54 protein-coding genes and 1 pseudogene (1 of these 55 only partly in view) are annotated in these 56,355 nt (G+C 64.5%); 21 read left to right on the top strand and 34 right to left on the bottom strand.

Features of this window, described 5'->3' with window-relative positions; translation table 11 throughout:
* Window positions 1–20, top strand: the 3' end of a protein-coding gene (locus tag BMW76_RS19880) for a LysR family transcriptional regulator (protein ID WP_090868112.1). The gene continues 913 nt to the left of window position 1, outside the view; the window shows 20 of its 933 coding nt (coding positions 914–933); its start codon lies beyond the left edge, outside the window; it ends in the stop codon at window positions 18–20.
* A gap of 19 nt (window positions 21–39) precedes the next feature.
* Here BMW76_RS19880 and BMW76_RS19875 read toward each other — a convergent pair whose 3' ends face one another.
* Window positions 40–468: a hypothetical protein gene (locus tag BMW76_RS19875; protein ID WP_090868321.1), complete on the bottom strand. Its 429-nt coding sequence runs from the start codon at window positions 466–468 to the stop codon at window positions 40–42.
* Between the two features lie 258 nt (window positions 469–726).
* On the opposite strand from BMW76_RS19875, the gene BMW76_RS19870 reads away from it, so the two are divergent.
* Both BMW76_RS19870 and BMW76_RS19865 read left to right on the top strand, forming a co-directional pair.
* Complete coding sequence (locus BMW76_RS19870) at window positions 727–1,635, top strand: glutamate/aspartate ABC transporter substrate-binding protein (protein ID WP_090868110.1); 909 nt, start codon at window positions 727–729, stop codon at window positions 1,633–1,635.
* 165 nt (window positions 1,636–1,800) lie between these two features.
* Complete coding sequence (locus BMW76_RS19865; protein WP_090868108.1) at window positions 1,801–2,022, top strand: hypothetical protein; 222 nt, start codon at window positions 1,801–1,803, stop codon at window positions 2,020–2,022.
* A gap of 31 nt (window positions 2,023–2,053) precedes the next feature.
* On the opposite strand, the gene BMW76_RS19860 is transcribed toward BMW76_RS19865, so the two are convergent.
* On the bottom strand, window positions 2,054–2,977 hold the full coding sequence (locus tag BMW76_RS19860; protein WP_090868318.1) for a recombination-associated protein RdgC: 924 nt from the start codon (window positions 2,975–2,977) through the stop codon (window positions 2,054–2,056).
* 316 nt (window positions 2,978–3,293) lie between these two features.
* Here BMW76_RS19860 and BMW76_RS19855 point away from each other — a divergent pair, with 316 nt between their 5' ends.
* Entirely contained in the window at window positions 3,294–5,363 is a 2,070-nt protein-coding gene (locus BMW76_RS19855; protein ID WP_090868106.1) for a putative bifunctional diguanylate cyclase/phosphodiesterase, read from the top strand.
* A 66-nt stretch (window positions 5,364–5,429) separates the two neighbouring features.
* On the opposite strand, the gene BMW76_RS19850 is transcribed toward BMW76_RS19855, so the two are convergent.
* From BMW76_RS19850 to BMW76_RS19830, 5 genes are all read right to left on the bottom strand, one after another.
* Window positions 5,430–5,882 carry a bactofilin family protein gene (locus tag BMW76_RS19850; protein WP_090868316.1) on the bottom strand — a complete coding sequence of 151 codons (453 nt, stop codon included), beginning with the start codon at window positions 5,880–5,882 and terminating at the stop codon, window positions 5,430–5,432.
* Window positions 5,883–5,938: 56 nt separating this feature from the next.
* The gene (locus BMW76_RS19845) at window positions 5,939–6,349 is read right to left on the bottom strand and encodes a hypothetical protein (RefSeq protein ID WP_090868104.1); all 411 of its coding nucleotides are present in this window, start codon (window positions 6,347–6,349) and stop codon (window positions 5,939–5,941) included.
* Complete coding sequence (locus BMW76_RS19840; RefSeq protein WP_090868102.1) at window positions 6,342–7,544, bottom strand: M23 family metallopeptidase; 1,203 nt, start codon at window positions 7,542–7,544, stop codon at window positions 6,342–6,344. Before BMW76_RS19840 ends, BMW76_RS19845 begins: the two co-directional genes overlap by 8 nt.
* 344 nt (window positions 7,545–7,888) lie before the next feature.
* Window positions 7,889–8,749 carry a 4-hydroxy-tetrahydrodipicolinate synthase gene (gene dapA / locus BMW76_RS19835; RefSeq protein WP_090868100.1) on the bottom strand — a complete coding sequence of 287 codons (861 nt, stop codon included), beginning with the start codon at window positions 8,747–8,749 and terminating at the stop codon, window positions 7,889–7,891.
* Window positions 8,750–8,874: 125 nt separating this feature from the next.
* A complete protein-coding gene (locus tag BMW76_RS19830; RefSeq protein WP_090868098.1) occupies window positions 8,875–9,090 on the bottom strand; it encodes a hypothetical protein in 216 nt (71 codons plus the stop codon).
* 84 nt (window positions 9,091–9,174) lie between these two features.
* On the opposite strand from BMW76_RS19830, the gene BMW76_RS19825 reads away from it, so the two are divergent.
* Window positions 9,175–10,467, top strand: a complete 1,293-nt coding sequence (locus BMW76_RS19825) for an aspartate carbamoyltransferase (RefSeq protein WP_090868096.1) — start codon at window positions 9,175–9,177, stop codon at window positions 10,465–10,467.
* 348 nt (window positions 10,468–10,815) lie between these two features.
* A complete protein-coding gene (locus BMW76_RS19820; protein WP_090868094.1) occupies window positions 10,816–11,571 on the top strand; it encodes an SDR family oxidoreductase in 756 nt (251 codons plus the stop codon).
* A 94-nt stretch (window positions 11,572–11,665) separates the two neighbouring features.
* On the opposite strand, the gene BMW76_RS19815 is transcribed toward BMW76_RS19820, so the two are convergent.
* Window positions 11,666–12,238, bottom strand: coding sequence for a YbhB/YbcL family Raf kinase inhibitor-like protein (locus BMW76_RS19815; protein WP_090868092.1), 573 nt, complete (start codon window positions 12,236–12,238; stop codon window positions 11,666–11,668).
* A gap of 167 nt (window positions 12,239–12,405) precedes the next feature.
* Between BMW76_RS19815 and BMW76_RS19810 the strand changes: the two genes are divergently transcribed.
* Complete coding sequence (locus BMW76_RS19810; protein WP_090868090.1) at window positions 12,406–12,873, top strand: nucleotide triphosphate diphosphatase NUDT15; 468 nt, start codon at window positions 12,406–12,408, stop codon at window positions 12,871–12,873.
* 154 nt (window positions 12,874–13,027) lie between these two features.
* Window positions 13,028–13,276: a hypothetical protein gene (locus tag BMW76_RS19805; protein ID WP_090868313.1), complete on the top strand. Its 249-nt coding sequence runs from the start codon at window positions 13,028–13,030 to the stop codon at window positions 13,274–13,276.
* A 33-nt stretch (window positions 13,277–13,309) separates the two neighbouring features.
* Here the strand turns inward: BMW76_RS19805 and BMW76_RS19800 are convergent, their stop codons facing one another.
* The 4 genes from BMW76_RS19800 to BMW76_RS19785 form a co-directional block, all read right to left on the bottom strand.
* Entirely contained in the window at window positions 13,310–15,343 is a 2,034-nt protein-coding gene (locus BMW76_RS19800) for a sigma-54-dependent Fis family transcriptional regulator (RefSeq protein ID WP_245763286.1), read from the bottom strand.
* A gap of 359 nt (window positions 15,344–15,702) precedes the next feature.
* The gene (locus BMW76_RS19795; protein ID WP_090868087.1) at window positions 15,703–16,209 is read right to left on the bottom strand and encodes an acetone carboxylase subunit gamma; all 507 of its coding nucleotides are present in this window, start codon (window positions 16,207–16,209) and stop codon (window positions 15,703–15,705) included.
* A gap of 38 nt (window positions 16,210–16,247) precedes the next feature.
* Window positions 16,248–18,572 carry a hydantoinase B/oxoprolinase family protein gene (locus BMW76_RS19790; protein WP_090868085.1) on the bottom strand — a complete coding sequence of 775 codons (2,325 nt, stop codon included), beginning with the start codon at window positions 18,570–18,572 and terminating at the stop codon, window positions 16,248–16,250.
* Between the two features lie 22 nt (window positions 18,573–18,594).
* Complete coding sequence (locus BMW76_RS19785; RefSeq protein WP_090868084.1) at window positions 18,595–20,739, bottom strand: hydantoinase/oxoprolinase family protein; 2,145 nt, start codon at window positions 20,737–20,739, stop codon at window positions 18,595–18,597.
* A gap of 787 nt (window positions 20,740–21,526) precedes the next feature.
* Between BMW76_RS19785 and BMW76_RS19775 the strand changes: the two genes are divergently transcribed.
* The 5 genes from BMW76_RS19775 (at window position 21,527) to BMW76_RS19755 (ending at window position 28,286) form a co-directional block, all read left to right on the top strand.
* On the top strand, window positions 21,527–22,309 hold the full coding sequence (locus BMW76_RS19775; protein WP_090868080.1) for a 2Fe-2S iron-sulfur cluster-binding protein: 783 nt from the start codon (window positions 21,527–21,529) through the stop codon (window positions 22,307–22,309).
* Window positions 22,310–22,320: 11 nt separating this feature from the next.
* Entirely contained in the window at window positions 22,321–23,322 is a 1,002-nt protein-coding gene (locus BMW76_RS19770) for an FAD binding domain-containing protein (protein ID WP_090868079.1), read from the top strand.
* Entirely contained in the window at window positions 23,319–25,535 is a 2,217-nt protein-coding gene (locus BMW76_RS19765) for a xanthine dehydrogenase family protein molybdopterin-binding subunit (RefSeq protein ID WP_090868077.1), read from the top strand. The genes BMW76_RS19770 and BMW76_RS19765 overlap by 4 nt, the downstream gene beginning before the upstream one ends.
* A gap of 1,003 nt (window positions 25,536–26,538) precedes the next feature.
* The gene (locus tag BMW76_RS19760) at window positions 26,539–27,126 is read left to right on the top strand and encodes a nucleotidyltransferase family protein (RefSeq protein WP_090868075.1); all 588 of its coding nucleotides are present in this window, start codon (window positions 26,539–26,541) and stop codon (window positions 27,124–27,126) included.
* Window positions 27,127–27,575: 449 nt separating this feature from the next.
* The gene (locus tag BMW76_RS19755) at window positions 27,576–28,286 is read left to right on the top strand and encodes a PIG-L family deacetylase (protein WP_090868309.1); all 711 of its coding nucleotides are present in this window, start codon (window positions 27,576–27,578) and stop codon (window positions 28,284–28,286) included.
* A 63-nt stretch (window positions 28,287–28,349) separates the two neighbouring features.
* Here BMW76_RS19755 and BMW76_RS42820 read toward each other — a convergent pair whose 3' ends face one another.
* Window positions 28,350–28,580 carry a hypothetical protein gene (locus BMW76_RS42820; protein WP_177200430.1) on the bottom strand — a complete coding sequence of 77 codons (231 nt, stop codon included), beginning with the start codon at window positions 28,578–28,580 and terminating at the stop codon, window positions 28,350–28,352.
* A 3-nt stretch (window positions 28,581–28,583) separates the two neighbouring features.
* Between BMW76_RS42820 and BMW76_RS41205 the strand changes: the two genes are divergently transcribed.
* Complete coding sequence (locus BMW76_RS41205) at window positions 28,584–28,730, top strand: hypothetical protein (RefSeq protein ID WP_162849268.1); 147 nt, start codon at window positions 28,584–28,586, stop codon at window positions 28,728–28,730.
* 66 nt (window positions 28,731–28,796) lie between these two features.
* Here BMW76_RS41205 and BMW76_RS19745 read toward each other — a convergent pair whose 3' ends face one another.
* From BMW76_RS19745 to nthA, 3 genes are read right to left on the bottom strand one after another with little or no spacing between them, the layout of a single operon-like run.
* Window positions 28,797–29,171, bottom strand: a complete 375-nt coding sequence (locus BMW76_RS19745; protein WP_090868071.1) for a nitrile hydratase accessory protein — start codon at window positions 29,169–29,171, stop codon at window positions 28,797–28,799.
* Window positions 29,168–29,833, bottom strand: a complete 666-nt coding sequence (nthB, locus tag BMW76_RS19740; RefSeq protein ID WP_090868069.1) for a nitrile hydratase subunit beta — start codon at window positions 29,831–29,833, stop codon at window positions 29,168–29,170. Before nthB ends, BMW76_RS19745 begins: the two co-directional genes overlap by 4 nt.
* Complete coding sequence (nthA, locus tag BMW76_RS19735) at window positions 29,830–30,495, bottom strand: nitrile hydratase subunit alpha (protein ID WP_090868067.1); 666 nt, start codon at window positions 30,493–30,495, stop codon at window positions 29,830–29,832. The genes nthB and nthA overlap by 4 nt, the downstream gene beginning before the upstream one ends.
* Window positions 30,496–31,545: 1,050 nt before the next feature.
* Between nthA and BMW76_RS19730 the strand changes: the two genes are divergently transcribed.
* The gene (locus BMW76_RS19730) at window positions 31,546–33,192 is read left to right on the top strand and encodes an NRAMP family divalent metal transporter (RefSeq protein WP_090868065.1); all 1,647 of its coding nucleotides are present in this window, start codon (window positions 31,546–31,548) and stop codon (window positions 33,190–33,192) included.
* 271 nt (window positions 33,193–33,463) lie between these two features.
* Here the strand turns inward: BMW76_RS19730 and BMW76_RS19725 are convergent, their stop codons facing one another.
* The 3 genes from BMW76_RS19725 to BMW76_RS19715 all read right to left on the bottom strand — a co-directional run bounded on the left by BMW76_RS19725 (window position 33,464) and on the right by BMW76_RS19715 (window position 35,343).
* Entirely contained in the window at window positions 33,464–33,685 is a 222-nt protein-coding gene (locus BMW76_RS19725) for a hypothetical protein (RefSeq protein WP_090868063.1), read from the bottom strand.
* Window positions 33,686–34,007: 322 nt separating this feature from the next.
* Window positions 34,008–34,763: a peptidoglycan DD-metalloendopeptidase family protein gene (locus BMW76_RS19720; RefSeq protein WP_090868061.1), complete on the bottom strand. Its 756-nt coding sequence runs from the start codon at window positions 34,761–34,763 to the stop codon at window positions 34,008–34,010.
* A gap of 268 nt (window positions 34,764–35,031) precedes the next feature.
* Entirely contained in the window at window positions 35,032–35,343 is a 312-nt protein-coding gene (locus BMW76_RS19715; RefSeq protein WP_087737378.1) for a cupin domain-containing protein, read from the bottom strand.
* 238 nt (window positions 35,344–35,581) lie between these two features.
* Here BMW76_RS19715 and BMW76_RS19710 point away from each other — a divergent pair, with 238 nt between their 5' ends.
* Together BMW76_RS19710 and BMW76_RS19705 are read left to right on the top strand one after the other, a co-directional pair.
* Complete coding sequence (locus BMW76_RS19710; RefSeq protein ID WP_090868059.1) at window positions 35,582–35,902, top strand: hypothetical protein; 321 nt, start codon at window positions 35,582–35,584, stop codon at window positions 35,900–35,902.
* Between the two features lie 55 nt (window positions 35,903–35,957).
* Window positions 35,958–36,707, top strand: a complete 750-nt coding sequence (locus BMW76_RS19705; protein ID WP_245763285.1) for a DUF2968 domain-containing protein — start codon at window positions 35,958–35,960, stop codon at window positions 36,705–36,707.
* Between the two features lie 137 nt (window positions 36,708–36,844).
* Here the strand turns inward: BMW76_RS19705 and BMW76_RS19700 are convergent, their stop codons facing one another.
* The 9 genes from BMW76_RS19700 to BMW76_RS19660 form a co-directional block, all read right to left on the bottom strand.
* Window positions 36,845–37,171, bottom strand: coding sequence for a DUF4148 domain-containing protein (locus BMW76_RS19700; protein ID WP_090868055.1), 327 nt, complete (start codon window positions 37,169–37,171; stop codon window positions 36,845–36,847).
* Between the two features lie 337 nt (window positions 37,172–37,508).
* Window positions 37,509–38,918, bottom strand: a complete 1,410-nt coding sequence (gene gndA, locus BMW76_RS19695; protein WP_090868054.1) for an NADP-dependent phosphogluconate dehydrogenase — start codon at window positions 38,916–38,918, stop codon at window positions 37,509–37,511.
* Between the two features lie 365 nt (window positions 38,919–39,283).
* Window positions 39,284–39,916, bottom strand: a complete 633-nt coding sequence (locus tag BMW76_RS19690; RefSeq protein ID WP_090868052.1) for a DUF938 domain-containing protein — start codon at window positions 39,914–39,916, stop codon at window positions 39,284–39,286.
* A 112-nt stretch (window positions 39,917–40,028) separates the two neighbouring features.
* Window positions 40,029–40,889, bottom strand: a complete 861-nt coding sequence (locus BMW76_RS19685; RefSeq protein WP_090868050.1) for an NAD-dependent protein deacetylase — start codon at window positions 40,887–40,889, stop codon at window positions 40,029–40,031.
* Between the two features lie 55 nt (window positions 40,890–40,944).
* Window positions 40,945–41,196, bottom strand: coding sequence for an oxidoreductase-like domain-containing protein (locus tag BMW76_RS19680; RefSeq protein WP_090868049.1), 252 nt, complete (start codon window positions 41,194–41,196; stop codon window positions 40,945–40,947).
* A gap of 161 nt (window positions 41,197–41,357) precedes the next feature.
* Window positions 41,358–42,149, bottom strand: a complete 792-nt coding sequence (locus BMW76_RS19675; RefSeq protein WP_090868047.1) for an SDR family oxidoreductase — start codon at window positions 42,147–42,149, stop codon at window positions 41,358–41,360.
* Between the two features lie 49 nt (window positions 42,150–42,198).
* Complete coding sequence (locus tag BMW76_RS19670) at window positions 42,199–43,107, bottom strand: glutamate/aspartate ABC transporter substrate-binding protein (protein WP_407668981.1); 909 nt, start codon at window positions 43,105–43,107, stop codon at window positions 42,199–42,201.
* Between the two features lie 79 nt (window positions 43,108–43,186).
* The gene (locus BMW76_RS19665) at window positions 43,187–44,446 is read right to left on the bottom strand and encodes a D-amino acid dehydrogenase (protein WP_090868045.1); all 1,260 of its coding nucleotides are present in this window, start codon (window positions 44,444–44,446) and stop codon (window positions 43,187–43,189) included.
* A gap of 155 nt (window positions 44,447–44,601) precedes the next feature.
* Entirely contained in the window at window positions 44,602–45,477 is an 876-nt protein-coding gene (locus tag BMW76_RS19660; protein WP_090868043.1) for a LysR family transcriptional regulator, read from the bottom strand.
* Between the two features lie 248 nt (window positions 45,478–45,725).
* Here BMW76_RS19660 and BMW76_RS19655 point away from each other — a divergent pair, with 248 nt between their 5' ends.
* Complete coding sequence (locus BMW76_RS19655) at window positions 45,726–46,589, top strand: polysaccharide deacetylase family protein (RefSeq protein WP_090868041.1); 864 nt, start codon at window positions 45,726–45,728, stop codon at window positions 46,587–46,589.
* A gap of 192 nt (window positions 46,590–46,781) precedes the next feature.
* Here the strand turns inward: BMW76_RS19655 and BMW76_RS19650 are convergent, their stop codons facing one another.
* The 3 genes and pseudogenes from BMW76_RS19650 to BMW76_RS19640 all read right to left on the bottom strand — a co-directional run bounded on the left by BMW76_RS19650 (window position 46,782) and on the right by BMW76_RS19640 (window position 49,799).
* Window positions 46,782–47,036, bottom strand: a complete 255-nt coding sequence (locus tag BMW76_RS19650; protein WP_090868039.1) for a GlsB/YeaQ/YmgE family stress response membrane protein — start codon at window positions 47,034–47,036, stop codon at window positions 46,782–46,784.
* Between the two features lie 207 nt (window positions 47,037–47,243).
* A pseudogene (locus BMW76_RS19645) lies at window positions 47,244–48,665 on the bottom strand (DUF2252 domain-containing protein).
* 348 nt (window positions 48,666–49,013) lie between these two features.
* Complete coding sequence (locus tag BMW76_RS19640) at window positions 49,014–49,799, bottom strand: hypothetical protein (protein ID WP_090868036.1); 786 nt, start codon at window positions 49,797–49,799, stop codon at window positions 49,014–49,016.
* Window positions 49,800–50,064: 265 nt separating this feature from the next.
* On the opposite strand from BMW76_RS19640, the gene BMW76_RS19635 reads away from it, so the two are divergent.
* From BMW76_RS19635 to BMW76_RS19625, 3 genes are all read left to right on the top strand, one after another.
* On the top strand, window positions 50,065–50,556 hold the full coding sequence (locus BMW76_RS19635; RefSeq protein ID WP_245763284.1) for a hypothetical protein: 492 nt from the start codon (window positions 50,065–50,067) through the stop codon (window positions 50,554–50,556).
* Window positions 50,557–50,765: 209 nt separating this feature from the next.
* On the top strand, window positions 50,766–51,389 hold the full coding sequence (locus BMW76_RS19630) for a LysE family translocator (protein WP_090868034.1): 624 nt from the start codon (window positions 50,766–50,768) through the stop codon (window positions 51,387–51,389).
* 258 nt (window positions 51,390–51,647) lie between these two features.
* Window positions 51,648–52,625 carry a 2-dehydropantoate 2-reductase gene (locus BMW76_RS19625; RefSeq protein ID WP_090868032.1) on the top strand — a complete coding sequence of 326 codons (978 nt, stop codon included), beginning with the start codon at window positions 51,648–51,650 and terminating at the stop codon, window positions 52,623–52,625.
* A gap of 94 nt (window positions 52,626–52,719) precedes the next feature.
* On the opposite strand, the gene BMW76_RS19620 is transcribed toward BMW76_RS19625, so the two are convergent.
* The 3 genes from BMW76_RS19620 to oxlT form a co-directional block, all read right to left on the bottom strand.
* On the bottom strand, window positions 52,720–54,171 hold the full coding sequence (locus BMW76_RS19620; RefSeq protein WP_090868030.1) for an aldehyde dehydrogenase family protein: 1,452 nt from the start codon (window positions 54,169–54,171) through the stop codon (window positions 52,720–52,722).
* A 68-nt stretch (window positions 54,172–54,239) separates the two neighbouring features.
* Window positions 54,240–55,337: a LysR family transcriptional regulator gene (locus BMW76_RS19615; RefSeq protein ID WP_090868028.1), complete on the bottom strand. Its 1,098-nt coding sequence runs from the start codon at window positions 55,335–55,337 to the stop codon at window positions 54,240–54,242.
* Between the two features lie 35 nt (window positions 55,338–55,372).
* Window positions 55,373–56,355: oxalate/formate MFS antiporter (gene oxlT / locus BMW76_RS19610; protein ID WP_090868025.1), on the bottom strand; the 983-nt coding region annotated here is incomplete at its 5' end.

Raw genomic sequence — 56,355 nt, 5'->3', positions numbered from 1 at the left:
CCGATACGCCGTGGTACTGACGCGTCGGCGAGCGCGGGCTCATTTGCCGTTCTTCGCCCGCGCCTGCTCGGCGATCGCCTTGTAGTCGTAAGTCGGGTAGAACTCGGTGTGATAGCCGCCCCACGCGGTTTCCTCGATCGCGCGGTTGACCTCGCGCAACCGGTTGGCGGGCACGCGCAGCGTGACGACCTGGCCGACGCCCATCATCACGTACCACGACACGACCTCGATGCCCGGCGGCGGAAACGCCTTGTAGAAGCCTTGATCGGCAAGCTCCTGGTTGATCTTCGGCAGCGGCTTCGACTGGTCGTGCTTGAGGAAGATCGTCAGCAGGAACGTGCCGTCGGCGGCGGGTGCCGGCGGCGGCGGTGCGCCGGCGTACGCCTGCGCGGCGGCAGGCAACGGAGTCATCGCGGCAAGCATTGTCATCAAAGCGGCTCGTGCAATCCATGTGCGAACAACGTGCATCGGTTCCCTCCCTGGTTTCGATGGAAAACGGAACGACAGATGAAAGGGTTCGTTGCATTCATCATGCCATCGCCATCCGGCGTGCACATGACGGCGCGCTGCCGCGAGCGGGCCCGACATCTGCGGCATTAAGGGTTAAACATATGTTGCAATTAATATTGTTGTGGCAACATCTGTGCACACACGCTTCGGACGGCGCCGGACCGTGCGGTTCGCCCGTCCAAAACTGACCGATCCAGATTCAACAGGGGACTTGCAATGAAACGACTGAACTCGCTCGCGCTAGCCTTGTGCATCGCAGCGACGTGCCTCACTTCCGCAGCGAATGCCACCGCGCAGGAATCGCAGCCGACGCTCACCAAGATCGAGTCCGCCAATCTGATCGCCATCGGCCATCGCGAGACGTCGGTGCCATTCTCGTATGTCGATTCGAACAATCAGGTGATCGGCTTTTCGCAAGACCTGTGCAACAAGATCATCGACGCGGTGAAAGCGAAGACGCACAAGCCCAACCTTCAGGTGCGCTTCATTCCCGTGACCTCGCAGAACCGCATTTCGCTGGTGCAGAACGGCACCGTCGATCTCGAATGCGGCGTGACGACGAACCTGACGTCGCGGCAGAATCAGGTCGCATTCGGCGATACGTTCTTCGTCGCGACCACGCGCCTGCTCACGCGCAAAGACTCCGGCATCAAGGACTTCCCCGATCTCGCCGGCAAGACGGTCGTGACGAACCAGGGCACGACGTCCGAGCGCATTCTGCGCAAGATGAACGAAGACAAGAAGATGAACATGCAGATCATCAGCGCGAAGGACTACGGCGAAGGCCGCATGACGCTCGAAACGGGCCGCGCCGTCGCATACATGATGGACGACGTGCTGCTGGCTGGTACGCGCACGCTGACGGCGAAGCCCGCTGACTGGGTGATCGTCGGCACGCCGCAATCGTCCGAGGCGTACGGCTTCATGCTGCGCAAGGGCGACCCCGAGTTCCTCAAGGTGGTCGACGAGACGCTCGCGCACGTGATGAAGAGCGGCGAGATCAACGCGATGTACGACAAGTGGTTTATGAAGCCCGTGCCGCCGAAGAACATGAACTTCGACTTCCCGATGAGCGACAACCTGCGCACGCTCTACAAGAATCCGAACGACAAGGCTTTCGAATAACGCCTGTATCCGAGGGCTCGCCAAAAGCGCGCCGGAGGCCTCGCCAGCCGCCCTTGCGGCCGGCTTTCAGACCGGTCCGGCGCGCCGCTTGCATAGCGCCGAACGCAAGCTGCCGGAGTAGAATTGTACGAATCGAAACTCGTGACGATCTGCTCCGGAGCTGCAATGACATCGCCCCCGCCCAACGAGGAACACAAGCGCTGGAAACCGTCGCCCACGCTGCTGAACGTCCTCACCGCGCTGATCGGCATCGCAACGCTGTGCGCCGGAATCGGCTGGCTCGTGTATAGCTGGTTCGTCGATCTCGAAGTGCCTTACTTCGCTATTCCGCTCGTGTTGTGCGTGCCCGTCATCGTGGCCGTCACGTTCAGGAATATGTTCGACTGACGGGGTCCGGTTCGCGCGAACCCCACGCTGATTACGCCGCCTTCGCGGACGCCATCCCCTCGTCGAGTTCGCCGCCGAGCGCATCGACAATCCCTTCCAGCAACTTCGCGAGCTCCCCTGTCATCAACATGACATCGGAATCGAACTGCTCGTCGTCGTTGAGCGCCGTCGGATCGGCGGCTTCCTTGATCACGTCGAGCGGCGTCACGCGCTTGATCGTCAGCGACGGCGTCAACACGAACGATACGCGGTCGTTCCATGTCATCGCAAGGCGCATGCACTGCTTGCCCGCTTCGATATGGCGGCGCATGTCGTCCGCTTCGAGCGCGTGGCCGACGTAGCGCACCGTCGCGTTGCCTTCGGCGGGCGAGCGCAGTTCCGTATCCTGATCCAGCGTGAAATTGACGGGGCCCTCGCCTGCCAGCAGCCAGTTCGTCATCGCGGAAACGGGCGCCTGCGCGACGCGCACGCTGCCGATCGGCAAGCGGTCGACCGACTTCACCAGCAGCCCGAGCACATCGTCGCCGAGCGCCTGCGACGCGGCATCGATCACGAGCCAGCCGTTGACGGTGTCGATCCACACGCGCGTGTCTCGCTGGATGCTGAACGCGCGCGGCAGCAGCTCGTCGGTGACTTGCTCCTTCAGATCGCGCATCTGCTTGCGGCCAGGCTTGAAGCCCTGCTGCTCTTCGAGTTCCAGCGCGCGCGCCTTCGTCACCTGCGTCACCACCGATGCCGGCAGCAGTTTCTTTTCGGCGCGGAACGTGAGCAGCATCTGCTTGTTGATCGAGTAGACGAGCGAGCCGTCATTGCGCGGCGACGCCCAGCCCTGGCGCTGCACCTCGACGCTATTGGCAGGCTGGAACGCATGCGGCGCGAGCCATTTTTCCATTTGCTCGACGCTCACATTCCACGGAGCGGGAAGACGGTGAAGCTGCAGATTCTTGAACCACATGGCGAGAACGGGCAAAAGCGCGTCATTCTATATGACGGTGCGTTTCCATGTGGGGATTGCCGGATCATCCGCGATCAACGGGCCGGATAGCAGAAACCGTAGTCCTCGCAACCGGGACAGCCGAGCCCACGCGCAGGCGCGCGGCCGTCTGCGAGCGCCAGCTCGCGCGCGAGGAATTTTTTCAGCACAGGCCGTCGACGTCGCGCGCGACGAGCTGCGGATAGCGTTTTCGAATAAGCCTTTGGATTTTTACTCAATTAATCAGAGATTTTGCCGTTAGCCCGTTGTGGGAACATTCCTTTAGCAACGGATCGACATGCAGAGCACTTACAACCTGGGTCTGGTCGCCGTGTCGCTCGCTGTCGCAACGCTCGCGTCGTACACGGCGCTCGACCTCGCCGGACGCATTTCGACGATGCCCCGCGCACGCGTGCGCCACCTGTGGCTCGCAGGCGGCGCGGCCGCGATGGGCACGGGCATCTGGTCGATGCACTTCATCGCGATGCTCGCGTTTTCGCTGCCGATACCGCTCGGCTACGACTTCGCGATCACCGGCTATTCGCTCGGTATCGCAATCGTGGTGTCGTACTTCGCGCTTTATCAGGTGGCGCGCCCCGCCCTCTCCGTCAAACGGCTCGTGATGGGCGGCGTGCTGATGGGCATCGGCATCGCGGGCATGCACTACACCGGCATGGCCGCGATGCAAATGCAGCCGGGCATCCACTATCGCCCGCCCCTGTTCGCCGCATCCATCGCGGTCGCGATCGTGGTTTCCATCGCGGCGCTGTGGATCGCACATGCATTGCGCGACGCGAACGTGCAGCGCGTGCTGACCAAGCGCATCGGCGCAGCGGGCGTCATGGGCCTTGCGATCACGGGCATGCACTACACGGGCATGGCCGCCGCCGACTTTCTGCCCGGCTCGATCTGCGGCGCGGCGCACGGCGTCGACGCGCAGTGGCTCGCGACCACGATCATGCTGTTCACGTTCGCCATTCTGATCGTCACGCTGATCCTGTCGCGCTTCGATGCGCGCACCACGTTCCTCGCCGGTTCCGTCTCTTCGCTGAACAGCCAGATCGTGCGCCTCGCCACGTATGACACGCTCACCGATCTGCCGAACCGCCGCACGCTGACCGAGCGCATCGAGCGCGCGATGGTCCTGTCGAAGTTCACGGGGCGCAGTTTCGCGATTCTGTTCATGGATATCGACGGCTTCAAGACAATCAACGATTCGCTCGGCCACGCGTATGGCGACGAAGTGTTGAAGGCGTTCGCGCACAACCTGCTGCAATGCGTGCGCGGCGTCGATACCGTGTCTCGGCTCGGCGGCGACGAGTTCGTCGTGCTCGCCGAAAACCTCGGCGCGCCGCAGGACGCGGCGAAGATGGCCGATGCCGTGCTCGAACGGATGCGCAAGGGCATCGACACGGCAAACCAGACGCTGCAGATCATGCCGAGCATCGGCATTGCGCTCTATCCGCAGGATGGCGATTCCGTCGACGAGCTGTTGAAGCACGCCGACGCCGCGATGTACGAAGCGAAGCGCGGCGGGCGCAGCGCGTATCGCTTCTTCGAAGCGCACATGAACGAAGCGGCGATGCGCACGCTCAAGATTCAGAGCGCGCTGCACGAAGCGCTCGACAGAGGCTATTTCTCGCTGCATTTCCAGCCGAAGTTTCGCGGCGACAGCGGCGACGTGGCAGGCGCGGAAGCGCTGATCCGCCTGAACCATCCGGAGCTCGGCGCGCTCGTGCCGATGGACTTCATTCCGATCGCCGAGCGCTCGGGGCAGATCGTGCAGATCGGCTATTGGGTGCTGCGCGAGACGTGTCGCCAGATACGCAGCTGGGAAGCGTGCGGCCTGCCGCCGACGAAGGTCGCGATCAATCTGTCGCCGCGCCAGATGGCGCAGCCGGACCTGATCGGGAAGATGCTGGACATCGTGCACAGCGAAAACGTCGATTGCAGCCAGATCATGTTCGAGATCACCGAATCGGTCGCGATGCAGGACGCAGCCAGAACGACCGATATGATCCGCGAATTCCAGAACAGCGGCTTCGAAATTTCAATCGACGATTTCGGCACCGGCTATTCGAGCCTTGCCTATTTGCAGCGCTTCCGCGTGAAGCAGCTGAAGATCGACCGCTTCTTCACGAATGGGCTCGACGCACACGGTCATGAAGGCAGCGCGATCGTGCAGGCGATCATCGCGCTCGCGCATTCGCTGGAAATGGACGTGGTGGCGGAAGGCGTCGAAACGGCCTCGCAACTCGACAAGCTCAAGGACTTGCAATGCGACGAGATGCAGGGCTTTCTGCTCGGCAAGCCGCTCACGGCCGACGCGTTCAGCGAACTGCTTCAGAACCGCATGACGGCTGCCTGATTCGCGCCTGAACGTGGCTTGCCGCCTTGCGCCGCGAATGAAAAGCGGCAAGCCTTCGCAGAAACGTTATTGATCGGCGGCTTGCGCTTCGTGGCCCGCATGCGGCAGATGCCCTGTCGCGTGCTCGATGTACGGGCTCGTGACGGCGGGCGTCATTTCGCGGCGAGTCAGTTTGCCGTCGACTGATGCGCCGACATCCATCCGCAACTGCTGGTAGGAGATGTTGCCCGTGATGTGGGCGTTCTCCTGCAACTCGACGAAGTGATCGGCGATCACGTCGCCCGTAATGGTGCCGTTGATGATCACGTCGTAGCCGTACACGTTCCCCGTGATCGAGCCGCGATTGCTCAGCACGAGCAGCGTCTCGCATCCCGCCTTGCCCGTGACGTTGCCTTTCACATGGCCGTCCATGCGCAGGCCTTCGCTGAACTCGAGGTCGCCCGTCACATACACGTCGTGCGCGATCAAGGTGGCCAGTTTGCTCTGGGTGATGCCAGGTGACTTCTTCTTGCTGAACATGTTCGATATCGGGTTGAGGTTGAGCACGCGCCGGCCACGGCGCACAGGGCGCCGCACTAACGGCGCGAATGACTCTGGCCTTGCAGGAACAGCACCTGAGCCTTGAGCCGGCCGACTTCGACAGCGAGTGCGTCGGCCGACTTCTGCACCGCCGCGCGCGATGCCACTTCCTGTTTCAACGCAAGTTGCGCGCGCATCAGTGCGTCCTGCACTTCGTCGCGCGAAGTCGGCGTCGTCGGTGTCGTGGGCGTCATGGGTGTCACGCATGACGCGTGCGTTGCCGCGATGTGCACGTCGTACCCGCGCACCGCCGCTCCGCCCGCCGCGAGACACGCGACACATGCGATGCAGGCGAGCGCCCGCGTCGCGATGCGCGCGGCCCGCGAGCGCACGGGCTGCAGCATGTACGCGCGCTGCGTGATGCCGCGCCCGCGCAACCGGCGCAATGAGCCGATGCGATCAGCCATGAGACGGCTCCATGAAAAGTGCGAGATAGTCGGCGGGATCGACGGGCGCGCCGTTGACCAGCACCTCGAAGTGCAGATGCGGTCCCGTCGAACGGCCCGTCGAGCCGATGTCGGCGATATGCTGGCGCGGCAGCACGAGCTCGCCTTCCTGCACGACGAGGCGCGACGCGTGCCCGTAGCGCGTGATCAGGCCGTTGCCATGATCGATTTCGACTGCGTTGCCATAGCCGTTCTCCGGACCCGCATGGATCACGCGGCCGCCCGCTGCGGCGAGAATCGGCGTGCCCGCCATCGCGACGAGATCGACGCCCGGATGAAAACTGAGGTGATGCGTGAACGGATCGACACGATTGCCGAACGGCGATCCGAAGTGCGCGCCGTCGACGGGCATACGGCCCGGAAACGACTCCCAGTTCGCGACGTGCATCGTCGTTTCCTGCTCCAGCGCAGCGAGCGTCGCGACGAGACAGCCGATCTGCTGATGAATCGCGACGGCGTCGCGCACCCGTTCGGATATCAGTTCGTCGCAGCGGCGCGGCGGCAGCGACGGACCGCCTTGGCCCGTGATCTCGCCTATTATCCCGCCCGTTATCACGGCCGCATCGCTGGCCTTGTCGTTCGTGCTTTCGCCGGGTTTGCCGGGTGTGCCGACGGATGCGGGATTGTCGTCGTTGCCCTCGTTCGCTTTTGCCCGGACTTCGCTGGCAGCGTCCTGGCTCTTGCCGCTGCCCGCCTTCCCGGCGCCCTTCGCCGCCTGCGCGCGGTCTGCCTTCTTGTCCGGGCCGCCGAGGATCACATCGTCGCCTGCATCGTCGCCGAGCAAATCGCTCGCGGAAAGCGCCGGCGATGCGAACACGGGACGCGGCAAGCTCTTGATCGTCTTCAGCCGCGTTTCGAAATCGTGCAGCGTCGCGACCTGCGATGCGAGACGCGTCAGACGCGGCTGCATCTGTTCGATTACCGCATTCAGCTTGCCGAGCTCCGCGATCGTGTAGTCGCGCCGGACGCGGCTGTCGCCCGACTGCGCGGCCGCGTCGCTCTTCGGCCACGCGCGGCCGATCATCACGCCCGCCGTCAACGCCAGCGCAAAACTGCCGCACGCGACCAGCACCGCGATCACGAACGCGCTGCGCCGCGTGACGAAACGCACCGCACCGTTCGTCAGATTCCGGCCCGTGCCCCAGATCAACGACATCAGGACGCGCCCCTCGTCGGGCTCGCATTGTGACGCGGCATGCACACGCGACGCGATGCATGAGACGTCAGCGGACGCACGATGAGTTGAACGACGTGTGGCACAGCGGGTTGCACGGTGAAGCGATGAATCAGCATACGCAGGATGACGAATCGATCTGAGTGTGATGAAAAACGGGTGGCGCGAATTATCACGCCGCCCGTCAAACGCACATCTCAAATTGGACGGCATCGGATTCGTCGCAATCCGATGCCGGTCCGCGACTCGCACGGCTCGCGCCATTCGTGCGAAACGCAGCGCCAGAACAGCCGGATCGCAATCCGGCGAGCATCACATGCCCGTCATCAGCCGATCATCTGCGCCAATCGCTCGCGCAAGGTTTCGCTCGCACGCGTCATCGGCGCGCGCAGCTCGTTTTCGATCAGACCCAGCGCGGCGAGCGCCGCCTTCACGGGCGCGGGATTCGGCTCGGACGTCAGCAGGCGGATCAGCGGCACGAGCGTTTGAAAGAGCGCGCGGCCTTCGTCGAGGCGCCCCGCCTTCAGCGCGCGGTCCAGCGCGACGAAGCGCTCCGGCCACACATGCGCGGACGCCGCGATCGCGCCGCTGCCGCCCATGCAAAGCGTATCGAAGATGCGGATGTCGTCGCCGGCGAGCACCTGCAGGCGGCCGTCGAGTATCAGCGTGTGCGTCGTGTCGAGTGAGCCCGCGCAATCCTTGACGGCCCGAATGCGCGGATGTGCGGCGAGCGAGAGCAGCGTGTCGGGCTCGATGCGCACGCCGGTTCGCGCGGGAATGTCGTAGAGCACGACGGGATGCTCGCTGGCGTCGGCGAGCATCTCGAAGTGCGCGGCGATGCCCGCTTGCGATGGCCGCACATAGTACGGCGCCGAGATCAGCAGCCCCGCGAGCGGCAGTGCGTTCAGGCGCAACACGCGCTCGCGCATGCTGCGCGCGTTGTTGCCCGATATGCCGACGATCACGCGCAACGTGCCGCGCGCGGCATCGAGCGTGGCTGCGAGCACAGCTTCCTGCTCGTGCGCGTCGAGCGACGACGGCTCGCCTGTCGTGCCGAGCGCGACGATGCCGGCGACGCCCGCTTGCGCGTAAAGCTTCACGAGCCGGCGCAGTGCGCTTTCATCGACGGAGCCGTCAGCGGCAAACGGCGTGACAAGGGGAATCCAGATACCCGAAAAATTGGACATGACTGTTCTCGAACGCGACCGTATAGGAACCGTTCAGCGGCGAGGAAGCAGTATCGGAGCGGGAGTTTGAGAACCGGGCTGGATAAGGCTGTTCCGTCGCACATCTGACGGAACAGCAGCTCCGGTCAGATGAGCGGCTGTTTTTTGGCTTTGGAAGCGGCGCATGCCTGCGCAGTGGCGACGCGCGCGAACGCAGCGAGCAAAAGCGCGCTGGTTTCGACACGTTCGCGAAGCATCGAGGCCGTTTCCATGGACGGCAGTGTAACCGCAAAGCGGTGCGGCTTGCCGCCGGCGTTGCATCCGGCGTGCGGGAGCGTCGCACGCCCGGCGAGTCGATGCACGAATTCGCTTGACTTCCTCGCGCAGCGAATTAATATACGCACCGCGTATATCGATCAATCTCCCGACGAAAAAAGAGGCAGCCCATGAGCGTCCCGCAACAAGCCTTTCTCCGTGACGCGATGCGGCGTCTGAACCTCACCCGCGACGGCTTCGCGACGCGCATCGGCGTGTCCAAGCGCGCGCTCGACACGTGGCTCCTGCCTGACGACTCGCAGGAATCGCGGGCGATGCCGGAAATCGTCGAGCGTTTCGTATCGGAGATCGTCGTCAATGGAGCGCCGGCAGAAAAATATACGCAAAGCGTAGATTCGCAATCGCTCAGCAGCCAGATTCTGTTCGAAGGCAAGCCGCAGCTGCTGTCCGTCGATCAGTTCTCGCGCGACTCCGTCGAGGCGCTGTTTCGCGTCGCGGACATCATGCAGCCGATCGCGCGCCGCCGCAAAATCTCGCGCGTGCTCGAAGGCGCGGTGCTCGGCAATCTGTTCTTCGAGGCCAGCACGCGCACCCGCGTGAGCTTCGGCGCGGCGTTCTGCCGGCTCGGCGGCTCGGTGTGCGATACGACGGGCTTCACGTTTTCGTCGATGGCCAAGGGCGAATCGATCTACGACACGAGCCGCGTGATGGCCGGCTACGTCGATGCCCTCGTGATCCGCCATCCGGAACAGGGCTCCGTGGCCGAATTCGCGCGCGCGACCAACATTCCCGTGATCAACGGCGGCGACGGCCCTGGCGAGCACCCCAGCCAGGCGCTGCTCGACCTGTACACGATCCAGCGCGAGTTCTCGCGTCTCGGCAAGATCGTCGACGGCGCGCATATCGCGCTGGTCGGCGACCTGAAGTACGGGCGCACCGTGCATTCGCTCGTCAAGCTGCTCGCGCTGTATCGCGGCATCAAGTTCACGCTGATCTCGCCGCCGACGCTCGAAATGCCCGCGTACATCGTCGAGCAGATTTCGCGCAACGGCCATGTGGTCGAGCAGACGCACGATCTCGCGAACGGTCTGCGCGGCGCGGACGTCGTCTACGCGACGCGCATCCAGAAGGAGCGCTTCGCGGACGAATCGTTCGAAGGCTACACGCCCGATTTCCAGATCAATCAGGCGCTCGTCGATACCGTGTGCGGTCCCGACACGCTGATCATGCATCCGCTGCCGCGCGACAGCCGCCCCGGCGCGAACGATCTGAGCACGGACCTGAATCACGATTCGCGCCTTGCGATCTTCCGCCAGACGGACAACGGCATTCCCGTGCGGATGGCGATTTTCGCGGTGCTGCTCGGCGTCGAAAAGCTGGTCCAGCATTCGATGCGCGATGCGGCCTGGCGTCCGCCCGCCTATCTCGGCCCGGACGATGCCGTGTTTCATGGCATCGACTGAGCGAAAGCCGGATTCGAAGAAGAACGCGCCTCGATGTTGGAGGCGCGTTTTGTTTTGCTCGCCATGCTCGCCGGGGATCGAGCCCTGACGCGATTCCGCGTTCATCGAAATGTTGGGCCTCGTCACCGAAACGGCCGGCGCTTGCAGCGCGGTTTTGGTTTTTCGAAAAACGTTCTATGGTTAAACGTGCGTCGGCTTTTGCACGCACGGGGCTCAACGGCCCATGACGATTCTTCGGGTGCTTCTGTCGCAACGCCCCGCACGTCTCACAGCTTCGCCTGTTGCCAAGGCCTGGCCAAAGCCCGAGCAGGTTCTCAAACGCGATTCGGCAGTCAAGGAGAGTGAGTGATGAAGATCGTTGTCATCGGCGGAACCGGCCTGATCGGCTCGAAGACCGTCCCCATTCTGCGCGAGGCGGGCCACGAGGTCATCGCGGCGTCGCCTAGGAGCGGCATCAACGCGATCACCGGCGAAGGGCTCAGCGAGGCCTTGACGGGCGCACAAGTGGTGATCGACCTCGCCAATTCGCCGTCGTTCGAAGACAAGGCGGTGCTCGAATTCTTCGAGACCTCCAGCCGCAATCTTCTCGCCGCCGAAGCGGCAGCGGGCGTCCGGCACCACGTCGCGCTCTCGATCGTCGGAATCGAACGCTCGCCCGACAACGGCTATTTCCGCGCAAAGGTCGCGCAGGAAAAACTGATCGTGACCTCCGGCGTCCCGTACACCATCATCCGTTCGACGCAGTTCTTCGAATTTCTCGGCGGCATCGCCGATTCGAGCACGGACGGAAACGTCGTCAAGCTTTCGCCTGGCTTCTTCCAGCCGATCGCGTCGGATGACGTGGCCGCCGCCGTCGCCGATGTCGGGATCGCGCCGCCGCGCAACGGCATCGTCGAGATCGCGGGCCCCGAGCGCGCGCCGTTCGACGAATTCATCGCCCGCTATCTGAAGGCCGTCGGCGATTCGCGTGAAGTCGTGAGGGATTCCAACGCGCGATACTTCGGCGGCCTCGTCGAAGAGCAATCGCTCGTACCGCTGGGCGAAGCGCGCCTGGGCCGCGTCGGTTTCGACGAATGGCTGCGCCGCTCTAAGGCAGCGAGTTGATCGCGCAGCCGCCCGCGACGGCGAGATGATACGCAATGTGACATCCCGCCAGGCGACTTCGAACGATCAACGTCGAACGGTCAACTTCGAACGTTCAATTCGAGTCCCGGTGATAGGTCGCGACGTACCGCTCTTGCGCGATCACTTTTCCATGCATCTGATAAGCGACGAGCGCGGGACTCGACGCCGTCTTCACGTCGATCTGCGCAACGCTGAGCGCCGATGCCGTGACGACATATCGATGCGTCTCTCCTTGAGGCGGGCAAGGTCCGCCGTATTTCGACTCGCCGAAATCCGTCAGCGTTTCGAGGGCGCCCGTCGGCAATGCGTTGGGATTGCCGGAAGCGCCCTTCCCGATCGACGATTCCGACGCCGGTATGTTGACGACCTCCCAATGCGTCCAGCCGAGTCCACCCGTCGGCGCATCGGGATCGTGGATCGTCACGGCGATGCTCTTCGTGCCCGGCGGAACGTTCGACCACGAGATGCGCGGCGAAACATTGTCGCCATGACAGCCGAATCCGCCATACACCTGTTCGTTCGCGAAGCGCCCGTGGTTCAGGTCATCGACCTTGACCGTGAACGGTCCGGCAACGGCCATCGCCGGCATGATCGCCAGAAGCACTGAAGAGCAAAGAGTCGTTCGCAAAAGGACGTTCAATCGCATGATGCGCTCCGTTGAGGGACAAGGGTGAACTTGCGATCGAACGATAGCGATCAACGGAACATCGCGGAAGCGAGCCTCGCGAATCACCGCGTTGTCTTGCGCGCAACGTCCCGATACGATGCGTGCCTTATTCAAACTCGCCTTCGAACTCCTATCAGGCTTCGACAATGAATAACGCTGCGCAGCCCCAGGTTGGCGTCGGGGTCATCATCGTTCGTGATGGATCAGTGCTTCTCGGGAAGCGGGCCGGCTCGCACGGCGCGGGCACATGGGCACCTCCGGGCGGACACCTGGAGTTCGGCGAAAGCATCGAGTCGTGCGCACGGCGTGAGGTGCTGGAGGAAACCGGCCTCACATTGAATGCGATCAATCCCGCGCCCTACACCAATAACGTGATGCCCGATGTTCACAAGCACTATGTCACCTGCTTTGTCGAAGCCACGGTCTCGATAGACGCGCAGCCAAAGCTCATGGAGCCGGACAAGTGTTCGGTATGGACGTGGTTTCGCTGGACGGACCTTCCGGAACCGCTCTTCGAACCGATGAAGAGCCTCGTGCGGACGGGATTCGTACCCACTGTCGCGCGAACGACCGAAAACCGTACGGTTCGGTCGGGCCATCGCGGCACGCAATGACCGTCTTTACCTCTTCTGATCGCGCCGTGCCGATGATGCCGTGTCGATGACGCGCGCGCATCGCTTCGGCATGGCCGTTGCTTTATCAAGAACAGGCGCGCCTGATTTCGATTGCGTGCCGATGGATCAGAGACAAAGCGGCAAGGAGACGGCCATGAAAGGCGATACGCATTCGCTGCGCGCACAGATCGAGAAATGGTTCGGCTACGCGCAGCCGATCTCGGTTCGCATCTCGCGCGCACAGGGCCAACCGCACGCGATGTCGGGCTGCAAATGCGTCAGCGTATCGCAGACGTCCGGACCGTATGCAATCGTCTTCTTTCGGCACGGCGACAAATCGTGGCGCGTCTACCCACCCACGGCAACGCGCCCGACATTGAATGCCGTTTCGCGCGTCGCGTGAGAGGCCACCAGGTTGTCAGAAACCGGATGAGCGCTATGCCCCGCGCCGGCGCACATCGCTCACCGCGGCAAGCAGATCGTATCGGCGCAACTTCTCGTACAGCGTGCTTTTAGCAATGCCCAGTTGCGCGGCCGCTTGCGTGAGATTGCCGCGATGCCGCGCCAACGCCTGGCGGATGTATTCGGCCTCGGCCATTTTCAGCGAATCACCCGTTGCCGCAACCGCTTCATGCAACTCCTGTTGCGCGGTCTGCGCCGCAGACGGACGCGCTGCGCCCACTTCAGCGGGCAGCTTGTCCGCTGTGATCGCGGGGCCGTCGGCAAGCAGCAGCGCGCCCTCGATCGCGTTGCGCAGCTCGCGCACGTTGCCGGGCCACGCGTAGTTCAGCAGGCACGCGTACGCCTCGTCGTCGAACGACCTGGGCTGCAGGCCGTAACACTCGCATAAGTGCCGGAGCCAGTACGCGATCAGCGCGGGCAGATCTTCTCTGCGCTCGCGCAGACTCGGTATCGACACAGTCGTCACCGCGATCCGGTAGAACAGGTCCATGCGGAACGCGCCCTTCGCGATCGCCTCCTTGAGATCGCGATGCGTCGCGGCGACGAGCCGGAAGTTCACCTTGCGCGGCGTGTTCTCGCCGAGCCGGTAAATCTCGTTCTCTTCGAGCACGCGCAGCAGATGCGGTTGAATGTCGAGCGGCATCTCGCCGATCTCGTCGAGAAACAGCGTGCCGCCATCGGCCGCCTCGATCTTGCCCGCCGCGCCCGACTTGCGCGCGCCCGTGAACGCGCCCTCCGCGTAGCCGAACAGCTCGCTTGCCAGCAGGTCTCTCGACAGCCCGCCGCAGTTGAGCGCGACGAACGGCCCGTCGGCGCGTTCGCTCGCCTGATGGATGCCCTGCGCGAACAGTTCCTTGCCGACACCCGTATCGCCGAGCAGCAGAACGGGCACCTTCGACGGCGCAAGCTGGCGCGCCTTGTCGACGGCCGCGCGCAACGTACTGCTGTCGCCGACGATGCGCCCGAACGCACTCGACGCATCACGCGGCCTATCCCGCCCGCGCACGGACGTCGCGGACGTGATTGCGCCGCGCACGTGCGCCGTCCCCGGTATCACGACCATGAACCCCAGCACGACGGCCCCTTCGCGCAGCATCTCGACGTGCGCGTAGCGCAACCACGCGGGCGCATTTGCCGTCACGGGATGATGGGCCTTCGGATCGATTCCGGGCAGCACGAAGCCCGCATCGAATTGCACGTCGAAGCCGAGACGGCGCAGCGCCGGCACGACTTGCGCATTCGCCTTGACGAGCCGCCCTTCGTCGTCGACGACAAGAATCGCATCCGACGCATGCGAAGCGAAACCGGACGTGCAGCGATCCAGTAGACGCAGACGCCGCTCCATCGCGTCCTTCGCGAGACGGCTTTCGATGCGCCCCGCGAGCGACACGGCGAGCGCAAGACTGTAGCGGCTATACGTATCGGCGAGACCCGACACGTCGATCACGCCGAGCACGTGACCGTCGATGGGATCGCGTATCACTGTCGCAGAACAGGTCCAGCGTTTGATCCCCGCGCAAAAGTGTTCGGCGCCGTGAATCTGCACCGCCTGCTTCAGCGCGAGGGCCGTGCCGATCGCGTTCGTGCCGCAATTGAGTTCGGTCCAGTTGCAGCCGGGTATCAGCCCGACTTCGCGCGCGGGCTCGACGATGCGCAGCTCGCCTTCCTGCTGAAGAATCGCGCCATCGGGGTTGGCGAGCAGCATCACGGTGCCCGTCTGCGACAGCAGTTCCCGCGTTTGCTGCATCAGCGGCACGCTCGCGTTGAGAAGGCGCACGTTCGTCTCGCGCCACTGCATCAACTGGTCGTCGCCGACGGGCGGCGGTGCGTGATTCGCGGCGGGATCGACGCGGCTCACAAGGCAGCGCTGCCACGAATGATCGACGACGCTGCGCACGTCGGTGGAATGCCACTCGTCTCCACCGACCAGATGCTCCCACGCGGCCATGATGCTGGCATCGTGCTGCGGACTGGAAAACCAGTCCATCGGCGTTCCTGTCTGTTGCATGCGTGTCTCCTGACGGCCCGTGAGGATGCCGAGCCGCGAGGCCGTGTGATCGGCCTTTTCATCGAATTGTGAGGTTGCCCGGCTATCGTCGAGCGGAGTCGAGCGGACGTTCGCTCTGCACATCCTACTCCGATAGTGGCCGCCTCCGGGCACGGCGGCGACGTCTGAAAAGCAATGGCCGCGCCAGCCGGTCCACGCATGCAAGCGACCGGCATGCCATTGCGCCACGCGTCGGCAGTGCGCATGTGCAGCGCCCGAAAACAAACCGGCCGTCCGAAAATCGAACGGCCGGAAATCGAACACGCTTCACACCCTGTGTCAAAAGCGGACACAGCCGCTACGACGCGTCAAACAGCAGACTAATCGACGCGCTCGGGCACGGGCAGGTTGACCCATTCCGAGTAGAACGCGTCGATGTCGGGCTCGAAGTCGTGGATCACGGGATACCACGGCGTCGGGGCTTCGACATCGTGCATCGCGCCGCACGTGGGGCAGTAGTACTCGCGATACACCTGCCATTGCGTGTCGGGCGACATCAGGCGCGGATAAACCTCGTCCATCGCCTCTTCCGACTCGCGCACGAAGATGTTCGCGTGCAGCTTCCAGTTCTCGCGGTAGTCGCAGAACACGTGGCCGCAGTCGCACTGCGTGACCCACTTCTTTGTCGCCGACTGCTGCACGATGTACAGATGCGGTCCGAGCGGCAGCACGATGCGGTCTTTCCAGCCGAGCTTCTGCTGCAACGAATCGACGTACATCTGGAAGCGCTCGCTGTCCTTGGGCATCGACAGCATGCGCAGCGTCGTGTCCCAGTCGAGCTTGCCGTCGACCATGTTCCTGATCTGTTCCTTGGTGTAAGTAGACATCTCCAGCCTCTCTGATGGTTACGGTTGGATCACGTGACTCATTCGTCGACGAGCACGACGGTGCTGACATCCGGCATTTTCGACAAGTCCATGCGAAACTTCGAGCCATAGGTCGGCACATCCAGTTCGTCTTCGGTCAGCGTCCATGAATCGGGCAGTTCCCAGAACGCGCGGAAGTGCTGCTCGAACTTCTTCGACAGACCGAAGCTCGTCGCGAACATGTGCCGAACCTGCGTCGATGCGTGCTTGAGCAGAATCCGCTCGCGTTCTCCCTTCATCCATTCCTGCGTGGGCTGCGAACGCGCGAGGCGCTGGTTTCGGATCTCGATACGCAGCAGCGCCGTCTGCTTCGCATCGACCTTCCATACGCCGTGCGCGTCCTTCGTCGCGACCGCGCTGTACACCTTCTGCGCGTATTCCGGCAGCAGCAGCACGTTGTTCAGGTCGCGCTCGATCGCTTCGATCTCGCGGTCGAGCGGATCGCCGAAGCCGGGGCCGCCGCGCAGATAGTTCAGGTACAGGTCGTAGTTGCTGTAGCAGTCCTCCGTGGTCATGCACTGCTGGTCGCGCTTGATGACGGCGCCCGCGTTCAGGTGATTCTCGTAGTCGGGGAACTCGGGATTCTTGTCGCCGCCGAGCGGCAGGCTCTCGTTCAATGCGATGCGTTCCTTGAGTCCCGTGCGATGCGCCTCGAAGCGGTAGCCGGTCGCGGGCGGATAGCCGCCCATCAGCCCCCAGTCGCTGTTCATGTAGCCGTTGCCCATGAAGAACATGGTCCAGTCCTGCGCCTTCCAGACCATCCGCAGCGTTTCGAAGCCGCAGCCGCCGCGATACTTGCCGTAGCCGCCCGAGTTCGCCTTCACGTTGCGTCCGAGGTACAGCAACGGCTCGGCCATTTCCCAGATCTCGATGTCGCCCATGTCGCCTTCTGGATTCCAGATCGCGGCGGCATGATTGAGGCCATCCTTGATCGCGCACGCGCCCGTGCCGCACGACGACGCCTCGAAGCTGTTGACGGCATGGATGTCGCCATCCTGATTGATGCCGCCGCCCTGCAGCCAGTTCGACGTATTCGCGTTGCCCGCATTCACTTCCTCGAGATAGCCGCGGCTGAAGTACGCCTGCGACAGGCCGCGCCACATCGCGCTCCAGCCCGACACCAGGAAGTGCCATGCGTATGCGTGTCCCGTGCGGCGATCGTCGGGGTTCATCCATGCGCCCTTGGGCAGATGGAATTCCGTGCCGTAATACGCGCCGTCGTTGATGCGCTGCGTGGGCACGAGCGTCTGCGTCATCATCACCCAGATGCCGCTCGTGAATGCAACCTGATGTGCGTTATACGAGTGCCAGCCCCAACGGCTCGCGCCGTCGAAGTCGAGCCGCCACGAGCCGTCCTTGCGGATTTCCATTTCGACGGGCGAATGCATGATCGAGTCGAGCTTCGCGAACGCCGACGACGTCTGCACATCGGGATGGTTGTACGGCACGTCGACGAACGCGACCTTGCGATACTTGCCGGGCAGCGTCATCGCCTTGATGCGGGTCTGCAGGCCACGGCGCCCTTCCTCGATCACCTCGTAGGCGAACTTCTCGTACGCGTCGAGCCCTTCGTCTTCGATCACTTCTTCGATCAGGCCGCGAATCATATGGCACCCGGCGATGCGCGTGCGCTCGTCGAGAATCCAGTACTTCGGCGTGCGCACCGAGCGCTGGCTTTCGTGCAGCCAGTCGCGCAGCGGCGTGTCGTTCACGCCCGTCTTGCGGCAGGTGATCATGTAGCCATCGCCGAAACGCTGCACCTGTCCCGTCGACATCGAGCCCGGCGTCACGGCGCCCGTATCGATTACGTGCGTCACGCCGCCGACCCAGCCGACCAGCTTGCCGTGCGCAAAGATGGGGACGATCGTCGCGATGTCGCACGGGTGCACGTTGCCGATCGAGCAGTCGTTGTTCGTGAACATGTCACCGGGATTGATGCCGGGATTGGCTTCCCAGTTGTTCTCGATCATGTACTTGATCGCCGCGCCCATCGTGCCGACGTGAATGATGATCCCCGTCGACGTCAGCACGCAGTCGCCCGCTGCGTTGTAGAGCGTGAAGCACAGTTCGCCTTCCTGTTCGACGATCGGGCTCGCGGCAATTTTCTTCGCGGTTTCGCGCGCGTGTACGAGGCCGCCGCGCAGCTTCGAGAACATCTTCTCGTAGCGGATGGGGTCGCTCTCGCGCAATTCGAGCCGTTCAAGACCGTTATAGTGGCCCGTCTGTTCGGTGCGCGAGAGGATCGCGTCGCGGAACTGCTTGAGCGTCTGGCCGTTCTTCAGCAGATCGGCAAAGCCGACTTCCTTGCTGGACATCATGTTCATCGCATGTCTCCTTGTGTCGTCCTTACTTGACTTCCCTGAGATGGAAGAGGCGGTGCTTGTCGAGCGTGGTCGCGAATCCCTTCGGCACCACGAACGTCGTCGCATCGGACTCGATGATCGCGGGCCCCGCGATCTCGTTGCCTGGCTTGAGCGACTCCATCTTCCACAGCGCGGCGTCGTGCCATTGCTTGTGCCGGTAAAGCCGCCGCGTGCCGATGCGCGCTTCCTTCGGCGGCGTGCGGCCGCCTTCGGGGTCTTCGGGCAGCACGGGCTTTTGCGTGACCACCATGCCGCGCATGATCGCGCCCGTGACCGAGAAGCCCAGCTCCGGAGAACGCGCCGCGCTCGCATACACACGCCCGTATGTGTCTTCGAACGCTTCGACGATGCGGTCCCAGTCCTGCGCCGTCGATGCGCCCGCAATCGGCGATTCGATTTCGAGGTCGTTGAGCTGGCCCATGTACTGCATGCGAAAACCCGGGCGCAAGATCACGTCCTTCTCGTCGAACCCGTTGATGCGGAATTCCTCGATCACCTTCGCGGCCAGTTCGCCCCACGCCTTCTGGATCGTCTGCGCGGCTTGCGTCTTGTCGTCGTCGGATGCGAGCTGGGGCAGCGCGAGATCGACGCTCTTGTCGTAGCGGTACTCGAAGTCCGCGCACGCGCAGCCGAACGCCGAAAAGCCGGCGGCCCACGCGGGCACCACGACGTCCTTGAAGCCGAGACCTTCCGTGTAGCCATACGTATGAACAGGCCCCGCACCGCCGTACGAGAAGCACACGAACTCCGTCGGGTTGTAGCCCTTCGCGCTCACATTCGAGCGCAGGTACTCGCGCAACTGAAGGTCGAGCAATTCGATGACGCCGGCCGCCGCGTCTTCGACGGAGAGCCCGAGCGGGTCGGCGATCTGCGCCTTGATGTGTTCGCGCGCGCGGTTCACGTCGAGCTTGATCTGCCCGCCGAGGAAGTTGTCCGGATTCAGATAGCCGAGCACCACGTGACAGTCGGACACCGATACCGTCGTGAGTCCGCTGTCGGGCCAGCAGGTGCCGACGCGATAGCCGGCGCTGTCCGGCCCGAGCTTGATCGCGCCACTATACGGATCGAGCCGCACGAAACTGCCAGCGCCTGCACCGACTGAATCCATCGTGACGAGCGGCAGCGACAGGACGAGCCGCGCCATGTCCGGGTCGGAGGCGATCGCGAAGTTGCCTTTCGTGATGAGCGCCATGTCGAACGACGTGCCGCCGATATCCGAGCACGCGATGTTGTCGTAGCCGAGCGCTTCGCCGAGCAGCTTCGAGCCGATCACGCCGCCGATGGGTCCCGACACGATGGTCCGCGCAAGCTCTTTCGCTTTCCAGCTGATCGTGCCGCCGTGCGTCGCCATCACGCGCAGATCGAACTTCGCGCCGTGCTTGCGGAAGCGGTCGCTGACCTTCTTCAGCGTCTGCCGCGATGGCTCGGCCGCGTACGCTTCGAGCACCGTCGTGTTCATCCGGTGGCTTTCCTTGCGCTGCGGATAGTAGTCGACGGATGCGAACACGGGGATGTCCGCACGCAACGCCTTCAGTTCGTCGCGCACGATGTCGCGTGCCTGCTGCTCGCTCGTGCCGTTCTTGTGCGATTGCAACAGGCAGATCACGATGGCCTTCGCGCCGGATTCGACGAGCTCGCGCGTTGCCTGCCGCACTTCGCCTTCGCGCAGCGGAATGACGATTTCGCCCTGCACGTCGGTGCGCTCGGTGATGCCGCGCGTGCGCGACAGCGGCACGAGCGGTTCGTCGTAGCGGTGCGTGTTCAGGTGAATTCGCTCTTCGAGCGCGTAGCCGAGGTAGCTCTGGATCGCGCGGCCCATCGAGTGAACATGCTCGAAGCCCTTGTTCACCAGCAACCCGACCTCGAGGCCCTTGCGCTGCACGACGCGATTGAGCATCGCCGTGCCCGAGTACACGCACGTGACGAGCTCGGGGTAGACCTGATCGACGTCGCGCTTCCAGTGAGCGAGTGCATCCTGCGACGAATTGAAGATCGCGAGCGACTCGTCCTCGGGATTGCTCTGTGCCTTGCCGACCACGAACCGTCCGTCGTCGCGCACGAAGAAGGTATCGGTCATCGTGCCGCCCGCATCGATGCCCAACACCTGGACTTGCGAATGCCCTTCCATGTCTTTGTCTCCTGTAGTCGAAGTAGTGCGGACCGAGATACGGCCGGATAGGGCCGCGAGGCCGGGTGCGCCGCATCGTCGTGGACGACGGTCCGCGCCCAACATCGCAATGGCTATGCCATTCATGCAGGAGACGCGCGCGCAAGACCGTGCAGCAAGGCTGCGGGCGAAACAGGAAGAGCGTTGAAATGCATCGGATGCGGGCTCGCGAAGCGGCGAACGACCGGCTTTCGATCAGCGTCGGCGTTCGGATGCCGGACGGTGGAATTTGCTTTTCAGATTCGAAGCCGCTTCGATTGCTTCGAACAGGCCGGTTGACGCAATGCGAAAAGATGGGCGCGCAAGCAATTCAACCAGTGAGCAATGAAGTCCGAGCGGATCGAGGCGCAATCGCCATGACCGTGCCATGTTCGCGCCATCTCCGAGCCATGTCGGCGACACGCATGACATGCATCGATGAAGATTCGCTTTCAACGCTGCAAGAAAGACACCCTACCCATTTACTTTGTTTTCCGTTAAGTGCAACGTGAAGCCGTGACGCGCGGTGCATGCCGCTTTTGCAGCACTTCTCCTTCGTCGCGGAATAGCGCGTCTCAGGTCATCGTTTGTGAGAGGAACGGGCCGCCGTCGCGCGTCGTTTCGTGTTCCGCGTGCTCGCGGCATCGAAATTGCTCATTGAAAAGGCTTTGCCTGCATCGAATGCCGTAACGGCTTCGCTGCGGCGCAAGCCTGCATCGACCTCTGCGTCGGCCCTTGCGCCGACATTATTTGGAGCAAGCAGAACATCATGTCCAGATACACTGACTGTCCGGGTTCGTGCTCGCATCACGATGCGCACGCGCCCCATCGTGACGAGCACGACGCTGCGCCTTCCAGCTCGTCACGCCGCCGCTTCCTGCAATCGGCCGCGGCCGCGGCCGCAGTCGGCAGCGCACCCTATGCTCAAGCGCAGACGCAGACACCACCCGCAGCCGAGCCCATTGCGCGCGCAACGGTGCCGCCGCGCGCCGTGACGCTCAACATCAACGGACGCGATTACGCGATGCAGCTCGAACCGCGCGTGACGCTGCTCGACGCGCTGCGCGAATACGCGGGGCTCACAGGCACGAAGAAAGGCTGCGACCGCGGACAATGCGGCGCATGCACGGTCCTCGCGAACGGACGCCGCATCAATTCCTGTCTCACGCTGGCCGTGATGCACGAAGGCGAAACGATCACGACGGTCGAAGGGCTCGCGAGCAGCGGCAAGCTGAGCCCCGTGCAACGCGCGTTCATCGAACAGGACGCGTTTCAGTGCGGCTACTGCACGCCGGGACAGATCTGCTCGGCGACGGCATTGCTGTCGGAGTTCGACGCCGGCGCCGCGAGCACGGTCACGGCCGACGTGCGCCGTCGCCCGTCCCAACTGACGGACCAAGAAATCCGCGAGCGCATGAGCGGCAACATCTGCCGCTGCGGCGCTTACGTGAACATCGTCGCGGCCGTGCAGTCCGCGCATCGCGGCACGGTCGGCAGCGGCACGGGCGATACGTACACCACGTTCGTCATCAAGACGAGCGAAGTCGCGTAAAGGAGACCACGATGGATGCAATCTCCTACGAACGCGCCGCCGACGTCGCGGGCGCCGTGCGCGCCGCGCAGCAGCCGGGCACGATGTTCATCGGCGGCGGCACCAATCTGCTCGACCTGATGAAGGGCGGCGTGACGCGCCCCGTGAAGCTCGTCGACATCACGCGCATACAAGGGCTCGATACGATCTCGACGCTGCCCGACGGCGGCCTGCGCATCGGCGGGCTCGTGCGCAATAGCGACGCCGCGAATCATGCGCTGGTGCGCGAGCGTTATCCGTTGCTGTCGCAAGCGTTGCTCGCGGGCGCATCGGCGCAGTTGCGCAATATGGCAACCGTCGGCGGCAACCTGATGCAGCGCACGCGCTGCCCGTACTTCTACGACACCGCGTTCACCGCCTGCAACAAGCGCGAGCCGGGCAGCGGCTGCGCGGCGATCGGCGGCCACAACCGCATGCATGCGATTCTCGGCGCAAGCGCGCAATGCATCGCCGTGAATCCGTCGGACATGAGCGTCGCGCTCGCGGCGCTCGATGCGAACGTGCGCGTGAGCGGCCCGCAAGGCGAGCGCGTGATTCCGTTCAGCGAGTTCCACCGGCTGCCGGGCGAGCGCGCCGATCTCGACACGACGCTGCGCCCCGGCGAGCTGATCACGGCCGTCGATCTGCCGCCGCCCATTTATAGCGAGCATGCGCACTATCTGAAGGTGCGCGACCGCGCGAGCTACGCGTTCGCGCTCGTGTCCGTCGCCGCTGCGTTGCAGATGGACGGCCACACGGTGCGCAGCGCGCGCATCGCATTGGGCGGCGTCGCGCACAAGCCGTGGCGCGCGAGTGCTGCCGAGCAGATGATCACAGGCCACCCGCTCTCCGATGCGACACTCAGGCACGCGGCAGCCGCCGCGCTGAGCGAAGCGAGGCCGCAGCGCGACAACGCGTTCAAGGTGCGGCTCGCGCAAAACGCGATCGTGCGCGCGGTCAATCAGGCAGCGGGACGCGCGGGAGGTTTCGCATGAGTACGATGGTTGGTCATCCACTGGACCGCACCGACGGTCTGCTGAAAGTCACGGGCGAAGCGCGCTACGCAGCCGAGTTTCCCGAAGCGCGGCTTGCGCATGGCGTGCTCGTCACGAGCACGATCCCGCGCGGCACGATTCAGGCGATCGACACGGGCCGCGCCGCATCGCTGCCGGGCGTGCTGCTCGTGATGACGTATCAGAACGCGCCGCGTCTGCCGAACGGCGGGCGCCCCGCGCTCGCGCCGCCTGCGGGGCGCCGTCTGTCGCTGCTGCAGGACAACCAGGTCCACTACAGCAACGAGCCGATCGCGGTCGTCGTCGCGGATACGCTCGAACATGCAACGGATGCCGCGCGCCAGTTGCAGGTCACGTATGCCGCGCAGCCGGCGACGCTCGATTTCGCACAGGCGAAGCCGAACGGGCACGCGCCGGACAAGCCGCAGGGCCGGCAGACGGACACCTCGCGCGGCGACTACGACGCGGGGCTCGCGGCGGGCGTGGTGCGCGTCGATGCCGTCTATACGACGCCGATGGAGCATCACAATCCGATGGAGCCGCACGCGACGATGGCCGTCTGGGACGGCCCGCAGCTGACGCTCTACGATTCGACGCAAGGCGTCACGGGCACGAAGACGGCCGTCGCGAAGACGCTCGGCATGTCGCCCGACGACGTGCGCGTGATCTCGCCGTTCGTCGGCGGCGGCTTCGGCTGCAAGGGCTCCACGTGGTCGCACGTGGTGCTGTGCGCGATGGCCGCAAAGCAGACGGGGCGTCCCGTGCGGCTCGCGCTCGAGCGGCCGCAGATGTTCGGCCCCGTCGGCGGCCGGCCGTACACCGAGCAGCGCATGGTGATCGCCGCGAAGCACGACGGCACGCTGACCGCGATGCGGCACGACAGCTTTTCGAACACGTCGATGATCGAAGACTGGACGGAGACCTGCTGCATGGTCTCGCGGATGATGTACGCGGTGCCGAACCAGGCGACGACACATCGCCTCGTGCCGCTGAACGTCGGCACGCCGACCTTCATGCGCGCGCCGGGCGAGACGACGGGTTCGTGGGCGCTCGAAACGGCGATGGACGAGCTGTCGTATCAGTTGAAGATGGACCCCATCGCGCTGCGTCTGAAGAACTATGCGGAGGTCGATCCGCAGGAAAACAAGCCGTGGTCGAGCAAGGTCTTGCGCGAGTGCTACAGCATCGGCGCGCAGCGTTTCGGCTGGTCGCGGCGCAAGCCGCAGCCGCGCTCGATGCGCGATGGCAACACGCTGATCGGCCTTGGCATGGGGACGGCGACTTATCCCGCGAACCGCAGCGAAGCATCGGCGCTCGCGCGCATCATGCCCGACGGCACGGCGACGGTCGTCTCCGGCACGCAGGACATCGGCACGGGCACATACACCGTGATGACCCAGGTGGCTTCCGACGCGCTCGGCATCGCGCCGGAGAACGTCCGCTTCGGCTTGGGCGATTCGTCGCTGCCGAAGGCGCCTGTATCGGGTGGCTCGCAGTCGGTCGCGAGCGTGTCGCCCGCCGTGCGCGACGCGTGCGAGCAGGCGCGCGCGAAGCTCGTTTCGATGGCGCTCGCGGATCGCGGCTCGCCGCTGTATGGCCTGTCCGCAAGCGACGTGACGGTGCAAGGCGGCTGGGCGATGAGCAAGTCGGACCAGACGAAGCGTGATCCCATCGCGGCCATACTTGCGCGCGCGGGCGGCCAGCCGATCGAAGCGAGCTCCGACACGAAGCCCGGCGACGAGAAGCAGCGCTACTCGTTTCATTCGTGGGGTGCGATCTTCGCGGAAGTGCACGTCGACGCGGACCTCGGCACGATTCGCGTGGCGAAGATCACGGCCGTCTACAACGTCGGGCGGATGCTGAACGTGAAGACGGCGCGCAGCCAGCTGATGGGCGGGCTCGTGTGGGGCATCGGCGCGGCGCTCGAAGAGCAGACGACGCTCGATACGCAGTACGGCCGCTTCATCAACGCGAATCTCGCCGAATACCATGTGCCCGTGAACGCGGATGTCGGCGCGCTCGATGTGGTCGTGCTCGACGAGCCCGATCCGCATATCAACTCGCTTGGCTCGCGTGGGATCGGCGAGATTGGGATTACGGGTGTGGTGGCTGCTATTGGCAATGCCGTGTATCACGCGACGGGGGTGCGGGTGCGGGATTTGCCGATTACATTGGATAAGGTGATGCGGGTGTAGCGGCGGCTTGTTTTTGGTTTTTGCTTGGCTTGCTGCCGGCATCCGCAGATGCGTGGCTGTTTCAGCGTGCCGCTCCCATCCGCGAGGCGGTCGTTTGCTTTGCCCTTCGCTGGCATCCGCGTATGCGCCTCGCGGCGCAGGCGTTGCCCCTGTGCGGGGCGGCACTCACTTTCTTTGCCGCCGCAAAGAAAGTAAGCAAAGAAAGCGGGCTCACACCGCCAGTGCTTGACGTTTACCCACGGGCTCTCAACGTTCCCGAGTTTCATGCGGCAGTGTGCTGGCTTATGTTCGTTGCCAATGCTCTTGCTAAACGCCTCACCCGCCTCATGCACATGTGGCACCGCGAAGGGTATCGAAAGTTTTAGCGCCGCATGTCGGTAGTGAACGAGATTTCAGTGTCGCACAGGGCAACGCTCGCACCTGTCGCCGCATCGCGTAGCGACGGTATCCTGTGCGGTGCGAATGCCTACACACAGTTTGCCGCAAAGGGGCGCAGGAACGTTCGATGTCGCGGGCTGCAACGCGGGTACGTGAAGCAGGTGAGGCGTTCAGGTAGGGCGCTGGCAACGAAGGTGGGCCATGTGTGTTGCCGGTTGAAGGATGGGGACGTTGAGAGCCCGTGGGTGAAGGTCAAGCACTGGCGGTGTGAGCGGCTTTCTTCTGCCTACTCTTCTTTGCCGCGGCAAAGAAGAGTAGGTGCCGCCCCGCACAGGGGCAACGCCTGCGCCGCGAGGCGCTAACGCGGATGCCAGCGCAAAGGCGAAAACACCACAACAAAAGCCGTTGCAAATGAAAGCAAGTGCCGCCCCGCACAGGGGCAACGCCCGCGCCGCGAGGCGCATACGCGGATGCCAGCGAAGGGCAAAGCAAACGACCGCATCGCGAATGCCCACGGCACGCTAACAAAAACAACCAGCGTCGCAGACAGTAAAACAATAAGCCCCTTGCCTGCCATCCCGTTGCGCCGCACAATCTCCGTTCACTCCCCTTTCTGGTGCCGCCCATGGCTTATGCTTCGCTCGCCACCGGCGTGCTGCTCGCCGCCGGATATGGATCGCGTTTCGATCCGGAAGGCGTTCACAACAAACTGCTCGCCCGCTTGCCCGACGGCACGCCCATCGCCTATGAATCCGCGCACCGGTTCCTGCTCGTCGTCCCGCATGTGATCGCGGTCGTGCGTCCCGGCTCCGAAATGCTCGCCCGCGTCCTCAACGACGCCGGCTGTCACGTGATCTTTTCTGCCGACGCCGAGCGCGGCATGGGCGCGACCCTCGCGGCGGGCGTCGAAGCAAGCGAAGACTCGGACGGCTGGATCGTCGCGCTCGCCGATATGCCGCGCATCGCCGCGTCGACGATCGAAGCCGTCGCGCGTACGGTCGACACAGGCGCGTCGATCGTCGCGCCGTACTATCGCGGACAGCGCGGGCATCCCGTCGGCTTCGGCGTCGAACATCGCGACGCGCTGCTCGCGCTCGATGGCGACACCGGCGCGCGCACGCTCTTCGCCACGCACGCAGTGACCCGCATCGACGTCGACGATCCGGGCGTGCTGAGCGATATCGATACCCCTGAAGACTTGCGCAACCTGTAGCGCGCTCGACCTGTCCGCCCGCGTCTATCGAAGACGCGCCGCCCGCGTTCAGGCGAGAAGGTCCTTCGACAGGGGGAAGTCCCTTTCGGCTCCGGCTACGGCGACACCATCCGGCTTCCTCGACGCGGCCGTACCCGAGCCGCGCGCATCGCGATGCGCTTCAACAAAGCGAATACGGGAAGACTGCCTCGCCGGCTTTGGACACCGGCATGCGAGCAGAAGCGCACACAAGCAGGCACAAGCAAGCCATAAGGCATGCACCGCCCAGGCACGCCGCTTGCAATTCGCTGCTGCGGCGCGAAACGGGCGAGCAGGCTTTGCATCGTTGGTCTAAGCTGTCCACGATGACGTCAGCTCTCGCCACGCCGCGCAGCGAACGCGGCACGCCGCCGACCGACCGCGCCAGCCGCATCCGCTACGAACCCGCCGCACTCTTCTGCCAGGACCTCATGAGCGAAACCAGCCCGCGTCTGTTCATCGTGTCGCCGCATTTCGACGACGCCGTCTTCGGATGCGGCGCGCTGCTCGCGTCGCATCCCGACGCCGCCGTCTGCACCGTGTTCGCCGCGCCGCCCGAACAGGACATGCAGACCGAGTGGGACGGCAAAGCCGGCTTCGCGAGCGCGTACGAGTCGATGCGCGCGCGCACGATCGAGGACAACCACGCGCTCGCCGTGCTCGAAACGATTCCCGTGCGGCTGCCGTTTCGCGACGCGCAGTATCACGACTCGCCGTCGGTTTCCAAGCTCGCGGCGACACTGGAAGAAACGATCTACGGCTCGACGGCGAACACGCTGCTGATGCCGCTCGGCCTCTTCCACGACGATCATTGCCTCGTGTTCGAAGCGTGCTGCGAAATCCTGCCGCGCATGTCGCATCTCGAGTGGTTCGCTTACGAAGAGGCCATCTATCGGCAGATTCCGGGGCTCGTGCAGCAAAGGCTCGTCGATCTCGCCGAACGCGGAATCGTCGCGACGCCTGCGAGCCCGTCGACCGATCACGCGCCCGACCACGAGCGTCAAACGCTGCTCAAGCGCGAAGCCGTCTGCGCGTACGAGAGCCAGTTGCGCGCCTTCGGGCCGCACGGCTACGACGACGTGTTCGCCTCCGAGCGCTACTGGCGTCTGACCGTCGACCGGCAGCACAGGCACAGGCACTGATCCAGCGGGCGACGCGCGGACATGCGCCGCGCCCATCGAGCCAGCACGCTCGCCCGTCATCGCCTACGCTAATGTAAGCAGGACGCTTCGCACCGTGCCGCCGGGCCGGCGAAAGAGTCCGACATCGAAAGATCCGACATCGAAAGATCCGACATTGAAAGATCCGACATCGAAAGATCCGACATCGAAAGATCCGACATCGAAAGATCCGACATCGAAAGATCCGACATCGAAAGATCCGACATTGAAAGATCCGCCACCGAAAGGGTCCGCCACCCTCTGCCACGAGGTCATGCCATGCACACGAGTCCGATTCCCGACCCGCACGCCGATCCCACGCGCGACCCCGAGGGCGATCCCCTCACGCCGCCGTCGCCGGGCCATCACAACGACGAGCCGCAGCGTCCCGAAGGTCCGCCCGACAAGGACCCCGTCACGACGTAACAGTGCAGTGACCGCGTGCGCTCGCCGGAGCGCGCGCGTCGTCGGCCATGCGCGGCTCGCGCGTGTTCAGTCCAGCCCGATCGGCTGGCCGTGTGGGGTGCGGCGCGCTGCTGCATCCCATGCGTTCTTCCGGTCGATCAGCCCGTCGCGCGTCACGCAGCCCTTCGCCGTCGCGATGCGTTCGAGCGCCGTCAGCCAGTGCGCGTAGTAGGTGTCGCCCTGATCGGGGTCGCCTAGCGCCTGGGCGTCGCGGATCGCATCCGCCAGCTGCGCAGCCCATTCGGACCAGGTGAATACGCCGCGCTCATGCAGCGCGAGCGTCATCGCGAACGCCGCCGCCTGCCACGGCGCGGCGAAGACGGGGCCGGCGTCGTCGCGCGGCAAGCCGGGCAGCGCGTCGAGCAACGCGCGAGGCGCAGTCGTGAAAACCCGCGCGCTCATGCCGGGCTCTCCGCTTCGAGATACGGCTCCCAGCAATCGACGCACACGGAAGCCGCCGTCGTATCGCGGCCCCACAGTTCGGCGGCGTCGAACCGTACCGTGTACAGCCACTGCGGATCTTCACCGCGTCCGAGCGCATTCGAATCGGGAAACACATGCGCGCCGTGCACGGCGGCGATCTGGCCGCGCTTGCCGCGGCAGTAGCGCGGCAGGCGCGTATGCGTCGTCGGATTGACGAGCCGCGTGCGCACCGTATCGCCGACGGCAAAGCGCGCCGCCCGGGGCGCGGGCCGCGACGCGGGGCTGCCGCGAAACAGCATCGGCTCGACCTGATCGGCGGCGAGCACGCGCGGCAATGGCGCGGCGGGATGCCGGGACTGGCCGCTGTCGATCTCGTCTGGCGTCGCAAGGCTCGTGTTGATCAGCAGCTTGCGCAAGCCGGCGAACCAGATCTGGTAGTAGCTGCTCGACAGATACTGCGCGGGCGGCAGGCTCTCGCGCGCGGCACGCGACATGTCGATGTTCCATTTGCCCGTTGCGCCCATTGCGATCGTCAACGCGAGGACGTGCCGTTCCCAGTCCGCATGGAAATATGGCTCGTCGGCTTCGTGCACAACGGGGCCGAACGACTGCATCCCGCCCAGGTCCTGTGCGCCGTTCACGATCGGCCTCCGTTGCGCGCTGCGGCTTCGTGCGGCGAGCGCGGCAAGCCCGTGCCGATCATCGAGTCGCGCGTGACGAGATCCGCGAGTTCATCGTCGCTCAGCGCTTGCGTGCCGGGCGGACACATCGGCAGCACGAGATAGCGCACTTCGGCCGTCGAGTCCCACACGCGAATTTCCGTCTCGTCCGGCAGCGCGACGCCGAATTCCTCCAGCACCCCGCGCGGATCGATCACCGCGCGCGAGCGGTAAGGCGCCGATTTGTACCAGACCGGCGGCAAGCCGAGCACAGGCCACGGATAGCACGAGCACAGCGTGCAGACGACCATGTTGTGCACGCGCGGCGTATTCTCGAGCGCGACCATGTGCTCGCCTTGCCGCCCCGTATAGCCAAGCGACGCGATGGCCGCCGTCGCGTCGTCGAGCAGCCAGCGGCGGAAGTCCGCATCGCGCCATGCCTTCGCGACCACGCGCGCGCCGTTGCGCGGACCGACCTTCGTTTCATACGTTTCGATCAGCACGTCGAGCGCTTTCGGATCGACGTAGCCCTTCTCGACCAGCAGCGATTCAAGCGCGCGCACGCGCAGATCCATCTCGGGCAGCGCGCTGCCTTCGTGCGCGTGACGGTGATCGTCGTGGTCATGCGTGGCGTCGTGGCTCATCTGCTCTGCCTGAAGAATGCGACACCGAACCAGTATGGTCGGGCAAAGCGGCGAATGCAAACGGGCGCCAAATGGGCGCGAAATGGGCGCCAAACGAGCGCGGCCGACATGCCGCAAGGCCCGCCGGGAATGCGCGCTGCCCCACATATTTCTGTTCTGCTTAAGGAAGCAGATTGACTTGACTTCCGAAGCGGGCATAAAATTCTCTTATCTCAATTTGAGGGGCGTTGCCTTGGACAGTTGCAGTAGTACGTTTTCGAACAGATTCGCCGCCTGACCGGCAAGACGTCCGCGCTTCCCTCATCTAGCCGCCGTCTTGCCAGCAGGCAGACGGTGCGCGTCGCAGTTTCATTCCTCGTGCATCCTGTTTAGCGCCATTGGCGCGTAGCGCATTCGCGCACGATCGCGGTCGCCCGTTGCGGCCTCGCGTTCGCGTCGCGGCGCTTGCGCTTACATGTGCGTACGCCGGCGATTTGCGGCGCATCGAGGCCATTCGCATCCCGTTTGGCCGTGCATGCCTGCTACGCCGTAGGCGTCGCGTGCCAATGCGCGGGGGACAGGCATGCATGCACGTGTCCCGACGCAACGGACGCAATTCGCCGTGAGCCGTTCGAAATCGTGTGTCCTGTATGTCCGCTGTGCCACGCGCATGACACGGCGTCCCGCGACGCCGTCAACGGAAACATCAACGATAGTGGAGCCGCCATGCCCGACAGTGACAGTCAGCCGATGAACCCAGATACGCCTTTACCGACCTGAGGCAGGCACGCCGAGCGCATTCGATTTCCCTCGATTCTCCGGCCCTTGCCGCCTCGCATGCACGAGCCTTCGTGCTGGAGAACCGACATGCACTTCCTGCTTCTTTCGACATTGCCGCAAACCCGCGAAGCACGCGCGCACTACGACGCGTTCCTTTCGCTGAAGGATGGACGGCGCCGCGTGTTCGCGACGGCCGTTCGCGCGTTTGACAGGATCGTTGCCCGCTTGAGCAGGCGGTCCGCGGTTTAAACGGAAATCATTCGACCAATATCCGTTCAAGGGAGAATAAAAATGGCTACTCCACCACAAGCCCTGCCGACGCGCACCGCAGTTCTCGACGACGCGCACATCGGCGACATCCGCGGCGCGTTCGGCACGATTGCGCACCACGACACGGCGCCACGCAACAGCTGGGGTGCGCGTCTGCGCACGCTGCTCGCGATCGTCGGACCCGGCCTCATCGTGATGGTCGGCGATAACGACGCGGGCGCCTTCGGCACCTACACGCAAGCGGGACAAAACTACGGCACCACGCTGCTGTGGACGCTGCTGCTGCTCGTGCCCGTGCTGTACGTCAATCAGGAGATGGTGCTGCGTCTGGGCGCCGTCACGGGCGTCGGTCACGCGCGCCTGATCTTCGAGCGCTTCGGCAAGTTCTGGGGTGCATTCAGCGTGATCGACCTGTTCATTCTCAACGCGCTGACGATCGTCACCGAGTTCATCGGCATTACGTTCGTGCTCGACTTCTTCGGCGTATCGAAGATCGCGGGCGTGTGCATCGCGGCCGCATTGACGATGGCAGCCGTCAGCACGGGCGACTTCAAGCGCTTCGAACGCTTCGCGATCGTGCTGTGCGTGATGAGCCTGCTGCTCGTGCCCGTGCTCGTGACGATCCATCCGCCCGTGTCGCAGATGGCGCATCACCTCTTCGTGCCCGCATGGCCCGCGCACGCGAAGCTCTCCGATGTGATGCTGCTCGTGATCGGCATCGTCGGCACCACGATTGCGCCGTGGCAACTGTTCTTCCAGCAGAGCTATGTGATCGACAAGCGCATCACGCCGCGCTTTATGAAGTACGAGAAGGCCGACCTGTGGATCGGCATCGTGTTCGTGCTGATCGGCGCAATCGCGATGATCTCGTTCAGCGCGGCGCTGTTCGGCGGCAAGCCCGAGCTGGGCCAGTTCACCGATGCGGGCGGCATCATCGCGGGCCTCGAAAAGTACGCGGGCCGCACGCCCGCCGTGCTGTTCGCGGTTGCGCTGCTCGACGCGTGCATCATCGGTGCGGCGGCCGTGTCGCTGTCGACGGCCTATGCGATCGGCGACGTGTTCAAGATCCGTCACTCGCTGCATCGCGGTGTCGGCGACGCGAAGGGCTTCTATCTCGTGTACTTCGGCATCGTGGCCGCGGCCGCGGGACTCGTGCTGATTCCCGGCAGCCCGCTCGGCCTGCTGACGGAAGCCGTACAGACGCTCGCGGGCGTGCTGCTGCCGAGCGCAACCGTGTTCCTGCTCCTGCTGTGCAACGATCGCGACGTGCTCGGGCCGTGGGTCAACTCGCAGCGGCTGAACCTCTTCACGGGTTCCGTGGTGTGGGCGCTGGTGCTGCTGTCGATCGTGCTGACCGCGTCAGTCGTGTATCCGGACATCAGCGGACACGCGATCATCGACATTCTCGTCGGCGGCACGCTGCTCGCCGTGATCGTGCTCGCGGCAACGACGGCGCTGCGCCGTGTACGCGGCGTGCTGCCGGCCGCTGCGACCGCCAGCGTCGTCAGCAAGGCCGAGCGCGACGCGTGGCGCACGCCGCCGCTCGCCGATCTGCCGAAGCCCGTGCTGACGCTGTCGCGACGCATCTGGATGGGCGCGTTGCGCGGCTATCTGGTGGTGGCTGTCGCGCTCGTCATCGTGAAGGTCGTGCAGCTCGCGATCGCTTGAGCCGGAAACTTCGCGCGTTATTTTCGAAGAATCCTGATACTCGCTGACAGGCGGCTGTGACACAGTATCGACCGCCGGTCCATGATGCAGGTCACTGCCGGCGCGATGCGGAGCGACTGCGCAAGGCATGAGCGTCGCATCGCGGTTGATGGGACGTGGACCGGCCCCGATCGCTTGAACGAATACGACGACGCATACGGCAACGAGGCGAGCCGCGCTGCGGTCTCGCCTCGTTGCATTTTGGGGATCAGTTCTTTCGACAACCCAGGCGTCATTGCAGACGCGGGTCCTGCGGCGGCATCGGCCCGTCGTACGGCATGACCACGGGATGCAGCGGCAGCGTCACCTGGGCGGGCATCGTCACAGGGGGAAGCTTGAGCCATGCCGGCGGTTCCGCCGCCTTTATCGTGAGCATGCCGCCACGCACCCTCCTGGCGGTTTCGCGATCGAGTTCATCGACCCTCGGCAGGTCTTTCACAAGCAAAGTGTTCATGATGTGTCTCCGGCAACGGTATGTGGAATGGTGAGCGCGAGCGGCGCCGTGCTCGGTCCACTTGCTGCACGCACCATGCCATAACGCCACGAAGCCTTATGCGACGGGACTTGTGCCGACTTCATCATGCCGGGGTGATTGCTGCGGACCAACTGTCGGTTGTCGATGTGTTGTCTCGCGGATGGATGCGGGCGTGCTGCCCGCATGGGTCCATTCATCCGATCTGATGCCGATAAAACCGCGCCCGTTGAACGGACCCGAACGGGCGCGGCGCGGATTTTTATGGATTGATTCGCGTGCTTATCGCGTGCTTATCGCCTGTTTATCGCGGCAGCCACCCAAGCGGATCGACGGGCTTGCCGTCCTTGCGCACTTCGAACTGGATCGACGGCACGCCGTTGTTGTCCGCGCCCACCTCGCCGATTGGCTGGCCTTGCGCGACGGCATCGCCTTCCTGCACGAGCAGCCGGCTGTTCTGTCCATAGGCGGTGATCAGCGTGTCGTCGTGCTTGATGATGACGAGCGGCCCATACGCCTCGATGCCCGTCCCCGCGTAGACGACGCGCCCCGCGGCGGCCGCTCTCACCTGATCGCCCGGGCGTCCGCCGATCACGATGCCCTTGGTTCTGCCGGGCACGAACGGCTTGAGAATCGGCCCGCGCAACGGCCACGCGAGCACGCCTTGCACGGGCGCGGCGGGCGCAGCGGGTGCGGCAGCAGGCGGCGGAACGGGTATCGTCGAAGGCGTGGGCGTCGGCACAGGCGTGGTCTGCGCGAAGGACGGCGGCCCGACACGCAGCACCTGGCCGGGCGCGACGGGAGATGACAGCGTCAGCCCGTTCCACGTCGCCACGTCCTGCGCATGCTGGCCGAACGCGCCCGCGACGCTTTGCAGCGTATCGCCGGGATTCACGCGATAGAAACCGGCGGGCACGCCATTGGCCGCGGCGCCGCCTTGCGTCCGGTACGTGGGCGCCTGCGTCGTTTCCCACGGATACGTCGTGCACGCGCCGAGCATGCTCGCGGCGGCAAGCGAAACCAGAAGCTGCGTGACGACGTGTTGCCGTTTTACTGTCATTTTTGTGGCCCTCGACGCGATGTGAGACAGCGGCCCTCGAAAGCCTGCCGTCGTTTGAACGTGTAGCGGGATCGAAAATGCAATCTGCGGTGCAAGTATTATGCCTCGCTCATCGGTCTGCAAAATGACGATCGCCCGACGTCAACGTGTCGGGATTGCCTGACCCGACGCATCTGCTGCCGCGTCCACTCCGTTGGCAATCCGTTGTCAACCCGTTGTCAATCCGTTTGCAATCCGAATCAATTGACGCCGTGCGACGAGCGGCCGGTCATACGCTGCCTTCCGACTCGATCACCAGAATGCGCGCCTCGCCGATGGGATGCGCAACGTGCTCGGTGCCGATCGACGCATGGAACACGTCGCCCGTCTCCAGCACTGTCGAATGCTCGACGCCCGCTTCGCGATAGCGCATCTCCACGCGGCCATCGAGCACGGCGAACACTTCTTCGCCATCGTTCACGTGCCACTTGTACGGCTGATCGGTCCAGTGCAGACGCGTCGTGATGCCGTTCATGTTCGCGATGTCGAGCGCGCCCCACGCACGCTCGGCTGTAAAGGTTCTGCTGCGGACGATTTTCATGGCCTGCTCGCTCGTTCTCAGTGTCGGGAGGGGTCATTATAGTGGCCGTCCCGACCGTGCACGCTGCTTGCTCGCACCCCGCAGACGACCGTTTCATGCGGTTCGCAAGCCATTGCATAGCTGAAGTGCTCGTCTATACTGAACCTGGTGTCCTGTCAGACGAATAGGTGCGCGCATGGCGATGCGCGGCGAGACGGTCGGTCCACCATCAGTGGTTCGATGCCAGCGAGGAGGTCCGATGAACAAAGCCCTGTTTCTTGCCGTGCAATTGAACGTCGATGAGATGACGGCATCGCCCGCGCTGGTCGAATTGCTCAATGCGCATCTCGTGTTCGCCGTCGATGTTGCCGAAGCCGCCGATGCCCTCGTGCAACTGGCGAGCGTGCGCAAGCTGTCGAGCGGCGTCGAAGCGAGCGTCGAAATTCCCGCCGTCGCGGTCGAGCAGTTACGGCAAGCGCTCGAAACGCTCAGCGAATACGACCAGTCGTGGCTCTTCGCGCTTGAACCCGACCATGCGCTATTCGACGATCTCGCGCGTCCGCAACGCACGCTGCATTGATGCGCCCGCAACCCTGAAGAGGTCGGGCATTTCGCCCGCCTATCGAGGATTCATCGTGAAAAGTCTTCTGCACATGCGTCGCGCGCCGGCCAGCAATGGCGCCGCGCATCAGTTTCACTTCGAGGCGCCCGACGTGCCGCACAGCCAATCCGCCCAGATCGACGAGGAACCGACGAGCGACAGCACGCCGTCCGAGACTCCCGGCCCATCGCCCGTCAATCCGCCGCTGCGCCCCGTGACGCCGCTGCATGCGGTGCAGCTCACGCCCGCGCAGGCGAACGGACGCGCCGTGCAACTGGCGGACGCAGCCGAAGTCGAGCGCATGCTCGACAACGAAGAGCTCACCGTGTTTCATATATTTCGCACTTTTGACTATTCGGTGAACCTGCTGTTCTATCCAAGGGAATTGAAATATTTCGTCGCGCTGTTGCAGGACGATCAGTTGTGGCGCGTGCTGACCACGAGCGATCTCAACATGGCGAAGCAGCTCTTTCACCACATGCAGGAACAGGCGACGCGTCTCGCCGACGATCAGACCCGACGCTTGCAACTCGAAGCACACAACGAACAGTTGAAGCGCCTGATCGCCGAATCCGAGACGCAGGCCGAGCGTCTGCGCCAGAGCCTGCAACGCACGTCCGCGCAGGATCAGACCGTCACGAGCCGTCAGCATCAGTTGCGCAAGGAAGTGGCGCAGCTCGAAGCGCAGCGTACGGCCGCGCAGGCCCAGCTGAACAAGATGCATCGACAGGTGCATCAGCTGAACGTCGCGAGCAACGAGGCGATACCGCATATGCCGCGTTGAGCGTCGGCTCTTGTTGCTTTCTTCGTGTTTTCTTCGTGCTCTTATCTTTGGGCATCAGACGCGACAACGCCGGCCAGGACAATCCTGGCCGGCGTTTCATTTACCGCGCTTGCGACGGTTGTAGTGCCCGGTCCGGCTTAGTTGCCGAAGAACACCGAGCGCGGGCCTTTTTCATCGGCCAGCGAACGGGTCGACGCTTGCGACGTGCCGTTCGTCTGCACGCCGTAGCCGGTCGTGTCGGCTTGCGCGACGGCGTCTTGTGCGTGGACGCGTGCTTCGGCGGCCTGGATGTTCTTCGGGTATTCCGTGCGATCGGACAGCGGATCGTAGCCGGCCTTTTCTAGACGGACCAGATCGGCGCGAACTTCAGCGCGCGTCAGCGGCTGCTGGTTCGATTGCGCAAACGATGCGACGGGAGCAGCAACTGCGGCAGCGAGAACGACTGCGGAAATCAGGGCTTTCATGGACAACCTCCGAAAACTTGTTTTTTGATTCGCTTCGAACACCGTGTTCGTTCAGCGTTGAGGTAAGTTTAAGGAGGCAAGCGACCTAGGGAAATCCCTTATTCAACGAAACTCTATTGTTGAAATTGCAACAACCAGGTGAAATTCAGGCCAAGCGGGTTTTTGAGATCGTCGAATCGCAACACTGTGTTTCAAAATTCGTGCAATAGCGCCAGCAAGCCCAATGCGCGGCGCGATAAAGAAAGAGAAACGCCCCAGCGCCGCGCGGGCGCCGGGGCGTTGCAAGAACAGCCGCTCTGCGAAGCGGAAACGAGCCGCAAAGCGGCTGGCCGTTCCGTCAGGACCAGTTCGCGTGGAAGCTGCCCGGCTTGTCGACGCGCTCGAACGTATGCGCGCCGAAGAAATCGCGCTGCGCCTGAACCAGGTTCGCGGGCAGACGCGCCGAGCGGTAGCCGTCGAAGTACGCGATCGCCGACGAGAACGCCGGCACGGGCACGCCCGCCGTCGTCGCGGCGATCACGACGTCGCGCAGCGCGCCCTGGTAATTCGCGGCGATGTCGCGGAAATACGGATCGAGCAGCAGGTTCGCGAGCGCCTTGTCCTTCCCGTAGGCATCCGTGATCTTCTGCAGGAAGCGCGCGCGGATGATGCACCCGGCGCGGAAGATCTTCGCGATCGTGCCGTAGTCCAGATCCCACTTGTACTCTTCCGATGCCGCGCGCAGCTGCGCGAAGCCCTGTGCATACGAGATCACCTTGCTGAAATACAGCGCGCGGCGCACGGACTCGATGAACGCAGCGCGGTCGCCGGAGAACGGCTTCGTCGCGGGCCCTTCGAGCACCTTGCTCGCCGCGACGCGCTGATCCTTCAGCGACGACAGCACGCGCGCGAACACGGCTTCCGTGATCAGCGGCAGCGGCGCGCCGAGGTCGAGCGCATTCTGGCTCGTCCACTTGCCCGTGCCCTTCTGCGCGGCGCGGTCGAGGATCACATCGACGAGGTCCTTGCCCGTCTCGTCGTCCTTCTTGCTGAAGATCTTCGACGTGATTTCGATCAGGTAGCTGTCCAGTTCGCCGCTGTTCCACTCGGTGTAGACGGCGCCCAATTCTTCATTCGACAGACCGGCCACCTGCTTGAGCACCGAGTAGCTTTCGGCGATCAGCTGCATGTCGCCGTATTCGATGCCGTTGTGCACCATCTTCACGAAGTGGCCTGCGCCGTCCGGGCCCATGTACGCGACACACGGCTCGCCGTCGGGCGCCTTGGCCGCGATTTCGGTGAGGATCGGCGCGACGAGGTCATAGGCGTCGCGCTGGCCGCCCGGCATGATCGACGGGCCTTTGAGCGCGCCTTCCTCGCCGCCCGATACGCCCGTGCCGATGAAATGCAGGCCCGACTTCGCGAGGTCCTGGTTACGGCGGATCGTGTCGGTGAAATGCGTGTTGCCGCCGTCGATCAGGATGTCGCCTTTCTCCAGCAGCGGGCGCAGCGCGGCAATCGTCGCATCGGTGCCTTCGCCCGCCTTCACCATCATCAGGATGCGGCGCGGCTTTTCCAGTGAATCGACGAATTCTTCCAGCGTATAGGTCGGAACCAGCTTACGGTCGGGAAACTCCGCGATCAGTTCGTCGGTTTTCTCGCGGGTGCGGTTGAACACCGACACCGCGTGACCGCGGCTTTCGATGTTCAGAGCCAGATTGCGGCCCATCACCGCCAGCCCCACTACGCCGATTGCCTGTTTGCCCATGTGAATTCTCCAGATTCCAGTAAGTCGTGAAGCCGCGCCAGCCATCGAGGCGCGGCGTCGAGGATGAAAGGATAAAAGAAATGCCCGGATGACGCTCGCTTGCTACCGGTTCGCCACCGTCCGTCCATGTCCGGCATCGACGATGCGAGCGCCTTTCGACGCGCTTGCGCGTCGACAGCGCCCGATGCCGCGCGCCCGATGCCGTCTGCCCCTTGCCGTTCGTTCGAATGTTTCGGTTTCCGTGCGCTCGCTGTCGCGGCGCTGTGGTTGCATGGCGTCATCACGATGCGCGCTGGTGTGCGCGCGGCACGCCTCTCAAGCTTAGTCCGCGAAACACATCGCGGCAGAGCGCGTCAGATGCAGGGTCAGAGTTTCGCCGACGGCTGGCGTTTCCGGAACACGAGGCTAAAGTTGTTCGCGGGCATCGCGATCGGTTCGTCGCATGCGAAGCCTGCTGCGTCTGCGAGCGCGACGATGTCCTCCATGTTGCGCACGCCCCATGCCGGATTGCGGCTCCTCAACTGCGCGTCGAATGCCGCGTTGCTCGGCGCCGTATGCGCGCCGCCGCGCCGGTAGGGCCCGTACAGATAGAGCACGCCGCCCGGACCCATGAGCCGCCCCGCGCCGTCGATCAACGCCTGCGCCGATGCCCACGGCGAAATATGGATCATGTTGATGCAGACGATCGCGTCGGCGGCATCGATGCCCCATTGGGCTTCGCGCACGTCGAGCGCGAGCGGCGTGCGCACGTTCGATAGACCGCTCGCCGCCGTCCACGCAGCAATCGACGCGCGCGCGCCTTCGTCGGGATCGCTCGGCTGCCAGACGAGTTGCGGCAGCGCCGCGGCGAAGTGAACGGCATGCTGGCCCGTGCCGCTCGCGATTTCGAGCACGGTGCCCGTGGCGGGCAGCACGCGTTCGAGCACGGCGAGAATCGGCTCGCGGTTGCGCTCGGCGGCGGGCGCGTGTTGACGCGCGTTGAGATCAGGCGTGGTCATCGTGGTTCAGTACATCGTGATCCCGTACGGAGGACGGGTATGCATTCGTTAAGCGAGGCCGCGATCATACGCGAGCGTATCGAAAGTCTCATCGGAAATCGTCCACGCCGATTCATCCGCGCGCTGCAAGACTGGCCGCCAGCGCCGCGAGCGCATCGCCGCACGGCGCCTGCACTTTCAACGATAGCAACGGATCGGCGCGCGTGCGCCCGAGATTGATCGCGGCCATCGGCTTGCCCATCTTCTGCGCCAACACGCAGAAGCGATAGCCCGAATACACCATCAGCGACGAGCCAACGACGAGCACGGCATCGGCGGCCTCGAGCGCATGCGTCGCGGCTTCGACGCGCGGCTTCGGCACGCTCTCGCCGAAGAACACGACGGCCGGCTTCAACAGGCCGCCGCAATCGGGGCACGCAGGCACGCGAAACGCGCCGAGGTCATGCCATTCGAGATGCGCGTCGCCATCGGCGGCGGGTTCGGCGATCACATCGAGCAACGCGGGATTCTCGTCGATCAGCCTCTGCTGGATCGACGCGCGCGTATGCTGCGCGCCGCAATCGAGACACGCCACGGCGCCGATGCTGCCGTGCAGCTCGTTCACCTCGCTGCTGCCCGCGCGCTGATGCAGGCCGTCGACGTTCTGCGTGACGAGCGAGCGCACGTGCCTCGCGGATTCGAGCCGCGCGAGCGCGCGGTGCGCGGCGTTCGGCTGGGCCTGCGCGACGACGGGCCAGCCGACCGTGCTGCGCGCCCAGTACCGCTGGCGCGACGCAACGGAGCCGAGAAATTCCTGCAGCGTGATGGGGGGCGAGCGCTTCCATTCGCCGTTTTCGTCGCGATAGCCGGGAATGCCGGAATCGGTGCTGATACCCGCGCCCGTCAGCACGAAGAGCCGCGGATGGCGCTCGACGAAATCTTGCAGCGCGGCAAGCGCCTGGGGTTCGATCAGCGGGGGCGGGAGGTCTTTCATGAGTCGGTCATGAAGTTGCGCAGGACGGTGTTCGGATTGTGGACGTGCGGCAGGCTCAGCGCCTTGCACGCGACTTTTGCGGCTTGCGCGGCTTGTTTGCGGGCGTGGACTCGGGCGCGGACGGCTGCGCATGCCGCGCTTCCCATGCAGCCAGTGCCGCGCGATACCGCGTGAGCTCGTCTTCGTACAGATCGAAAATGCACGTATCGCAGCCGCTATGACAGCACTCGTCGGGGTCGGGCCGCGTCGGCGGCGTGGGGCGCGGATCGTCGTCGGCCGGCTGACGCGCGGCCTCGTCTGCAGTCACATCCACTTCCAGCGTTTGGGAGAGCGTCCAGTATAAGTCGGGCAACACGACGGCGCTGTGTCACCTCCATATCGTTACGCGATCTCGTCCCGCAATGTCGTCACGCGATACCGTCCCGCGCCGTGCTGCTCGCCACATCGCTTGCCGCAATAACGCGCGCGTCATCCGCGCCCGACGAACGGCATCTTGCTCGCCATGATCGTCATGAACTGTACGTTCGCCGACAGCGGCAGATTCGCCATATGCAGCACGGCATCGGCGACGTATTCGACGTCCATCAGCGGCTCGACGGCGATCGTGCCGTTCGCCTGCGGCACGCCGCGCGCCATCCGCTCGGCCATCTCCGTCGCGGCATTGCCAATGTCAATCTGGCCGCAGACGATGTCGTAAGGACGGCCATCGAGCGACACCGATTTGGTGAGGCCCGTGATCGCGTGCTTGGTCGCCGTATAGGCGATGCTCAACGGCCGCGGCGCATGCGCGGAGATCGAGCCGTTGTTGATGATGCGGCCGCCCTGCGGCGTCTGCGCCTTCATCATCGCGAACGCCGCGCGCGTGCAGAGAAACACGCCCGTCAGATTCGTATCGACGACGGAGCGCCAGTCGTCGAGTTCGATCTGGTCGATCTCGACGGGCGGCGCATTGCGGCCCGCATTGTTGAACAGCAAATCGAGCCGCCCATAGCGCAGACGGATCGCGTCGAAGAGCGACGCGACGCTCGCCGCGTCCGTCACGTCGCACGCAACGGCGAACGCGTCCTCGCCGCGCTCGCGGGCTTCGTCGGCGAGCGCATCGAGCGGGGCCTGCCTGCGTCCCGTCAGCACGACGCTGTAGCCGTTCGCAAGCAGCTTGCGCGCCGTCGCCCTGCCGATGCCGCTGCCCGCGCCCGTCACGAGCGCGACTTTGTTCTGTGCTTCTCCTTGTGCTTGTTCCTGTACCTGCGATTGCGTCACGACATGTCTCCAGGTTGATCTGCCCGCGACACGCCGCGACGCATGCGCATCAATCAAGCGCGCGGTCGTTCGGCTTCGCGAACAGCTGTTTCATCTCCGCCGACAACGGGTATTTCAGGTTGATGCCCTTCGGCGGAATCGGTTGCGTGAACCACTTCTGATAGAGATTCGCCGCTTCGCCAGAAGTTTGCAAGCGCGCGATCACGCCATCGGCGAGTTTCTTGAAGCCCGGGTCGTCCTTGCGGAACATGCAGCCATACACTTCCGACATCGGCGACGTGCCCGTGATCAGATACTCGTCCGCGTTCGCCTCTTTCGCCTTTGCACCGTACAGCAGCGGATCGTCCATCACGAACGCGACGGCACGCCCCGTCTTTACGTTGAGGAACGACTCGGCGTGATCCTTCGCGCTGATGAGGCGCATGTTCATCGACTTCTCCGCGTTCATCTGGCGCAGCAGACGCTCTTCGGACGTGCCCGCCGTCGTCACGACCGTCTTGTTAGCGAGATCGCCGAAGTCCTTCACGCCCGAGTCCTTCTTCACGATCATGCGCACGCCGTACTGGAAGAAGCTGTTCGAAAACGCGACCTGGTTGTCGCGTTCCTTCGTGTGCGTCGTCGAGCCGCATTCGATGTCGATCGTGCCGTTCTGCACGAGCGGGATGCGGTTCTGCGACGTGATGGGAATCTCGCGAACCTTCAGATCGGGCAGGTTGAGTTCTTTCTTCACCTCGTCGACGACCTTCAGCGCGATCGCCTGCGAATAGCCGATCACGTGCTGCTGCTCGTCGTAGTACGAGAACGGCACCGACGACTCGCGCACGCCCAGCGAAATCGCCCCCGTTTCGCGGATCTTCTTCAGCGTCGCGCTCTCGTCTTGCGCCTGCGCGTGGCTGCATGCGAAGGCCGTCGTCATCAGCGCGGCAAGTGCGGCTTTCGTCATCGTCGTCGTTTTCATGTCATCTCCATGTCTTGTGGTGTAGCGGTTGTTGTTTATGTGGCTGTTGTTTGATGCAGGCTTTACGGGTGCAACGGGTTCAGCGGTCGTATGCATAGGCTGCGATGTCGATGGATGGCTCGCGCCCCGCGATCGCATCGGCGATCACGCGCGCACTGCCGCATGCGAGCGTGAAGCCCAGCGCGCCGTGGCCCGTATTGAGCCACAAGTTGCGGTACGGCGTCCTGCCGATCAACGGTTTCGAATCGGGCGTCGCGGGACGGTGACCGCACCACGTCTGCGCGTTCGCGTAATCGCCGGCAGCGGGAAAGATCTCCTGCGCGTGGCGTTTTAGCAGCGCGATGCGCCCCGCGCGCCGCGCGTCCTTCAGGCCCGCTATCTCGACCATGCCCGCGATCCGCAGACGCCCGCCCAGCGGTGCATACACGACCTTGCGATGCAGGTCCGTCACGCTGACGCCCGGCGTGTGACGCGCATCGGCATCATGAATCGTGAGGCTGTAGCCCGTCAGCGGATAAACAGGCAGACGCACGCCGAGCGCGCCGAGCAGCGGCACGCTGCCGAGCCCAAGCGCGACGACGAACGCATCGGCTTCGATATCGCCGTCGTCCGTCCGCGCCGCGACGATGCGCGAGCCGTCGCTCACGAGTTCTCGCACGCGCGTCTCGTAGCGGATTGTCACGGCGTCGCGCTGTTGCAGCGCATCCGCGAGCGCCGAGGTGAAGCGCTGACAGTCGCCCGCCTCTTCCGACGGCGTATGGATGCCGCCCGCGAGCAGCGGCTGCGCGTGCGCGAGCGCCGGTTCGAGCGCCGCGCATTCGCTCGCGTCGAGCGCGCGCTGGTCGGAGCCCGCCTCGACGAGCAGTTCCATCTTGCGCCGTGCGCGTTCGAACTCGTGCGCATCGCGATAGACGACGAGCTTGCCGTTGCGCACATAGTCGAACGAGCCGGACACGAGCGGCTCACTCTCGACGATCTCATGCAGCGCCGCCTTGCTGAGCGCGCCCAGGCTCAGCAGTTCGAGCGCCGTCTGCCGCGCGCGATGGCTGCGGCACGCGAGCAGGAACGCAACGCACCAGCGCCATTGGCCAATGTCGAAACGCGGAATGAAGCGCAGCGCCGAGTCGCGCTTCAGGAGCCACGCAGGGAGCTTCGGCAGCACGGCGGGATCGGCGAGCGGCGCGACATAGCTGTAGCTCAGTTGCCCGCCGTTGGCGAAGCTCGCTTCGAGCGCCGCGCCATCGCGCCCTTCGACGATCGTCACGTCGTGGCCGTCGCGGGCCAGTCTCCAGGCCGTCGTCAAACCGACGACGCCCGCTCCGAGGACACACACATGCATGAATGCTCACTACCCTTGCGTTTTCATTGCAGGCAAGTGTCGCGCGCCGAAATTGCCGCATCAAATGAAGGAAAGCGCGGCTGCATAACCTTGGGTTAAGTCGTTGCACGAGCGCTTCATGTCGCGTAACAGCGCCGCGCGCGCCCCGTGGGCGCTTACACGAAGCGCGCGCGCAGCACGTCGACGAATGCGTTGCCCGCCCGCGAGGCCATGCCGCCGTCGCGCGTCAACGCATACACGCCGACCGACAGCGGCGGCGCGATCGGCCGCATGGTCACGGCTTCTGCGCCGCTCTTCGCGGTCAGCTCGTCGAGCAGCGCATAGCCGATGCCGCGCGCGGCCAGCGCGCGGGCGACATGCCACGTCTGCGCCTCGACGGTCGGCACATGCCCGTCGAGACCGAGCGCGTGCAGCGCATTGCCGATCAGCTCGCCAAGCGGATCGACGTTGCCGATGCTGATCCAGTCGCCTTCGACGAGCGTTTGGAGCGCCAGCGGCCCGGCTGCCGGGTTGTCGTCGCGCGGGCCGACGCACACGACGGGCGTGCGCCCCAGTTCGACGGACGCGATGCCCGGCCGCGCCGGCGGATTCAGCGCGACGGCAAGATCCAGATCGCGCGTGAGCAGCGCGTTCAGCAGTTCTTCCGTGTGCCGCGTCTGGATCTTCAGCGACACGCGCGGGTACGCGGCCCGGAAGGCTTCGACGGTCGATGGAATCAGACTCAAGCCGAGGCTCGGCAGACAGCCGATGCGCAAATGCCCTTCGGGTTGCAGCGCCAGATTGCGCGCGAGATCGCGGATGCTGTCGAGACTCGTCTGCAGCTTCTGCGTTTCGGAGAACAGCAGTTCGGCTTCGCGCGTCGGCTGCAGGCGGCCGTGCACGCGGTTGAAGAGCGTCAGGCCGACGCTGCGCTCCGCGTGCGCGAGCACTTTGCTTACAGCGGGCTGCGAAACGCACAGCAATTCGGCCGCCTTCGATAGCGAGCCGGTGCGCATGATGGCGTGGAAAACTTCGATGTGGCGCAGGCGCATGGCGCGGGATGGAGGTCAGCGGGTGAGTGGAAAGGGGTCAAGCATACTGTCTTTCGATGGCCCGTTCGACGATCCGCACGGCCGATGATGCCCCGGCGCTCCCCGCCCTGCCGTGGACCCATGTCGCTCGCACGAAAGGCCGCCGAATTCCGGACGCGACACGCGCGAATGGTATCGTTCGCGTTTGACGTGCATCACGAAATGCCTGCCCGCCTCGCGAAACGAAAGACCGGCAGGCACAACGCCTCATGAATCAACCGAATCCGCCACTGCCGCGCGCCGCCGGGTCGGCAGAGCCCATCCGCCGCCGCTGGCCTCGCACCGGCAATCCGCCGATGTTCAACGCCACGCTCGCGTGGCATGTGCTGATGTTCGCCGGCTGGATATTCGCGCCGTCCGCGTGGCCCTGGTGGGTCGCGGGCATCGTCGCGAGCCATCTGGTCGTCGTGGCGATCGGGCTATGGCCGCGCTCATCGCTGCTCGGCCCCAACTGGACGCGCCTGCCCGACACGCCGCGCAACGCGGACGCCGTCGCGCTCACGATCGACGACGGCCCCGATCCCGTCGTCACACCCAAGGTGCTCGATCTGCTGGATGCGCACGGCGTGCGTGCGACGTTCTTCTGCATCGGCGCGCGTGCGCAACGTCATCCGGCGTTGATGCGCGAAATCGTCGCGCGCGGGCATGCCGTCGAAAACCACTCGCAGGTTCACGTGCATACGTTCTCGGTCACGCTGCCACGCGGGTTGACGCGAGAGATCGACGCCGCGCAGCGCACGCTCGAATCGCTGACGGGCGAGCGCCCGATGTTCTTCCGCGCGCCGGCCGGCCTGCGCAACGTGTTTCTCGAACCGGTGCTGCAAAAGCTCGATCTGCGGCTCGCCGCGTGGACGCGCCGCGGCTTCGACACCCGCGAGCGCCATCCGCAGCGCGTGCTGGAGCGGCTCGTCGACGGGCTCGCGGCACGCGACATCCTGCTCGTGCACGATGCGACGGCGGCACTCGGCGCGTCGGGCAACCCTGTCGTCCTGGACGTGCTGCCGCGTCTGATCGAAACGGTCCGCGCGCGCGGCTTGCGTTTCGTGACGCTGCGCGAGGCGCGCGGCGAGTGACCGCCCGACGCGCGCACGTGAAGCGTGGCGTCGCGTGACTGCGCGACGAGCGCGCGTGAAGCGTGCCGTCACGCAGCGTGTCCTCGCGTGGGCTTGCGTGTGTTTGCGAATGTTTGCGTGTCAGACCCGGCGCGGCGCGCGCCGCATCGCGCCGGGCTGCGCGCCCATGCGGCGGCGCCTGTGCAGCAGCCCCTACGCGGTGCGGCGCCGGACGAGATGGTAGATCACCAGCAGCACGATCGCGCCGATGATCGACGCGATCCAGCCCGCTGCCTGCCCCGGCTGATACCAACCGAGCGCGCGCCCGACATAGCCCGCCAGCAGCGAGCCGGCAATGCCGATGATGATCGTCAAGATGAGACCCATGCTGTCGTCGCCCGGCTTGAGCGCGCGCGCGATCAAACCGACGATCAAGCCGACGACTATCGTACCGATGAGGGAAAGCATGCGAACCTCCGATGAAAGTGGGCACCACGGTGCACTGCTACTGCTCGATACTGCCAGACTGCGCTGCATTTCTGTATGACGGCGTCGCGCGCGTTGCGCGGATTGCGCGGATTGGGCCGCGATGCCGCGATGCCGCGATGCCGCGAAGCGCGCGCCGCCGTCACGGCGCGACCGCGAGGTGACGCCTCATAGCGCCGGACGCGGCGATCAGATGCGGAAATCGGCGGACATGTCGTCGTCGGTGCGCGCCTCGATTTCTCCGCTTCGGCACGCCTTCATGAACGTGTCATAGTCGCGCTCGACCTGGTCCGCGTACGCCGACGCGTACTCGGCGAGCGCTTCAGCAAACTGGTCGCTGCGGCCGATATACGCGCCGATCTCGATCGCCTTGCCGCTCGCCTTCGCGTGCGCGCGCGCCAGCGCCCAGCCGCACAGACGCGCATAGCCGTTCATCTGGTCGACATCGAGCAAATCGACGTTCGGCGTCAGTTTCATGTCGCGCAGTTGACGCATATAGAAGTGCCCGCCCGACGGCCCCGTCGATCAGCCCAAAAAAATATCGCTTGCCGCCTGCAACATGCGCTGCCCCTGCACGATGCGCTCGCCTTCGTGCCTGGGCTCGGACTTGTGCGAGCCCGCCTTGTAATGTTGCGCGATCACCGAGCGCCGCGCTTCCTTGACTTGCAGGAACAACGGCTTGCCGTGCGGATCGGCCGTTAGCAGCACGAGGCAGCGCGTGCCCACGCTGCCGACGCCCACTACCTTGAACACGAGATCGTGCAGCGCAAAGTTGCCGAGCAGTTCGCGCCGATCGTCGGAGAGCGTCTTCAGATAGCCTTCGTACATGCCGTGAATCAGCTTGCGCCAGTCGCCGAGCGTGAACCAGTCGTCCGTGGAATCGAACAGCGTGCTCGAACCGTGCACGTGAAAGAGACTGGGCGGCGCGTCGCGGATTACATAGCGGTCGCCGTCGCGCTCCGCCATCTTCTCCAGCATGCTTTCGTGCGTGCGGCCGCTCGCCCTTTCCATCGCGCGCCGGATGAGCCGACGATTCTCGGCATTCACGGCCATGTCGACCATCCGGTCGAACGTGATGCGCTCGTACCACAGTTCCAGCGCGCCGCTTTGCGCGTACTGCGCGATGCGGTCGCGGTACTGGTTGACGGCCGTCATCACGAGGTCATAGGCCGCGCCACGGCTGAAGCGCATGTGCCGCGCCGCGACGACGAAGCTCGCCGCCAGGCGCTTCAGGTCCCATTCGAAAGGTGCGGCGGAAACCTCGTCGAAATCGTTCAGATCGAAGATCAGCTGGCGCTCGGGCGTCGCGAAGCCGCCGAAGTTCAGCAGATGCGCATCGCCGCAGATGGGCAGAGTGAGCGTCGTATGCGGCGTCATGCTGAGATCGTGCGCCTGCACGATCGCACTGCCACGAAAGAACGCGAACGGCGACACCGTCATGCGGCCATAGCGCAGCGGCACGAGCCGCTCGACGCGGCCTTCGCTGCTTTGACGCAGCAGATCGATCGGATTGCGGTGCATATGGCCGATCGCGCGGTGACTGGAGCGCTTTGCGTGCTCGCGGGCCGCGCGCCCACTGGCTTCCCGTTCCGCGATGGTGCTCGCCTTCATGCTTTTCTCCGTTCTTGTGAATCAGCTTTGCATCGCGCCGCACGGCGACGGCTTGCGACGACGACGCATCGTGACTTTTGATCGCTTCGGGCTGGCGTAAATGGTTCGCTCCGTGGGTTCGTTTGCTCCGTGTTGCGCCGCACAGCGGCGGCAGGTCGCGCTGTGCGCTGTTCAGTTGCGTTCACTGATGTTCGGTTATATCCGGTTTTTTAGACACGCCGGCGCGTGGTTGGCGCGCGCCGCAGGTTGCCGCCGACTGCCGCTTCCCGTCGATGCTGGCTGCCCCGCTAGATCGTAAACGTCCATCGCTGGAGCGTATTAAATCTCGCTGCGCACGGGCGCGCAAGTCTACGCGCCGCCGACAGCCGTATGCGGACTGGCCGCGAGCGACGCGCCGAAGTCGCCGTGATACGTGTAGATGCCCTGATGCGACAGCTTCGATTGCGTATCGACAAATACGCGCCCGCCGATGTCGCGCCAGCGACGGCAGAACGCATAGTCCTCCGACAGGTAGCGTCGCGTCGACGGCTCGACCATCACGTCGAAGAACCGGTAACAGAGATTGCGAAACGGCGAATCCGGCGGGCCGTCCGGCACATAGCTGAGTTCGGGCAGGCGCGCGATCATCGTCTCGATGACCTTGCGCCGGATGCACATGAAACCCGTCGGCGCTTCGCTGACTTCGAGAAAACCATCATCGTCGACTTCGGATGAAACGCCATCGTGCGCATTCACGGGGTAGCGCAGATACCGCGCGGCAAAGCCATGCTGCGTGAGACCCGCGGGCAGCTCGGCCGGCCAGTCGAAGCGCTTGAGCGGATAGACGCCCGCCACGACGTCGCGATCGGCAAGCAACAGGCGAAACACCAGATCGACGGAAAAACCGATGTCCGCGTCGATCCAGAACAGGTGTGTGAAACCCGGATCGAGCAGGAACTCGGCGACGGCCTCGTTGCGTGCACGGGTGATCAGGCTTTCGCCCGACCGGATTCGCACCGCGCCTTGCATGCCCGTTTGCCATAAGCCGTTGTTGAGCGCGAGCAGACTGTTCGCGAAGTTTGCCGCGACTTCGCCGCCATAGCATGGCGTCATGAAAAGAGGCTTCATCGATTTGAGCGCGGATGTGTCGAGCATCGGATGTTCCATTTAGAAGTGTGTGTGCGGGATCGGCGGCCTGCCGGGTTTTGTCTACGGCCGAGCGCTGAAAGCAGCACACGGCATGGCGAAAGAAAAATCGATGAGTATCGCTGAATATCTGAAACAGGATTGTGAGAACAGTCCTAATGCGATAACCCGCGTCCAAATTTAGGACGGGTCTCATTTCCTTCGATACACCCCGCCGACAAACTCTTCGCCTTTCGACTTCTTCCCGCAGCGACCCGCCTGCTGCGCCATCGACGTGAACCCGCTACTGCTCAAACGATCCGGCATCGCCTGCTTCGCGCTTCTCGCGGCCGCCTGCTCGTTCTTCGTCCCTCGTGCCCCTTCGTCGCAAGTCACGCCCGCCGACAACGCGCTCGTCATCGCCGCCGCGCGCGAGTTCCCGTATATGCCCGCGCGCGAAGGCCACATCACGCCCGACCGCATCGTCAACACGGCGACGACAGCCGTGCTGCTGAAGAAAGGCGTCGAAACGGCCGTGCGCGAGGCCGTCGCCGCCGCGTGGCGCAAATCGGGCATCGCCGTGACCACGCACGACAGGCTGGTGCTGAGCGGCGGGATCGAAGCACTGTCCGTCGACGATGTGCGCTCGCCCGCCGTCTGGACGATGACCGTGCGCTACTTCGTCACCAACGCATCGACGAGAGAGACCGTCTATGCGAAGACGACGACGGTCCATTGTATCGGCAGAAGTTCACCAATCCCGCCTTCGCACTCGACGACATCGTGAAGCTCAGCGTCGATGCGCTCGTCAGAGACCCGTTGTTTCGCGACGCGCTGCAGCCGGTCCAGTAAGCGCCCTCCCCTCTACGTCGGCGTTGCGTAACGGCGGCGCCGCGCCGGCATTTCGCTACAATCGAACATTCCTTTCCTGATTACGCTGCCGCGCCGCACCATGCCGATGGGCGCAGCGCGGCGGCCCGTCGCGAGCGTGCCGTCATGTCTCTTACCGCCTGGCTGTTTTTTCTCCCCGCGTGCTTCGCGATCAACCTGGCGCCGGGTCCCAACAATCTGCTGTCGATCAACGTCGCGGCGCGGCACGGTTTCATGACCGCGTTCGTCGCCGGCTGCGGGCGCCTCGTCGCGTTCGCGGGCATGATCGTGCTGGCCGCGACGGGCCTCGCCGTCGTGCTGCACGCATCCGAGCTGTTCTTCCTCGCGATCAAGCTGACGGGCGCCGCCTACCTGATCTGGCTCGCGATCCAGCTGTGGCGCAGCGACGCCGGCCCGATGGACGCGCTCAAGCAAGACGACGCGTCGCTGTGGCGCATCGCGCGCCAGGAATGCTTCGTGGCCGCAGGCAATCCAAAGGCGATCCTCGTGTTCACCGCGTTTCTGCCGCAATTCGTCGACATCGCAAAGCCGATGCTGCCGCAGTTCGCGGTGCTCGGCGGGAGCTTCCTCGTGCTCGAATGGTTTGCGATCGCGCTTTACTCGTGGGCGGGCATGCATCTCGGCAAGTGGCTGACGCGCGCCAAAGTGCGCCGCTGGTTCAATCGCTGCTGCGGGATGTTTCTCGGCGCGATCGGCGTGAGCTTTTTGCTGGTGCGGCGCTCGGCGTGATGAATGGCCCGGACGAATGGCCTGGCTTAGGACCCGCTCTTGTGGCTCGTTTTTTGCATCGTGCAAAAAGCAGCCGAAGCACGGCCATAAGCGATCGCGAATGCAGCTGGCGAAACTTTAGCCGTCGCTGATCGTTGTGCACCCGTATGCTGAGGCCATCACCGCGCAGCCACGGACGCTCGCCGTGCACTTCCGGCAGGAAACAGCGCCCGCTTGCACACGCGCGCACAACGATTCCAATATCAGGAGGCGATAACCATGAAGATCTGTGTCTTCGGCGCGGGTGCGATCGGCGGTCTGATGGGCGTGCAGCTGGCGCGCGCGGGCGCGGACGTCAGCTTTATCGCGCGCGGCCCGCATCTGGCGGCGATGCGCGAACACGGCGCGCGCCTCATCGTCGATGGCGAAGAGGTGTCGGCGCGCGTGCGCTGCACGTCCGACCCTGGCGAACTCGGCGTGCAGGACATCGTCATCGTCACGCTGAAAGCGCATTCGCTGCCGGGCGTCGTCGATTCGATGCAGCCGCTGCTCGGCAAGCACACGGCCATCGTCACGGGCACCAACGGCATCCCCTATTGGTATTTCTACAAGCACGGCGGCACGTTCGAGGGCACGCGCCTCGCGAGCATCGACCCCGACGGCTCGCAATGGGGGAAGCTCGGCCCCGAGCGCGCGATCGGCTGCGTGCTGTATCCCGCCGCCGAGCTCGTCGAGCCGGGCGTCATCAAGCACGTGTACGGCAAGAAATTCCCGATCGGCGAGCCGGACGGCGAACGCACGCCGCGCATCCAGCAGTTTCACGAGGCGATGCAGGCGGCCGGTTTCGAAGCGCCGATCCGCGACAATATCCGCGACGAAATCTGGCTGAAGCTGTGGGGCAATCTGTGCTTCAACCCGATCAGCGCGCTCACGCACGCGACGCTCGACGTGCTGACGAGCGACCCCGGCACGCGCGCTGTCTCGCGCACGATGATGCTCGAAGCGAAGCGGATCGCCGATCACTTCGGCGTGCATTTTCGCGTCGACGTGAAGAAGCGCATCGACGGCGCGGGCGCCGTCGGCGCGCACAAGACCTCGACGCTCGTCGATCTCGAACATCGCCGGCCGATGGAAATCGATCCGCTCCTGACCGTCGTGCAGGAGATGGGCCGGCTCGTCGGCGAAGAGACGCCCGCGATCGATATCGTGCTCGCGCTCGTCAAGCTGCGCGAAAAGATGGCGCTACAGGGAGACTGAATCGGACTCGCGTGACGCGATGCACGCGGAAGACCGGGCGTAGAGCCCGGTCTTTTTTTATGTGCAGCGTCGTCCCAGTCGACACGTCAACACGTCAGTGGTCGATCGCGAGCCAGATCGCCTTCGGTTCCGTGAAGTTCTCGATCGCGACGTCGCCGTGCTCGCGGCCAAAGCCCGAATCGCCGGAGCCGCCCCACGGCAGGCGCACGTCCGTGTAGCCGTAGGTGTTGATCCACACGGTGCCCGCCTTCAGCGCGTGCGCGACCCGATGCACGCGGCCGATATCGGCACTCCACACGCCCGCCGCCAGGCTGTACGCGGTGCCGTTCGCGATGCGCACGGCGTCCTCTTCGTTGTCGAAGGGAACGACGCTCGCGACAGGCCCGAAGATTTCCTCCTGCGAAATGCGCATTTCGTGCTCGACATTCGCGAACACCGTCGGCTCGACGAAGAAGCCCTTTTGCCCGATCCGCGCGCCGCCTGTCACGATCGACGCACCTTCGTTCCGGCCGATGTCGACGTAATCGAGCACCGTCTTCATCTGCGCGGCGGAGACGAGCGGCCCCATCGTCGTCTCGCGCTCCGCGGGATCGCCGACCTTGATCGCCTTCGCGCGCGTCGCGAGCCGCTCGACCACGTCGTCGTAGATGTCGCGATGCGCGAGAATGCGCGAGCCCGCCGAACACACCTGCCCCGTGTTGAAGAAGATGCCGGATGCGGCCGCGCGCACGGCGTTGTCGATGTTCGCGTCGGCGAAGATCACGTTCGCCGACTTGCCGCCCAGCTCCAGCGTCACGCGCTTGAAGTTGCCCGCCGCGCCTTGCAGGATGCCGCGTCCGACAGAAGGGGACCCAGTGAACGTCACCTTGTCGATGCCGGGATGCGCGACGATCGCATCGCCGACCACGCGCCCTTTGCCCGTCACGATGTTCAGCACGCCGGGCGGCACGCCCGCCTCCAGCGCGAGCTCGCCGACGCGCAGCGCGGACAGCGGCGTGATCTCCGCGGGCTTCACGATCATCGTGCAGCCGCACGCGAGCGCGGGCGCGATCTTCCACATGCCGATCATCAGCGGGAAATTCCACGGCACGATCGCGCCGACCACGCCGACAGGCTCGCGCACCGTGTACGTCAGCGCGTCGGGACGCACGGGCACGACCTGTCCGTTGATCTTGTCGCACCAGCCCGCGTAGTACGCGAGCGTGTCGATTGCGGCGGGCACGTCCTGGCGTTTGACGGCTGCAAGCGGCTTGCCCGCATCGAGGCTTTCGAGCGCGACGAGTTCGTCCTCGTGCTCGCGCAGCAGTTCGGAGAAGCGCATCAGGATGCGGCCGCGCTCCGCTGCGCGCATGCCGTTCCATACCTTGAGCGCGGCGCGCGCGGCCTTTACGGCCGTGTCGACGTCCTGCGCGCTGCCTTGCGCGACGAGCGCTATCGGCTCTTCCGTCGCGGGGTTGATATTGGTCGAATATTCTCCGGTGCCTGGCGGCAGCCGTTTTCCATCGATGAGAAGTTCATGGCGTCTGAGGTCGGTTTCAGTGTCCATCTCGTGCTCCTTGCGATAAGCGATATGGCATATTCGCGAACCGTCGGCTGAACCGCCCCTCCCTTCGACTACGACGCTCTCATCAGCGCCTCGCCTTCAGGGACGAGCGGCATCGGTTCGTCCGTTGCTCCTTGTATTGTTGTTTGCGTTGCAGATACTGCGCCTGAATTCACTTGCTGGCTGGCAAGCGGGTTTACGACCGGGCTCACGACCGGGCTTACAACCGTGCTCACACGCGGACTCGCGCGCGCCGCGGCGCCCGTCGGGTAATCGGTGCCGGCAAAGAGCGACCACACCGCGTCGGCATTCGGACGCAGCGAGCGATTGCGGCGGCGCACGAGCATCGTCGTCACCGATACTTCCGGCACGAGCGGACGCGCGACAAGCGAGACGGGCAGCGTCGATGTGTGCGCGTCGATAGGCAGCACGCCGACGCCGAGGCCCAGCTCGATCATGCGCAGCGCAGCCGCCACATGCCCGCACTGGTTCGCGCGCTGCGTGTCGATGCGATGCGTGTTGAGCGCGCGCTCCGTCGCGTTGCGCGTGCCCGCCTCGGCGTTGAGCGTGACGAGTTGCATGACATGCTCTGTATTGCGCAACGCTTCCCAACGCAGCGCGGCCCCGCATGCGAGGGGATGCACGCGCGGCAGCACGGCGCAAAGCGGCGTCGAGACGAGCGGTTGTGCGTGAAAGACGTCGGCGCCCGCGATGTTCGCATCGCACAGCACACCGAAATCGACTTCGCCCTGCTCGATGGCGGAGAGCACCGCGTGTTGAGGCTGTTCCTTCGCAGTGACGATCAGATCGGGAAAGGCCGAAGCGCAACGCGCGAGCCGCTCGGGCAACCAGCCCGACGACAGCACGGGATCGCACGCGACGACCACGAGCCCTGTGTGCTCCTCATGCGCAGCGCGCTCTTCGCGCAGCGTCAGCTCGATCTCTTCGATCAGGCGGGCGATGCGCCGTTCGAGGCGGGAGCCCGCTGTCGTCAGTTCGACCTGACGCGTCGTGCGATCGAACAGACGCAAAGCGATCGCCTCTTCGAGTTCGCGCACGCACCGGCTCACGGCCGATTGCGTCAGGTCGAACTCGCGCGCCGCGCGGGTGAAGCTCCGCTGACGCGCGACGGCGACGAACACCTTCAATTGCTGCAGCGATACGTTCATGTGTTCAGGTCGCCAGCGAAAGAGTGATCCGGACGTTATTTGCCCGTCTGTTCCGGCCAGTGACGCAGGCCGGGGCCGTTTGCCGCGAGTTCAGGCTCGAGCTCGTGCGACGTTTCGTTCGATGAAGCGATCCAGCGCGCGCGCATCGGCGCAAGTATGAATTTCGCCGACACGCCCGCCGCAATCGTGACCACCGCCGACACGATGAACACCAGATTCCAGCCGCCCGTCGCCGCGAGCACCGACGCGATCGGCACGATCAGCGATGCCGTGCCCTTTGCCGTATAGAGCGTACCGGCATTGGCTGCAGCGTACTTGCTGCCGAACGTATCCGCGCAGATGGCCGGGAAGATCGAGAAGATCTCGCCCCAGAACAGGAAGATCAGCGCCGCGAACGTCATGAACGCATACGGGTTCTGGCCATACTCCATGAGGCCGAGCAGCGCGAGCCCCTCGCCGATGAAGATCGCAAACATCGTGTTCTCGCGGCCGATCTTGTCGGAGATGAAACCGCACAGCGGACGCGTGAAGCCGTTGCAGATGTTGTCGACCGACAGCGTCATCGTGAGCAGCGGCAGCGTGGCGCCGAAGAGCGTCATCGGCAGGTTCGCGAGGCCCCAGTCTTTCGCGATCGGCCCGATTTGCGCGGTCGCCATCAGGCCGCCCGCTGCAACCGCGACGAAACACAGATAGATCACCCAGAACACGGGCGCCTTGATCATCTGACCCGGCGTGTAATCGGCCTTGGTCACCGCGAACTTGCGTTTCGCAGGTGGCGCTTTTGCGGTGTCGGGCTTGCGCAGCAGCATCGCGAGCACGAAGATCGCCACGCCTTGCAGGATGCCGAAGAACAGGAACGTGTGCTCGTAGCCCTTGGCCGTGATCATGTTCGCGATGGGGATCACCGTGATGGCCGCGCCCGCGCCGAAGCCCGCCGCCGTCAGGCCCGCGGCGAGGCCGCGCTTGTCCGGGAACCACTTGAGCGCATTGCCGACGCACGTGCCGTACACGCCGCCCG

This window comes from Paraburkholderia diazotrophica, assembly GCF_900108945.1.
Classification (GTDB): Bacteria; Pseudomonadota; Gammaproteobacteria; order Burkholderiales; family Burkholderiaceae; genus Paraburkholderia; species Paraburkholderia diazotrophica.
Note: the sequence above shows the minus strand (reverse complement) of the source record. Positions and strands in the feature narration are given on the sequence as shown.

Bases quoted from the DNA above. Each gene is read 5' to 3' on its own strand.
- BMW76_RS19875 (WP_090868321.1), bottom strand. From the start codon at position 468: ATGCACGTTGTTCGCACATGGATTGCACGAGCCGCTTTGATGACAATG.
- BMW76_RS19870 (WP_090868110.1), top strand. From the start codon at position 727: ATGAAACGACTGAACTCGCTCGCGCTAGCCTTGTGCATCGCAGCGACG.
- BMW76_RS19865 (WP_090868108.1), top strand. From the start codon at position 1,801: ATGACATCGCCCCCGCCCAACGAGGAACACAAGCGCTGGAAACCGTCG.
- BMW76_RS19860 (WP_090868318.1), bottom strand. From the start codon at position 2,977: ATGTGGTTCAAGAATCTGCAGCTTCACCGTCTTCCCGCTCCGTGGAAT.
- BMW76_RS19855 (WP_090868106.1), top strand. From the start codon at position 3,294: ATGCAGAGCACTTACAACCTGGGTCTGGTCGCCGTGTCGCTCGCTGTC.
- BMW76_RS19850 (WP_090868316.1), bottom strand. From the start codon at position 5,882: ATGTTCAGCAAGAAGAAGTCACCTGGCATCACCCAGAGCAAACTGGCC.
- BMW76_RS19845 (WP_090868104.1), bottom strand. From the start codon at position 6,349: ATGGCTGATCGCATCGGCTCATTGCGCCGGTTGCGCGGGCGCGGCATC.
- BMW76_RS19840 (WP_090868102.1), bottom strand. From the start codon at position 7,544: ATGTCGTTGATCTGGGGCACGGGCCGGAATCTGACGAACGGTGCGGTG.
- dapA (WP_090868100.1), bottom strand. From the start codon at position 8,749: ATGTCCAATTTTTCGGGTATCTGGATTCCCCTTGTCACGCCGTTTGCC.
- BMW76_RS19825 (WP_090868096.1), top strand. From the start codon at position 9,175: ATGAGCGTCCCGCAACAAGCCTTTCTCCGTGACGCGATGCGGCGTCTG.
- BMW76_RS19820 (WP_090868094.1), top strand. From the start codon at position 10,816: ATGAAGATCGTTGTCATCGGCGGAACCGGCCTGATCGGCTCGAAGACC.
- BMW76_RS19815 (WP_090868092.1), bottom strand. From the start codon at position 12,238: ATGCGATTGAACGTCCTTTTGCGAACGACTCTTTGCTCTTCAGTGCTT.
- BMW76_RS19810 (WP_090868090.1), top strand. From the start codon at position 12,406: ATGAATAACGCTGCGCAGCCCCAGGTTGGCGTCGGGGTCATCATCGTT.
- BMW76_RS19805 (WP_090868313.1), top strand. From the start codon at position 13,028: ATGAAAGGCGATACGCATTCGCTGCGCGCACAGATCGAGAAATGGTTC.
- BMW76_RS19800 (WP_245763286.1), bottom strand. From the start codon at position 15,343: ATGCAACAGACAGGAACGCCGATGGACTGGTTTTCCAGTCCGCAGCAC.
- BMW76_RS19795 (WP_090868087.1), bottom strand. From the start codon at position 16,209: ATGTCTACTTACACCAAGGAACAGATCAGGAACATGGTCGACGGCAAG.
- BMW76_RS19790 (WP_090868085.1), bottom strand. From the start codon at position 18,572: ATGAACATGATGTCCAGCAAGGAAGTCGGCTTTGCCGATCTGCTGAAG.
- BMW76_RS19785 (WP_090868084.1), bottom strand. From the start codon at position 20,739: ATGGAAGGGCATTCGCAAGTCCAGGTGTTGGGCATCGATGCGGGCGGC.
- BMW76_RS19775 (WP_090868080.1), top strand. From the start codon at position 21,527: ATGTCCAGATACACTGACTGTCCGGGTTCGTGCTCGCATCACGATGCG.
- BMW76_RS19770 (WP_090868079.1), top strand. From the start codon at position 22,321: ATGGATGCAATCTCCTACGAACGCGCCGCCGACGTCGCGGGCGCCGTG.
- BMW76_RS19765 (WP_090868077.1), top strand. From the start codon at position 23,319: ATGAGTACGATGGTTGGTCATCCACTGGACCGCACCGACGGTCTGCTG.
- BMW76_RS19760 (WP_090868075.1), top strand. From the start codon at position 26,539: ATGGCTTATGCTTCGCTCGCCACCGGCGTGCTGCTCGCCGCCGGATAT.
- BMW76_RS19755 (WP_090868309.1), top strand. From the start codon at position 27,576: ATGAGCGAAACCAGCCCGCGTCTGTTCATCGTGTCGCCGCATTTCGAC.
- BMW76_RS42820 (WP_177200430.1), bottom strand. From the start codon at position 28,580: ATGACCTCGTGGCAGAGGGTGGCGGACCCTTTCGGTGGCGGATCTTTC.
- BMW76_RS41205 (WP_162849268.1), top strand. From the start codon at position 28,584: ATGCACACGAGTCCGATTCCCGACCCGCACGCCGATCCCACGCGCGAC.
- BMW76_RS19745 (WP_090868071.1), bottom strand. From the start codon at position 29,171: ATGAGCGCGCGGGTTTTCACGACTGCGCCTCGCGCGTTGCTCGACGCG.
- nthA (WP_090868067.1), bottom strand. From the start codon at position 30,495: ATGAGCCACGACGCCACGCATGACCACGACGATCACCGTCACGCGCAC.
- BMW76_RS19730 (WP_090868065.1), top strand. From the start codon at position 31,546: ATGGCTACTCCACCACAAGCCCTGCCGACGCGCACCGCAGTTCTCGAC.
- BMW76_RS19725 (WP_090868063.1), bottom strand. From the start codon at position 33,685: ATGAACACTTTGCTTGTGAAAGACCTGCCGAGGGTCGATGAACTCGAT.
- BMW76_RS19720 (WP_090868061.1), bottom strand. From the start codon at position 34,763: ATGACAGTAAAACGGCAACACGTCGTCACGCAGCTTCTGGTTTCGCTT.
- BMW76_RS19715 (WP_087737378.1), bottom strand. From the start codon at position 35,343: ATGAAAATCGTCCGCAGCAGAACCTTTACAGCCGAGCGTGCGTGGGGC.
- BMW76_RS19710 (WP_090868059.1), top strand. From the start codon at position 35,582: ATGAACAAAGCCCTGTTTCTTGCCGTGCAATTGAACGTCGATGAGATG.
- BMW76_RS19700 (WP_090868055.1), bottom strand. From the start codon at position 37,171: ATGAAAGCCCTGATTTCCGCAGTCGTTCTCGCTGCCGCAGTTGCTGCT.
- gndA (WP_090868054.1), bottom strand. From the start codon at position 38,918: ATGGGCAAACAGGCAATCGGCGTAGTGGGGCTGGCGGTGATGGGCCGC.
- BMW76_RS19690 (WP_090868052.1), bottom strand. From the start codon at position 39,916: ATGACCACGCCTGATCTCAACGCGCGTCAACACGCGCCCGCCGCCGAG.
- BMW76_RS19685 (WP_090868050.1), bottom strand. From the start codon at position 40,889: ATGAAAGACCTCCCGCCCCCGCTGATCGAACCCCAGGCGCTTGCCGCG.
- BMW76_RS19670 (WP_407668981.1), bottom strand. From the start codon at position 43,107: ATGAAAACGACGACGATGACGAAAGCCGCACTTGCCGCGCTGATGACG.
- BMW76_RS19665 (WP_090868045.1), bottom strand. From the start codon at position 44,446: ATGCATGTGTGTGTCCTCGGAGCGGGCGTCGTCGGTTTGACGACGGCC.
- BMW76_RS19660 (WP_090868043.1), bottom strand. From the start codon at position 45,477: ATGCGCCTGCGCCACATCGAAGTTTTCCACGCCATCATGCGCACCGGC.
- BMW76_RS19655 (WP_090868041.1), top strand. From the start codon at position 45,726: ATGAATCAACCGAATCCGCCACTGCCGCGCGCCGCCGGGTCGGCAGAG.
- BMW76_RS19650 (WP_090868039.1), bottom strand. From the start codon at position 47,036: ATGCTTTCCCTCATCGGTACGATAGTCGTCGGCTTGATCGTCGGTTTG.
- BMW76_RS19640 (WP_090868036.1), bottom strand. From the start codon at position 49,799: ATGCTCGACACATCCGCGCTCAAATCGATGAAGCCTCTTTTCATGACG.
- BMW76_RS19630 (WP_090868034.1), top strand. From the start codon at position 50,766: ATGTCTCTTACCGCCTGGCTGTTTTTTCTCCCCGCGTGCTTCGCGATC.
- BMW76_RS19625 (WP_090868032.1), top strand. From the start codon at position 51,648: ATGAAGATCTGTGTCTTCGGCGCGGGTGCGATCGGCGGTCTGATGGGC.
- BMW76_RS19620 (WP_090868030.1), bottom strand. From the start codon at position 54,171: ATGGACACTGAAACCGACCTCAGACGCCATGAACTTCTCATCGATGGA.
- BMW76_RS19615 (WP_090868028.1), bottom strand. From the start codon at position 55,337: ATGAACGTATCGCTGCAGCAATTGAAGGTGTTCGTCGCCGTCGCGCGT.